Below are 53,296 nucleotides of genomic sequence, written 5' to 3'. Positions count from 1 at the left end.
TCTGCGGCACCCAGCGCGGCGACACGAAGGCGCCGGCTTCGATATGCCGCAGGCCGGTGCCAGCCAGCTCGCCGATCAAGCCCACACGGGCGGCCACCGACAGCGGCTGGCGTTCGTTCTGCAGGCCGTCACGGGGGCCGACTTCAAAGACCTTTACCGCTTGCATCGGGACCATGCTCATTGGCCGCGCTTTTGTTTCAGCAGTGCTACGGCGCGGTCGGCGCGCACGTCGTGGTTTTCCACCAACTGCCGGGCAACCCAGTCCACCTCATCGCCTCGGGCGCCCGCCACCACGGCAATATTGCGCGCATGCAGGGCCATGTGGCCGCGCTGGATGCCTTCGGTGGCCAGGGCGCGCATGGCCCCGAGGTTTTGCGCCAGGCCTACGGCCACGGCAATCTCAGCGAGCGCCTGGGCTGTTTTCACGCCGAGGATGCGCAGCGACAGTTGCGCCAGCGGGTGGGTCTTGGTGGCACCGCCGACCAGGCCTACGGGCATCGGCATTTCCAGGGTGCCGACCAAATGGCCGTTGTTGTCCTTTTCCCAGGTGGTCAGCGAGCCGTAGTGACCACTGCGGCAGGCATACGCATGGGCGCCGGCTTCCACTGCACGCCAGTCGTTGCCAGTGGCGACGATCAGTGGGTCGATGCCATTCATGATGCCCTTGTTGTGGGTGGCCGCGCGGTAAGGGTCGACCGCAGCGAAGGCGTAGGCGTCGAGGATGCCTTCGATCACTGCCTCGCCACTGAATTCGGCCGTTTCCAGTTGCTGCGGAGTAATCCGCACCTGGGCCCTGGCCAGGCGCAGGTCGGCCAGGTTGGACAGAATGCGCAGGCGTACCTGGCCCCCGGTAATGGCTTCCATCAGCGGCGCAACGGCCTCGGCCATGGTATTGACGGTGTTGGCGCCCATGGCATCGCGTACATCGACGATCAGGTGCGCCACCAGCATCGGGCCACGCGGGGTATCGGCGAAGGTGTGCACTTCGATGTCGCGGCAGCCGCCGCCAAGGCTGTTGAGCAACTGGTCCTTGCGGTTGGCCAGTTCAATGATTTCGTCTTTGCGGCGCAGCAGGCTCAGGCGTGCATTGAGCGGGTCCTGTATGCCGACGATCTGTACCTGGGCACGCATCAGCGGGGCGCTGCTGGAGGTGGTGAAGCCGCCGTTGGCACGGGCCAGCTTGGCCATGTACGAAGCAGCGGCGACGATCGAGGGTTCTTCCACCACCAGCGGCACCAGCACATCACGGCCATTGATCTGGAAGTTGCTGGCCACGGCATAGGGCAGCTCGAAGGTGCCGATGACGTTTTCGATCATGCCGTTGGCGATGTCCATCGGCAGGGCACCGGCGTTGGCCAGCAGGCTGACATCGTCGTGGCTCAGGCCGAGCAGCTGGCCGATGTGGTCCAGGCGCGCGGCGGGGGACAGGTTACGGAAAGCGGGCAGGCGGGAATCGAGGCTCATGAGGGTACCGTTGGCGTCATTGTTGTTGGGCGGCGGCTTGAGCGCGTCGCCGGCGTGGTGCTAAATGTGCAGCCACTGTGCCCTTGATTGAAGGTACAGTTTTGCCCAACAGTACCCAGACTGTACCCATGACAGCACAGGAGCCAGCCGATGCCTCGTGTCACCCTTGCCCAGCAAGTCGCCGATGCGGTTGAGCAGCAGATCCGCACTGGAGTGCTGAAGGTTGGCGACCGCCTGCCGTCGTTACGCGAGTACATGCGCTTGCACGGGCACTCGAAAAATACGGTGATCACCGCGTACGAGATTCTCGCCTCTCAAGGGTTGGTGGAGGCGCGCCACGGACAGGGCTTTTTCGTCGGTGCGCAAGTGCAGGCCGCCGAGCTGGATGAAACACCACCGTACACCCGGGCCATGGACACCATCTGGATGATGCGGCAGCAGTTCGTTCGCGAACCCGGGCTGGCGCCGTTGGGTGAAGGGTTTGCGCCGGTGTCCTGGTTGCAGGACATGCGCCTCGACAAATTCACCCGGCAAGCGATGCGCAGTGGTGCAGGGAACCTGTTTCGCTATGGCAATCGCCTGGGCAACCCCGGCCTGCGCCAGAGCCTGGTGCGCAAGCTGGCCAGCTACGCCATCAGTGCCACGCCCCGGCAAATCGTGACCACCCACGGCGCCAACCATGCGCTGGACCTGATCATTCGCCGCTTCGTGGTACCGGGCGATGCGGTGCTGGTGGAAAACCCGGGCTACTACCCGCTGTTCGGCAAGCTGCAACTGCACGGCGCACGGCTGCTGAGCGTGCCGCGCCTGGCGGACGGCCCGGACATGGATGCGCTGGAAGCCATGCTGCGCGTCGAACGGCCCCGGCTGTTCTTCATCCAGTCGGTGTGCCACAACCCTACCGGCTCGGATATCTCCCCGGCCAAGGCCCATCGCGTGCTGCAACTGGCCGAGCGGCACGACTTGCTGCTGGTTGAAGACGATGCACTCGCTGACTTCAAGCCCAGCTCCGCGCTCAAGGTGGCGGCGCTCGACCAACTGAGGCGTTCGCTGTACATCGGCAGTTTCTCGAAATCAGTGTCGGCGGCCTTGCGGGTGGGTTACATCGCAGGGAGCAAGGAGGTCATCGACGAGTTGGCCGACCTGCAGATGATGTTGCACACCAGTTGTTCGGAACTGTGCGAACGCACGGCGGATGTGATCCTCAGCGAAGGGCATTTCCTGCGGCACCTGATGCGCCTGCAGGACCGGGTGCGGGAGGCTACCGCCGGCGGGCTGCGGGTGCTGGATGAACTAGGCGCCGAGGTGTTCTGTCGGCCGGAACAAAGCCTGTACCTGTGGGCGCGTTTTCCGGGTATCGAAGACACCGCGTTGCTGACCCGCGAAGTGCAGGGCAGGGGGGTAATGCTGGCGCCGGGGGCGATCTTCCAGACCAACCAGAAGGCCGTGACGCCCTGGACCCGGTTGAATGTGGCCTATTTGCAGGAACCGGTGTTTGCGCAGTGCATCCGTGGTTGAGCAAGTTAATGACTTGAGTCGGGCGCTTGGGCGCTTTCCACAAGCCAGTCGATCAACACCTGCAACCGTCTGGGCATCGGGTCATGAGGCGGGTAGACCAGGTAATAGCCATAGCTGGGGGTATCAACGAAACCACCCAACGGCAGGACCAGTTCACCGCGTGCAATGCGCTCTCTGACCAGTTGTTCCCGGCCGATGGCGATGCCGACATGGTTCAGCGCTGCGAGTGTGCAAAGGTCGGAGCGATCGAATGTTAGAAACCGGTGTGGAGGGGTGATACCGGCGCCTTTGGTGCTGGCCCAGAGCTGCCACTCTGCATCGAATGCAGCATTGTCCCAGGCTGCTACGTCATGCAAGGCGGTGCAGTGATCCAGCCGGTGCAGGTCACCAGTCAATGCATGGATTTCTGCGTAATGGGGGGAGCACACAGGGGCGATCCGCTCGTTCATCAAGTGAATGGTCTTGAGCCCGGGGTGATGGCCGTCCGAATAACAGAGGACCAGGTCGATCTTGCGTGTGCGGTAGTCGATGCTCTCATTACCCACCCTGATATCCAGCTGGATATCAGGGTAGCGGGAAGTGAACTGCGCGAGCCGCGGCACCAGCCAGCATTGTGCTACTGACGGGCGTACATACAACGTCAATTGGCCGGCTATCTCGGCGTGAGCGCGTTCCTGCACGGCCTCGCTTAACTCATCCATGGTCCGTTGCATGACCGAGAACATCCGCTCGCCGTCTTCGGTGAGGCTGACCTTGCGCGGCATGCGATGGAACAGCTTGAGCGCCAGTTCATCTTCGAGGCGATTGATGCGATGGCTTACCGCGCTGGCCGTCAGGCACAGCTCATCTGCGGCGCGCGAGAAGCTCAAGTGCCGTGCGGCCACCAGAAAAACATGCAGGCTGCCCAGGTGCGAGCCACTGAGTTTCACTGCGGCGGCGCCGCCGAGCTTTTTCATCGATCAATCCTTTCTGCGCAGTTCACTGATTGCGGTTAAACGTTTGCCTGCACGCTGCGCCCCTTGGCCAGATAGGCGTTGAACTCGTCCTCGGGCACCATGCTGCCACCCGTGCCCCAGACGAGGTGAGTGGCCTGCTGAAGTTGCGTTGGGGAAAAGCCCTGGCGCGCCAGGTACTCACCCGCTTGCAGTACCCGTAGCATACCGGGTACCCCGGCCAGGGCAGAGGGTTCCAGTTTGACCTTGTCCTGCTCATGGGCGATGACCATCAAACGGTACAGTTCTTCGTCGGTCACGGTGTAGTAACCATCAATCAGTCGCTGCATGGCTTTGCCGACAAACCCGGACGGGCGCCCGACCGCCAGGCCGTCGGCGGCGGTGATGTTGTCGATGCCGAAGTCCTGCACACTGGTTTCATCGTGCAAGCCGGTGTACACCCCCAGCAGCATGCACGGGGAATGGGTGGGTTCGGCAAAGATGCAATGCACCGCATCGCCGAACACCAGCTTCAGCCCGAATGCGACACCACCGGGGCCGCCCCCGACGCCGCACGGCAGGTACACGAACAATGGATGATCGGCGTTCACCTGGATGCCGGCCTCGTCGAACTGCCGTGCCAGCCGTTCGGCGGCAACGGCATAGCCGAGGAACAGCTGCGGGGAGTTTTCATCGTCGACAAAATAACAGCTGGGGTCTGACGCTGCCTGCTGGCGACCTTGCTCGACCGCCACGCTGTAATCGCAGGCGTGCTCTACCACCGTTACGCCGTTGGCGCGCAGCTTGTCCTTCTTCCATTGCCTGGCGTCGGACGACATGTGCACGCTCACCCGGAAGCCCAGCTTGGCGCTCATGATGCCAATCGACAGGCCCAGGTTGCCGGTCGAACCCACGGCTATCTTGTACTGGCTGAAGAATGAGCGGGCCTCATCGTTGGCCAGTCTGGTGTAGTCATCCGACGGCGTGATCAAACCGGCCGCCAAGGCCAGGTCTTCGGCGTGCTTGAGCACTTCATGAATGCCGCCCCGGGCCTTGATGGATCCGGAGATAGGCAAGTCACTGTCCGCCTTGAGCCACAGGCTGCCCACGTTTTGCAGTGAGCCTTCCTCGATAAGCCGTTGGCGAAGCTGCGGCAGCGGGGTGATGTGCGACTCGATCACCCCGCCGGCAGCTGCCGTTTCAGGGAACACAGTGGCCAGGTAGGGTGCGAAACGCTGCAATCGTGCGCTTGTCGCTTGCACGTCGTCCGCCGTCAGGCCTACGTCGTGCAGGGCTTCGGCAGCCTTGGCGATACCAGGGTTGAACCAGCTGGTTTCTTTCAGGGCAACCAGGTCGGCGATGATCGGGTGGCTTTGTTGCCAGGCTTCAAGGGTTTTTCCGTGAATCATGATTTCACCTGTTGCGCAGTATGTGCAGAGTAGATCAGACAATCTTCGAAAGGAGCAGGGTCAGGCACAAGGCAACTACCGAGGCCAGTACCGTAGCGGCCGTGAACTTCTTCAGTGCGTCGCTAAGGGAAAGGCCCAGGTATTCCTTCACCACCCAGAAAGCTGAGTCGGTGATGTGGGTCCAGCCGATGGCGCCGGCACCGATAGCGATCACCAGGATTTCCCGGTTGTATTCCGGGTGCTGGCCAAGCATCGGCATGACCATGCCGGCCGCGCTGATCATCGCGACGGTGGCCGAACCGACGGCAAAGTGCATGATCCCGGCGATCAACCAGGCGAGGATGATCGGGTTGAGTTGCGTCTGGTTGAGCACATCGGCCAGTGCCTTGCCGATACCGCTGCCCACGAGCATGTCATTGAAGGCGCCACCGGCGCCGATGATCAGCAGAATGCCGGCCAGGGGAGGGAAGCAGCGCTGGGTCAGGCTCAGCAAGTCAGACATGTCCAGGCCACGACGCATGCCCAGCGCCCAGTAGGCGAACACCACCGACAGCGTCAGGGCAATCAATGGGCTGCCGAAGAAAGCCACCCACTCGTATAGTGCAGATCCCTTTTCCAGGACAGTGACGGCCAGTGTTTTGCCGACCATCAACACAAGCGGCAGCAGTACGGTCGCGAGTGTGATGCCGAAGGCGGGCATTACCTGATCATCTGCTTGAGTGACCGTGCGTGCGGACAGGAAGGCCTGTTGGGATTCGCTGGCCTCACGTTTGCAAGTGAAGCGAACCCACACCGGCCCAGCGATGATGGCGGTTGGCAGGCCAACGATCAGGCCGTACAGGATGACAGTGCCGATATCCGCATTGAGCATGCCGGTAATGGCCGTGGCGGCCGGGTGCGGCGGGAGAATGCAGTGCACCACCATCAGCGAGGTGGCCAGCGGGACACCGAGGTACAGCATGCTGATGCGGGTTTGACGTGCGACCACGTAGATCAGCGGAATCAACAGGACGAAGCCAACCTCGAAGAACACCGGGATGCCGGCGATGAAGCCAACGAGCATCATTGCCCAGGAGGCATTGCGTTCACCCAGCGTGTTCAAAAGCGTGGTGGCGATGCGTTTGGCGCCTCCGGACTCTTCCAGCAATTTGCCGAGGATACTGCCCAGGCCGATGATACCGGCGAGAAAGCCCAGCGTGCCGCCCATGCCTTTCTCGAATGCGGCCACAATTGCCGTGGGCGCCATGCCGGTGCCGACACCTACCACCAGGCTTGCGGCCATCAACGCGAGAAAAGGGTGGACTTTGAATTTGCTGATCATGGCTACGATCAGGAGTATTGCGGTGCCCAGGACGAATAATGAGAACGTTGGAGTCATCGTGTAGTTATCTCTATCGCTGATCGCTTCCGTGCGAGCTTCTTGTTGGTTTGCACCCATTAGATTTCAGCGATTTGATCGACTCAAACGATGGCTCCTCACAGCATGGATGAATGCATGTCATGCATGCTGAGTACCCGGGAAATCAGATTTTGCCGCTTCCATGTAGTCCATTTCCCAAAGATACTCCCAGCGCCTGTTTTTCGTTGCGTCCGTGTTTTCAGCGCTCTAGTGTCGGTTTGTCGTTGCACACAACGACCGGCTTTGACAGGCCGCGACGATATACAGAGCATGACCGTTCATGGCGGTTGTGTATGGGGCACGTTCGCGTGCGCCGGTTTCTGTGTTCGCCGGTCTGTCAACCCATACACAGCTGCCACCTTTCCGTTTGACAGCGGGTTGGCGGTGGCCCTAGCGAGAACACAGTGCGATGTACACAGAAGAAAACAAATTCACCGTCGGCAAAACCACCTTCTACCAAGGTGAAAACCAGACCCACCCCCTGTTCCGCATCGAGGCCGGCATTCCTTGCCAGAGCGCCCGCGAGCAGGCTTCAGAGTTGATGGGCTACGCGCGGGACATGACCCTGGATGGCTTGATGGAAGACAAACCGCAGCTGATTTGGGCCTCGCATTACCTGTGTGCCTTGGCCAAGGCACTCATGGATGATGCCGAGCTGGGCATGATGAAGTGAGTCACCGGCTTCGTGCTGAGGCTCACTGATGTGTTGCCAGTGCCGGCCCCTTCGCGGGCTTGCCCGCGAAGAGGCCGGCACTGGCGCTAGAGGTTTTGAGTGGATGGCTCGATCAGCCATAAGGCGGCGCTGGCAGCTCCGCCAACAACCGCTTCAACCCATCGCTCCACTGCCTGCGAATCTGCTGGTAATACGCATCCTCACCGGTAATGCGTTTGCGTGTCGTGCATTCCAGGCTGCCTTCGCGGTACACCAGCAAGTCCAGCGGCATGCCCACCGACAGGTTGCTGCGGATGGTGGAATCGAACGAAATCAGACCGCAACGCAACGCTTCATCCAGTGGCGTCTGGTACTGCAGGTTTCGGTCAAGAATAGGCCGCCCGTACTTGCTTTCGCCCAGTTGCAGGAACGGGGTGTCTGGCGTGGCCTGGAAGAAATTGCCCTGCGCGTAGACGTTGTAGATGGCCATGGGTGCGCCGGCTATCTGGCCGCCGACAATGAATGAACTGCTCAGGTCGATGTCGCCCGTAAGTTTGCTGCGGTCACGGTTGACCACTTCGCGCAGGGTGTCGGCGACCAGCACCGTTGCATCGTAGAGCGTGGCAACGTTCAGCAGGTGAGGGCCGCTGCCCTGGCTGCGTTGCTGCAGCAGGTTCACCACCGACTGCGAGGTTGCCAGGTTGCCGGCGGTCTGCAGCACGATCAGCCGCTCGCCCGGCACGCTGAACACGAACAACTTGGCAAAGGTGGAGATCTGGTCGATGCCGGCGTTGGTGCGTGAATCGCTGATGAAGACAAGCCCGTCCTCAAGGTGCATGGCGACACAGTAAGTCATGCGGTTTCCCTGGTATTGGATATGGAGTGGTCTTGCCGCACCTGCGCGGCAAGACCGGCCTGCTGCAAACGCGTCACTGGCGGTGTACGTGAACGCTGGCCTGCATCGATTCGATACCGCCGCCGCGGCGCACGCCCCGGACCGGGCAGGCATCGAGGTAGTCCAGGCCAACCGCCAGCTTCAGGTGACGGTCTGGCCGCGTCAGGCGGTTGGTGATGTCGAAGCTGTACCAGGCGTCGTCGATCCAGGCTTCTGCCCAGGCGTGGCTGGCCAGGTGCTGCTCGTCCTCGGTGCACAGGTAGCCCGAAACGTAGCGTGCCGGCACCCCCAGGCTGCGGGCGCAGGCCAGGAAGGCGTGGGTGTGGTCCTGGCACACCCCGACGCCGCCGTTGAATGCTTCGATCGCGGTGGTACCTACCGAAGTGGCCCCCGGGCGGTAGGGCATGTGCTCAGCCAAGCCTTGCATCAGCCCCGTCAGTGCCGCCCGGTCTCGGTGCTCGCCACATTGTCGGGTGGCGAAGGCCTTGAGCGTGTCATCGGCCTGGGTCAGGCGGCTGACACGCAGGAATGGCAGGGGAGACTGGCTTTCGGCCTCCTGCTCGCAGTCCGGGTCGATCTCTACCTGCCCGCTTGCAGTCAGCGCCAGGTGGCCGTGGGGTTTGTCCAGGGTCAGCACATGCAGGATGTTGCCGTACGGGTCGATCTGGCTCTTGACCTTGCAGGGCAGGCCCAGTTGCCATTCATTGATGCGTTGGCGTGCGCTGCTGCGCGGCGTCAGGCGCAGGAACTGGATGCTGTTGCTGACGTCGCTGGCATAGCTGTAGGTGGTGTCGTGGCGAATGGACAGTTTCATACAACCTCCAGGTAGGAGTGATGGACCGCCTGGCCCAGTTGGTTGATGCGGCCGATAAAATCACTGAGCCAAGGGTGCAAGCCCGCTTCGAGGATTTCATCGATGGCGGTGTAGCGCAGGCGCGCGTTGAGTTCGGCAGCCATGCGCTGGGCGGCGCGCCCGCTACTGCCCGGCAGACCGGCCAGGATCAGGTCCAGTTCCTCGATGCAGGCATGCAGCGAGCGCGGTACGTCCACCCGCAACAACAGCAATTCGGACACTGGCCGGGCACTGGGGGCGGCGCGATAGATCTCGTTGAAGGCTTCATACGAGGTCAGCGCACGCAGCAAGGCGCTCCACTGGTAATAACCACGGGCGGAATCGTCGCTGACCTCTTCGGAGGTTTCGCCGAACATTTCATAGCGCGCATCGAGCAGGCGCAGGGTGTTGTCCGCGCGTTCCAGGAAAGTGCCCAGGCGGATGAAACTGTAGGCATCGTTGCGCATGATGGTGCCGGAGGTGGCGCCACGGAACAGGTGCGAGCGTTCCTTGACCCAGTCGCAGAACTGGCTGATGCCATAGCGGCCAAGGCCATTACTGGCGATATTGCGCATCTCGATCCAGGTGGCGTTGATGTTTTCCCACATGTCGGCGGTGATGCGGCCACGTACTGCATGGGCATTGGTGCGGGCGGCCTGCAGGCAGCAATAGATGCTGCTGGGGTTGGTCGCGTCGAGGGCGAAGAAGTGCAGCATGCGCTCGGTGTCGAGCTCGGTGTGCCGGCGGATGTAGTCGTCCAGCGTGCCGGATGCCAGCAGCGACATCGCCAGCTCGGCATGGCCATCGCTGCGCCCAGCCTGGGGCATCAACGACAGCGAATAGCTGACCTCAAGCATGCGCGCGAGGTTTTCTGCACGCTCCAGGTAGCGCGACATCCAGTACAGGTCGGAAGCGGTTCGCGAAAGCATGGTTCAGTCCTCCACCACCCAGGTGTCCTTGGTACCGCCGCCTTGCGACGAGTTGACCACCAGCGAGCCTTCCTTCAGCGCCACGCGGGTCAGGCCGCCGGGCACCAGGCGGGTTTCACTGCCCGAAAGCACGAACGGGCGCAGGTCGATGTGGCGTGGGGCGATGCCGCTGTCGACAAAGGTCGGGCAGGTGGACAGGCACAAGGTGGGTTGCGCGATATAGGCGTGCGGGCGGGCTTTGATGCGCGCGCGGAAGTCTTCGATCTGGGCACTGGTCGATGCCGGCCCAACCAGCATGCCGTAGCCGCCGGAGCCCTGGGTTTCCTTGACCACCAGTTCAGGCAGGTGGGCCAGGACGTGGGACAGGTCCGCAGGCTTGCGGCACTGCCAGGTGGGCACGTTGTTCAGGATCGGCTCTTCGCCCAGGTAGTAGCGGATCATGTCGTCGACATAGGGGTAGATCGATTTGTCGTCGGCCACGCCGGTGCCGACGGCGTTGGCCAGTACCACATTGCCGGCGCGGTACACCGAGATCAGCCCCGGCACGCCGAGCATCGAGTCCGGGTTGAACGACAGCGGGTCGAGGTAGTCGTCGTCCAGGCGGCGGTAGATCACATCAACCTGCTGCGGGCCGGCGGTGGTGCGCATGTAGACATGCTCGTCACGCACGAACAGGTCTGCGCCTTCGACCAGCTCGATGCCCATTTCCCGGGCCAGGAACGCATGTTCGAAATAGGCGCTGTTGAAGCGGCCGGGGGTGAGCAGCACGGCAGTGGGGTTGTCCAGCGGGCTGGCGCTCTTGAGCGTGTCCAGCAGCAGGTTGGGGTAGTGGTCGATGGGGGCGATACGCTGGGCGGCAAACAGCTCGGGGAACAGGCGCATCATCATTTTGCGGTCTTCGAGCATGTAGCTGACGCCGCTGGGGGTGCGCAGGTTGTCTTCCAGCACGAAGTAGCTGCCATCGCCGTCACGCACCAGGTCGACACCGGCGATGTGGGCATACAGCCCCCGGTGCAGGTCCAGGCCCTGCATGGCGATCTGGTAGCCCTCGTTGGCCAGCACCTGCTCGGGCGGGATGATACCGGCCTTGAGGATGCGCTGGTCGTGGTAGATGTCCTGCAGGAACAGGTTAAGCGCCTGCACACGCTGGATACAGCCGCGCTCGACCGTGCGCCATTCGCTGGCGCGGATGCTGCGCGGGATGATATCGAAGGGGATCAGGCGCTCAGTGTCCTCGCTGTCGCCGTACAAGGTGAAGGTGATGCCGGCACGGTGGAACAACAGGTCCGCCTCACGTCGGCGCTGCTCCAGCAGCTCCAGCGGGGTGTTCGCCAGCCAGCGAGCGAACTCCTGGTAATGCGGGCGGCAACTGCCGTTCGCTTCGTACATCTCATTGAAAAAAGCCCGGGACATACCCACTCCTTGCCACCGTTGCCGGCAGCTTCATTGCGGTTCATCTGCGTTTTTCAGGGTGCTGCCTTGCTGGGGTCGGTGGGTGCCGTGTCTCGCGTGAGCCTCGGTTGCGATTGGTTGCCTGTGCGGTGAGCACAACAAGCATTGCAATGAAGGTGCCGAAAACGCCGTGCAGCGGGGATGTTGAGGGGAAAGCGCTGCGAAACACGGGATTTGGGCGGGTAATCCGTGGCAGTACGGGCGGTGTTTGCTCTAGCTGCGAGTGAGCAACGCCGGGCCGACAGCCAGGCGCGCATCAAAAAAGGGCGCTTTGAAACCCGTTACCGATTTTGACCCGAATTGGGGCGTGGTCTGCTAAGGCCGCGCAGCTGTCAGAGCACGGGCCCTGACGCCACGCTGACACCCGCCAGCGTGGTGAAGGAGATGTCCTTGGCCGTGAGCAGAAAATCGCTCACGTATGGTACTTCCAGCATGTCACTGCGCAGTGCTGCGTAGAGCCTGGCCTGCAAGCCCTGTTCGCCAAGGCGCTTGGCGGTTACATAGCCACGCGAGCTGTACTCATGCACTGCCCAGTTGGGCAGGCAGCAGACACCGCGCCCGGACGCCACCAGCTGCATCATCATCACGGTCAGTTCCGAGGTGCGAACCTGTGCCGGCTCGACGTCGGCCGGGTCGAGAAAGCGGGTGAAAATATCCAGGCGAGTGCGTTCGATCGGGTAGGTGATCAGCGTCTGGTGGGCGATATCGGAAGGTTCCAGGTAAGGCTTGTCGCGCAGGGCGTGGTGGTTGTCGATAGCCAGCAGTGCCTCATAACCGAACAACGGCACGTAGGTGATGCCCGGCAGTGTTACCGGGTCGGAGGTGACTACCAGGTCCAGGTCGCCGCGCTCCAGGGCTGGCAGTGGTGCGAAGGAAAAACCGGAGGCGAGGTCCAGTTCCACCTCTGGCCAGGCGCTGCGAAACTCATCCACGGAAGGCATCAGCCACTGGTAGCAGCTGTGGCATTCGATGGCGATGTGCAGCCGCCCGGCCGAGCCCCCGGCCAGTTTGCCAAGGTCCCGTTCGGTACTGCGGATTTGCGGCAACACCTGGTCGGCCAACTGCAACAGTTTCAGCCCCGCACTGGTGAAGCGCACCGGCCTGGATTTGCGCACGAACAGCGGCATGCCGATCCGTTCTTCCATGTCGCGGAACTGGTGCGACAGGGCTGATTGGGTCAGGTGCAGGCGCTCGGCGGCCTCGTGCAGGCTGTCGGTTTCACGCAGCGCGTGGAGGGTTCGCAGGTGGCGTAAATCGATCATGGGTAAATTACGGATCAACTCGATGAACGTGGGTTCTCCTCGCTCTCAAGCAGCCCTGGCAATCCCTTTCAGTAGGTTTCCGTGGGTGGGGCAGAGGCTCAAGCCGCGTTGTGCGCGGCGATGTTGCGGTACTGCCCCTTGAAATACAGCAGTGGCTGCGTATCAGCCGCTGCCTGCAGGCTCAGTGCTTTAACTTCACCAATCACGATCAGGTGATCTCCGGCAGCGTGTTCGGCGTGAATTTCGCAATCGAGCCAGTGGAGGCTGCCAGCAATGATCGGGTTACCCAGCGGCGACGTCTGCCATTGCACGCCGTGCCACTTGTCGGTGCCGCGCTGCGCAAAGCGGTTGGAAATGCCGACCTGTTCACCTGACAGGATGTTGACCATGAAGCGGCCAGCCTGGCGAATCTTCGGGTAGCTGGCCGAACGGGACATCACGCTGAATGACACCAGCGCAGGGCTCATCGACACGCTGTAGAACGACTGGCACGTGAAGCCGACGGGCTCACCGTCAAGGTACGATGTAATCACCGTGATGCCGGATGCGAAGTGCCCAAGCGCCTGGCGAAAACTAGACGGCTCGATGGCCTTACCGGAAAGCAACATAGTAGGTCCTGTGGCTGCGTTTGCTTCAGCGTGCGTTGACGAGTTCCTGGCGGACGATTGCCGCGCCTGCACTCAACGCCTTGAGCTTGCCGCTGGCTACCTGACGAGGCAGGGGTGCCATACCGCAATTGGTGCACGGGTATAGTTTGTCGGCATCGACGAACTGCAGTGCCTTGCGCAGGGTGTCGGCAACCTGCTCGGGTGTTTCAATGGCATGGCTGGCCACATCAATGGCGCCGACCATGACTTTCTTGCCGCGAATCAGCTCGATCAGGTCCATTGGAACATGCGAGTTATGGCATTCCAGCGAGATGATATCGATGCTGGACTGTTGCAGTTTGGGGAAGGCTTGCTCATATTGCCGCCACTCCGAGCCCAGGGTCTTTTTCCAGTCAGTATTGGCTTTGATGCCATAGCCATAGCAGATATGGACGGCAGTTTCGCACTTGAGGCCTTCAATGGCCCTTTCCAGGGTGGCCACGCCCCAGTCATTCACTTCGTCGAAGAAGACATTGAATGCCGGTTCGTCGAACTGAATGATGTCAACACCGGCCGCTTCCAGTTCCCTGGCTTCCTGATTGAGAATCCTGGCGAATTCCCAGGCCAGTTTCTCGCGGCTTTTATAGTGGCTGTCGTACAAGGTATCGATCATGGTCATGGGGCCAGGCAGCGCCCACTTTATCGGCTGCGTGGTCTGTTGGCGCAAGAACTTGGCATCTTCGACAAATACGGGTTTCTGTCGGGCGACAGCACCCACCACGGTTGGCACGCTCGCGTCGTAACGATCGCGGATTCTAACGGTTTCCCGCTGCTCGAAATCAACACCACTCAGGTGCTCGATAAAGGTGGTGACGAAGTGCTGACGTGTTTGTTCGCCATCACTGACAATGTCGATACCGGCGTGTTGTTGTTCTTGCAAGGCCAGGCGCAGGGCATCCTGTTTGCCTTCGATAAGTTGCGCGTCTTGTAACTTCCACGGTGACCAGAGTGTTTCAGGTTGGGCAAGCCAGGACGGTTTAGGCAGGCTGCCGGCAGTGGACGTGGGGAGTAGCGTGTTCATGAGCGATGACCTTGTACTTTGAATGATTCAACGGGCGTATTGAGCGGACCATTGCTCAAGCGTGGCCTGGTAGGGTTTGACAAAGTTCGCCTCGGCAAATTTGCCCTGTTCGATCGCCAGCCGGCTGCGCTCATCCCGATCGTAGACAATGCGCGTGAGCGAGTAGTCCTGGTGCTTCAGGCTGGGCTGGTAGGCCTTGCCGGCTGCAGAGTTGGCATTGTAGATTTCGGGGCGGTAGATCTTCTGGAAGGTATCCATGGTGCTGATGGTGCTGATCAGCTCAAGGTTGGTGTAATCCGCCAGCAAGTCACCGGAAAAATAGAATGCTAGCGGGGCAACACTGTCCGGCGGCATGAAATAGCGAACCTTCAAGCCCATTTTCTTGAAGTATTCGTCCGTCAGCGAGTATTCATCCTGCTGGTATTCAGCGCCCAGTACAGGGTGCTGGTTTTCGGTGCGGTGGTAGGTTTTGCTGCTCGATACACTCAGGCAGATAACCGGCGGTTTGTTGAAGTGCTGCTGGTAGGTTTGCGAATTTACGAAGCACTTGAACAGGTTGCCGTGCAGCGCGCCAAAGTTCTCGGGCGTGCTGAAGGTTGTCCGATGCTTGTTGTGCTCCAGCAACAGTACACTGAAGTCGTAGTCGCGAACGTATGAGGAAAAGTTATTGCCTACCATGCCCTCGATGCGGGTATTGGTTGTGCGGTCGACAATATGGGTTTTCAGTATTTCTATCAACGGCAGGGTATTGCCGTGCTGTTCGGCTTCCAGGTTCATTTCCACCGAAATGATTTCCAGCTCGACGTGGTAGCGGTCATTGTCGGGGTTATCCCAATGCGCCAGCGCGTTGAAACGGTTGTCTATCATCGTCAAGGTGTTGCGCAGGTTTTCCTGGCGGTTCGCCCCCCGCGCCAAATTGGCGAAGTTGGTGGTGATGCGGGTGTTTTCGGCAGGGTGATAATGTTCGTCGAAGGCAATGCGTTTGAGGCTAAACGTAGGTGCTGTATTCATGGTGCGCGGTGTCCTGATGCTTGAGGTCGAGCCTTCCAGTGCTGTCCAGTTGCACCTTCCGGGGCCTTCGCTCAACAAACTTTATGCTGATGCATGATCAGGACGTAGTTTAAGCAGGGCGTCTACATGAAGGGTATTGAAGATAATTCACAGGTTTTTTAGTGTTGCTCATGATGTGTGCCATGGCCAGTACCAGGCGTGTGCCTGATGGACGCGCCGAGCGAGCCCTTGGATGACAGCCTGTACAGTTGATGAGCGCTCCTCGGGCCATGCCTGGTTCTCAAGCGCGCAGAAGGTATTTGGGGACTTGGCACGAAAATCTCATGTCAATCGAAAGCCATACTAATCTTTTGGCTTTGCAACCACCCTTCATGGAAGAAGAATAAAAGGGGGCTTACATGAGTTGTCTGATCTGCGCAGGGCAGGCTGAAACTGTCGAATGCGCCCACGGATGGGAAGCGCGGTGTTGTTCCCGATGTGGATGTTACCGAATGTCCCAAACGCTCATCCTGGCCATGATGGAGGAGGGGCAGATTTTCGATACTGCGCGAATGCGCGAATGGCTGACGGCCCGGCGCGTTCAGGACGCTGTGCCTTCGATCGACCATCATCAGGCGATACTGGCCCGCTGAACAGGCGATGCGCCACATTCTGGGTGATATCATAATAATATTATCCGGCATGCACAGGCAAAGTTGCATCAGAACATCGCCCGGTTTAAAGAGTTCCTTGCGACAGGGAATAATTCTGCCTGTGCCTGTCGGGCCAGAGAATCGATTGAACAAGGGTTCTTTACCATGGTTAAATCGCGCCAGCTCAAACGCCTGGCAGCGCCTGAGCTTCGTGAGATACATGGACGGCTCGCAGTGAATCGCTAGACAAGCCTCGTGTTATTTCAACAGCGCAAAGGTTGCTGTGGCGTAAATTCACACACTTACTAAAGGGAATTAGGCATACCATGCTGTTTTCGAACGAGCGGGAAATCATTGGCAGCTACAAGATGCTGCCGACCAAAGACGCGGACGCCATTTACTCGCAGAAAAGCATGCTCCTCAAGGCTGCCAAGTTCCTCAAACTGGTGGGCTGGTTTTGCATCATCCTCGGGTTGCCCATGCTGTTCATGCTTGTACCCGGCATCATCATGATTGGGCTCGGTGTTTTCTTGTTGGTACGTGCCAACAAGAATATCAAGGTGATCGAGCAGGCAACCGAAGCGTATTGCGCTGAAATCGGTGTGGCGCCGGTCTGACGAGGTTGGGCCGCTAGCGTCATCAACACCCAAGCCGTAGTCTCCTGTTCGCGCAAGAGGCTGCGGCTTTTGCATTTCAGCTGCCAGGGATATCAAACCCGCACGGCAACCACGGACATTTCGACCAGACTGCGGCATCATGGCTTGCTCAATCATCACCTGATGCAGGAGACAACGATGATCAAAACTGGCGATCAACTGCCCGACGTTACCCTTTACGAATACAACAACGACGCTGGCATCTGCGCGATCGGCCCGAATGCCTTTTCTGTTCACGACCGGTGCAAGCAGAAAAAAGTGGTTATTTTCGGCTTGCCTGGCGCGTTCACGCCCACGTGCTCCGAACGCCACGTTCCGGGTTACGTAGCGCAGGCACAAGCATTGTTTGCGGCTGGCGTTGACGAAATTTTCTGCGTTTCGGTAAACGATGCCTTTGTCATGAATGCCTGGGGCAACAGCCTCCAGGTGGGCGATGCCGTGAAGATGATCGGCGATGGCAATGGCGACTTCAGCGATGCGCTGGGCTTGATCCAGGACCTGTCGGCCCGCGGGCTGGGGCGCCGTTCGCTGCGTTATGCCATGGTGGTCGACGACCTGATCGTCCAGCACGTTGCGGTGGAAGCGCCTGGCAAGTTCGAGGTCAGTGACGCGGCGAGCGTGTTGGCTGCACTGCGTTCGGTATGATGAAAGTGGATATCCGTAACGAACGAGCCGAAGACATCGAGCAGATTGCCGCAGTGACCATCGCTGCGTTCGCTCAGGCAGAACACTCTAGCCATACCGAACAGTTCATTGTCGATGCATTACGCAAAGCCGGGCAATTAACGGTTTCGCTGGTGGCAGTGGACCAGGAGCGAGTCGTTGGACACGTTGCGATCTCTCCAGTCACCGTCTCTTCCGGTGCGGCGGGTTGGTATGGGCTTGGGCCCCTATCCGTGCTGCCGGACTGGCAAGGCCGGGGTATTGGCGCCTCTCTGATGAAGGCTGCTTTGAGCGAATTGCAAGATCAGGGTGCAGCGGGTTGTGTCGTGCTTGGCGATCCTGCTTACTACAGCCGTTTTGGCTTCAACGCTCACGCTGAGCTGGTGTTGCCTGGCGTGCCTCACGTGTATTTCCAGGCGCTGTCCTTTTGCGGTGACGTTCCTGCAGGGACTGTGGAATATCACGACGCGTTCAATGCCACGGCGTGAGCGGGTTTTGACATCGCTCATGAAGCATCCGATGATGCCCCTATGACGACTTGCAGCCGCGTGTACATGATGCGTCCCATGATGACCGCCTTGGGCGGGCCATAGGACGTTGCGCGCGTAAATCCTGACGTAACCCTAAGCCCCGCCACTAATGGTCGGGGCTTTTTCATGCTCCGGTCATGATCACCCATGACAAGGAGCGTGAGCATGTTACAGATCCGTCCAGCCAGGTACAGCGACGCCGAGGCTGCTTTCTCTATCAGGCTTCAGGCGATACGGCACCAGTGTATTACCGTCTACACGGCAGAACAGGTTCAGGCCTGGACGCAGGTGCCGCTGACGGAGCAGTACAGGCTCAGCGTAGAGCGGTGTTACCACATTGCAGGGTGGGACGATGCCCCTGTAGCCACAGGGTACATCGATTTCCAGTCCGGCGAGCTGGGGGCTCTGTTTGTACTGCCAGCGTTCATGGGGCAGGGAATTGGCAGGGCTATGGTCCAGTATCTGGAGCGTCTGGCGCTTGAGGCCGGGCTTTGCGAGATTCATCTGGACGCGACCCCCAATGCCACTTCGTTCTACCGTCGGTGTGGTTATCAGGGGGAGGCTGAAGGAATCTACACCTCGCCTTCAGGGCTTGAGCTGGCCTGCACACCCATGCACAAGCGATTGACTGGATGCGCATGAAGCAGTCGGGCAGCTCCATGCAAACCGCGCCCGCCAGCACACCTTGGCCTGCATCCGGGCTTACCAGGTTTGCACATGGGGCTCTGGCCCAGTCAGTGATGGAAACAGTGGCAGCACTTCTTCTGCCAGCTCCTGGATGATTTCCTGCGGCGGGCGCTGCGCCATTTGCATGCCCAGTGCCGCATGATTGACCCCGGCCTCGCGCCAGTCGTGCAGCAACTCGATCAAGCCGTTGCGGCCTGTGCGCAATACGTAGCCACCTTGTTGCGGCGTTCGCGGGAAGTTCGGGTCTTCATCAAGATCAATCCACTCATTGGTGACATGCGGACGAAAGCCACCCCCAGGAATGGCCGCTCGCCAAGCTCGGATCTTCTCGGCCAGGCGCTTGGGACCAAGGATGTTGTGGGTGGCCTCGGGGTAGGTAATCCAGCCGTCGGCCTGCTCGCCAAGCCACTGCAAGGATTGGCGTGACGAACCGGTCACCAGCAACGGGATCTGTCCGGTAACGGGGTTCGGCAGCAGTCGGGCCCTGTCGAGTTGCCCCAATGGCGAATGGATCGGCACCGCGTGGCCAGACAACAACTTGCGGAAGTAGTCCACGCTTTGCGCGAAGCGCTCGCCACGGTTCTCGTGGGGTAGGCCATAGGCTGGAAACTCTACGGGTCGGTCGCCCGAGGCAATACCCAGCACCAAGCGCCCACCGGACAGGCAGTCCAGGCTAGCCGCAGCTTTGGCCAGGTCGATGGGATGGCGCAGGGCAAAGATCGCGCTACCGGTTGCCAGGGCGATCTTGCGGGTATGGGCGGTCAGGTAGCCAAGGTAGGTGAAAGGATCGAATACCTGGCCGGCGTCGCCGAAAGCCGGGTCGTACAAGGGCACGTCACGTACCCACACGGCTGCAAAGCCCAGGCGGTCGATTTCGCTGACCAGTTGTGCCTGGCCGCGGAGCACTGCCATGTCACCGTCATAAAAACGAAGCGGCAGGAAGACGCCCAGTGTCAGTTGGCCCTGGGCGAACATGCGACGATAACCGGGATGCTGGGCGAAGGCATCGGCGCTGGCGCCTTTGCTGTTGATGAGGTTCATGGGCAATCCTTGGTCAGGGGTTCAGGGGCCAATGGCTGGCGCAGGGAGACGATCGCGGCAATGTGCAGCCAGGCGAAGCTGGCGAGTTCTGCGATGGTGATCTTGAAACTATTGGGGGAGCTGTCGGTATACAGTACGGGTGCAGGGTCCTGCATGGTATTCACCTTAATAAAACTGATTCGAGGTAGCCTGACTTCACGCTATGCTAGGCATTAAGAAGCGGGCTTACTAACGATCCTTTCATTCTCTAACATCAGTTTTTCTAAGGTTGGAATTCTATGGGTGCGGTCTTGCCGTTGCTCGCGTTGCGTGCCTTCACTGAAACCACTCGGCTGGGCAGCCTGAAGGCAGCCGCCGAGCGCATGGGGGTGACCCCGGGGGCTATCAGCCAACAGATTCGTCTGCTGGAAGATCGTCTCGGCGTCATTCTGCTGACCCGAAGCCGTTATGGGGTGCAGCTCACCGAGGCTGGCGCGAGCCTTTATCCGGGGCTTTCACGCGGGTTTGGCCAGATCGAAAGCGCGCTGCTTGATCTTGAAGTTCTGACCCGCGCCAGAACCCTCACGATCAGCACCCAACCTTCATTCGCGTCCGACTGGCTTGTGCCACGGTTGGTGGATTTCAATGTGAAGCATCCAGAGATCGATGTGCGCGTGCAGTCCACGGCTGAGCTTGTCGACCTGCACCGTGATCCTGTCGATATCGCCCTGCGCCATGGCTTGGGCGATTACCCCGGGCTGGAATCCATACCGCTACTGGCGCCTGTGCTGCTACCGGTAGCCAGCCCAGGCCTGCTTGCCGGCGGGCCGGTACTGGAGGAGCCGCACGACTGCCTGCGTTACCCGCTCCTGCAGGATGCCGACCGTGCCGACTGGGCGCTGTGGCTGCAGGCGCATGGTGTCGAGGTCGATCACCGAAGCCGCCGTGGGCCAAGCTTTGATGAAGACCTGCTTTTGTTGCGCGCGGCAGCCAGTGGGCAGGGCATCGCACTCGTACAGGCGCAGCACGCGGAAGAATATCTGCGCAGTGGCCAACTGGTGGTAGCGGTGGACCGGGCCTGGCCTTCGCGCTTCGCCTACTATCTGGTTACCCGCAAAGAGAGCCTGAACAGGCCGCACGTTCGGGCATTCATCGACTGGATTCAAGCCCGGCTAAAATCCGAGTCGTCACCAGGCATGCAGGCCGCAGAGCCTGATTCAGGGGTTTTGAGTGCGGGCTTGATGTGAACAGGGAGTCTGAACGGCGGGGATGCAGCCTGAGCAGTTGACTCTCCCGTTAGGGGCAGACTTTACCCTGCACGCTTCATGTTCAGGATGAAGTGATGATGAGCAAACGAGTACTCGTGGTGCTGGGGCACCCGTCAGGCGAGAGTTTCTGCGCAGCGCTGACCGAGAGTTATGTCGAGGCGGCCAGAAGTGCCGGCCATGATGTAAGGGTGTTACGGCTTGATGCCTTGAGCTTCGACCCGGTGCTGCGCAGCGGTTACCGGCAAGCGCAGCCACTGGAACCCGACCTGCTCAGGGCCCAGGCCGATATCACTTGGGCCGAGCACTTAGCCTTCATCTACCCCATTTGGTGGGGGGGTATCCCTGCATTGATGAAAGGCTTTTTCGACCGCGTGTTCTTGCCCGGCTTCGCGTTCCGGTATAGGGCAGGCAAGGCTTTCCCCGATCAACTGCTCAAGGGGCGCACGGCGCATCTGCTGGTGACGATGGATACACCGCCTTGGTACTACCGCTGGGTGTATCGCATGCCTGGCCTTCACCAAGTGCGCAAGACCACGTTACAGTTTTGCGGTATCAGACCGCTGCGTACCCTGATGTTCGGGCCGCTGCTCGGCTCCAGCGCGCGGCGGCGCGGAGCCTGGCTCCAACAGGCACGAAAGCTCGCCGGCTGACCTGCGCCAATGAGGTTCCCGAACCGCTGGCGTCATGCAATGATGCGCCGCACCCTTATGAAAAGGACGTTCATGTACATCGGCAAAGCAGCCCAACTGTCGGGCACCACGGTCAAGACCATCCGCCACTATGAAGCGATTGGCTTGCTGCCGCCGCCCGAACGCCAGGGGCAGTACCGCGTTTACAACCAGCAGAGTGTCGAACTGCTGGCGTTCATCAAATGCGCGCAGCAGTTGGGTTTCAAACTTAAGGAACTGCAGGCGATTCTGCCGAGGCATCAGGGTGCTGATTTGCCGTGGGAGTTGGCGGGCAAGGCCATTGCCGACAAGAAACGCGAAGTGCTGGGGCAAATCACTGGGCTCCAACAGATATACGCAGGGCTCCAGGCGTTTGAAGCACGCCTTGAAGATGCCAAGTATCAGTGCGGGCTTGACCCACGAGTACGGGCGTAGCCCGTGCCAGGCAACTCTATTTCCTGGACTGGCGTCATCAGCGTGAAAGGTGCGGCTCGCAAGTGACCGCTCTCAACCCAAGCAAACACTGAGAGGGAGAGGGCTGTTGTGGCCTGCCGAAATACATTCGAGCGCCGCCAGCAGGCAAGCATGCAAACTGTCCTTATGCTGCGCTCGATGAAACGCGACCCCGTGCCTAGTTCGCGGGCAAGAGGATCACGAAGTTCTTTTTCATGTCTTCCAGCACGGTCCATTTGCCCTTGGCGCCCGGTTCGATAATGAACGTGTCGCCAGCGGCCAGTGTGACGGGGGCGCAACCCTCGAGTTCGATGACGCAGCGTCCACTCAGCACATGGCAGAACTCCCAAACCTTGTAGTCGATGCGCCACGCTCCGGTGCTGGCTTCCCATTCTCCGGAAATGCGACCTTGCTGTTCATCGTGATAGTACTTGGACGTCAGCGTATGAGGGGTGCCTTCCACGACCTCTTCAAAAAAAGGAAGGTCGCGCACCGGTTGAATGTCCAGTTCGCGGAACACGGTCAGTTTCTTGTTCATGGTTTTTTCTCGAGCACGTTGTGGTTAGGGCGATACATCAAATAGGCTTCACCGGTTACGCCCAGCATCGGGTGCGGAACGATCTGGCAGGTTTTAACAATTTGAAAACCGTGACGTTCATAGAAGCGGCGTGCACCGTGGTTTTCTGCATAATCGATCAGGCATAGCCCATCCAGGCCAGCGTCCTCCGCACGCTGCTGGGCGTGGCGAAGAAACTGGACGCCCAGCCCCTGGCTGCGCCAGGCCTCATCCAGGGCCAGGCTGGATATGTACAAGGTGTCGGGTATTTCCATGTCGGAATACGGCGCGAGGACCGGGTCTGTCTCGACCGGCCTGTCAGGGGTCTCGCGCAAGGCATAGCTGTGCATCATGCCGATGACGCGCCCTTCGTAAGTGGCCATCAGGCAGTTCTTGTACGAAAAGTCGCCCTGTTCCCTGGCATAGCGAGACGCACCGACACTCAGCAACGCTTCGCCAGGTGCGGCAAGCTTGCTCCATATGTAATCGGCCATGCCCTCCGATGTCAGTTGAAAGAAGCGCGCAATATCGTGCGCGTCCGAGGCTTGAGCGGGTCTGAAGTCGATAGGCACGTACGGTGCTCCCATGGGATCGGGTAGTTAGCTTTCAAGGATTACGCCTTAGACAGGGAAGCAGGGTAGGCGGATTGAAAGGTTCCCATCATGCTCGGGGCGAACAGCGTCAGCACCGCGTGCGACGCTATGGCGCGTGTGCACGTCAGAAGTTGTATTAGCTGCTGGTCACGGCTGACCGCTTTCGACCCATAGCTGCCTCTCGCGAAGGGCAGCAATCGGCCAAAAGCGGCCAATGGTAATGGACAGTTAAAAGGCCATTGGAGCAGGCAAAGCTTACCCATCGCTTACTAGTAACTCTAGGATGTTCGTTCAATCCAACAGGGCCGCTGCTCTATCGACAAGAGACGCCATCACACTCGGCTTTTCACTTATTTTGCAAGGAGCTAAGTCTTTTCAACGACCATCGTCTGACGCCTTCAGAAAATGTAGGACGAGGAGGCCAGACAGTGATTCTTTCGAAATCTATTTCTAAAGCGTCGCCGACAAAGCGCCCTCTAAAGGTGCGGACATCAGTGTAGACCGTATCACCCGTTCTACTTAGGAACGGGGTTCGCGAAACCGCGTTTATGTCGTTGTCAGTTCGTGTGTATGGCACCGGGCTGCCAACATCGAGACCGGCGCCTTTCATGTAGGAGTCAATTTTTTTGAGCACATCATCCGGTTTTTCTACGGTGCGCCAATAGATGAAATGGCCGTCGTCAGTAAATACCAAATAGACGTGCCAAGGGGCGGTGGCTGGTCTCTCTCCTTCGGAATACCACACTTGCTCGCGCACATCAGAACTGACGCGTGTTGTGCAACCAGAGAGGAGCATTAGGCAAAACGTAGAAATCAATAAGCGAATCATATTTCCTTCCTTGAGTTAACTATCCAGCTCGAAGCGTCGCACGCAGGCTGGCTCTAAGAATTTTTAACTACTTCCGCCTTGCCGATCCGTAAAAGTGAGTTGCTCCTGGTTTCGTAAACGCCCGACGGCCGCTTCCGACCCATTGCAGTCGTTCAGACCAAGCAGTGCATGCCACGGCCTACGCGGCTCACTGATCGGCCAAGCATAAATACTGATGCAACTGCTCTCCAAGAACCTCGAACGCCTGAGCGATCCTATTAATTTTGCGCAGGTCATTGTGCATTGCGATCCACACCTCTATCTCAAAGCCAAAATCCTGTGGTAGCACATGTACCAGGCCGTGCGATTTTGCGATTTGCGCCGGGCAAAGTCCGAAGCCTAAGCCCGCTTTCAGAGCGGCCAACTGAGCAAGGTGATGATCAGAGGCAATAGCGAAGTGCTGATCGGCATCGCACAGACCTGCGTCGACATACCGACGCAAATCCGCTGAGCGCCTGTCCGGCCCGATCAGCGGCCCCTGGCGCAACGACAGCAGGGAGGCTGGATTACCGTAGCGCTCCAAGCACCCGGCACTGGCATGGATGCCAATCCGCAAACTGCCGACACGCCGCACCGTGATATCCGCTTCATTGGGCCGCATCAGCCGCACCGCAATATCCGATTGCAGCCTGGCGATGTCTTCAAGGGCATCGCTTATGCTCAACTCAAGTTTGAGTCCGACGTGCTCGTAATGGAAAGAGCGAAGCAGGCCGGGTAATACCTCGATGCCAAGCAACTCGCCACAGGTCAGCCGGACTGTACCGTGATCCATTGACGCTTCAGAGCTGGCCATGCGGTTGAAGGTTTGCGCGGCCAGATCCATGGCCTCCACATGTTCGATCAGGCGCTGTGCTCCGGCAGTAGGCGTCAGTCCTTGAGGTGTGCGGGTGAATAGACTCACACCAAGAGCGTGTTCAAGATGGTCGAGGCGTCGGCGCGCAGTGGCCTGGGCGATACCCAGCAACTTCGCCGCGCCGCTAAGGCTGCCAGAGCGCAACACGGCGAGAAATACACGTTGGCTTTCCCATTCAATACCGCTCATACATTCTTAGCCAACAGTTGCTCCTAATTTGATCTTCTGCCCGAGCCCGTGAAGAGCGATCATTCGCCCACATTTTTCCGGGCGTCATTGTAAGGAACCTACGCATGAGAATCACCGGTCAGTGCCGATGTGGGCATGTCACCCTTGAGATCGTGGCGCAGCAATTGCCGCCGCTGTATGCCTGCCACTGTTTGAACTGCCAGCGCTGGAGTGGCAGTGCGTTTGGTCTGCACATGCTGAGCACAGCGTCGGCTGTTGAGGTGTCTGGCGAAACGGCGACCTTTGAGCATGAACACCAAGGTCAAACGTCTACCCAATATGCCTGCGGTATTTGTCATACCCGGCTGTTCAACGAGACCACGGCAGCGCCCGGCATGCGAGTGGTAAGGGCCGGCATCCTGGAAGGCGCTGAGCGTTTCGAGCCAGTTGCGCATATCTGGACACGGCGCAAGCAGCCATGGCTGGTGCTGCCGGGGACTATCGCGCAATGGCAGGAGAGCCCGACGCCAGAAGCATTCGCCGCGGCAATAGGGTAAAAGAGCTTGCTCTTTCATGAAAGAGTTTGTGGTTTGCCGAACGGCAAATTATCAGGATTCACTACGTCCGCTACGGGTCGAAAGCAGACGGTCAACTGCAACAGTAACGGCCAGTCAGATCCTGAATCTCTCGCTGGCGCCCCCCCCAATGTGAGTGAGGAAACGGCTAAACTGGCCGCCAGCTTGATCTCATGGAAGATGAAATGGCATTCGAAGCACTGCCCGTGCTACTGGGCTATCTGTGGCGTATTTTTCCGATTATGGGGTTGTGTGCCGTCTGGCTACGCAGCACCCCACGCGCGCAGACCGGTATGCAATTACTCATCCTGATCTTCGCGTTCATCGGCATCCGCGACATGATGACCCCCTGTGGATTGTGGCACCTTGGCGGGGAGCCGCCGCTACGGTTTCACAGGAATCACTGGGTATTAGCCTTGCTTGGCCTAGGTTCAATAGTCCTGATTGCCATGCTCGCGCAATTTCTGCCCAGGTGCTGGCGGCTGGTGGTTGGATTCAAGGGCAACTGTACGACGGGGCTGGCCATAGGCATAACCGCAGGCTGTATCATCGGTTTGCCAATAAGATTCTATCTGGAGCTAGAGCTGGCTCCTTTTCTGTGGCTATTTTGTTTTGCCCTTTTTGCCTTCGCTGGCAATGCGCTGGAAGAGGTGCTTTTTCGCGGTATGCTGCAAAGTCAGTTAGAACGCCACACCACCGCTCAACGAGCGGCACTGTGCAGTGCTTGCGCCTTTTGCGCGTGTCACAGCTATCTTGCGTTCGTGCTGACCGATCACGGGTGGCCGATAGTCCTGTTCACAATGGTCGAGGGTTTAATATGCTCCCAGGTCAGGTTGAAGTTCGGTACCTGGCCGGCGACTGCAACCCATGGCACTGCGATTTTGATGATTGGTGCGCCTTTGGCCTGAGCGCCCAATGACCCTCGGCTATGGGTCGGTTAGCGCCTCTGGATTGGGCTGACCATCCTTCTCCTCCCTCACATGGAGGACAAGCCATGAACGCCATTATGACCAGCAGCCATCAGCCTTGGAACAAAGGAAAACTGGTCGGGCAGAAAGCTCCGCTCCGCCTGAAAGATATCTGGGCCATTCGGGTAAGGCTCCAAATCGCGGAGGAAACTCGTGATTTAGCCCTTTTCGATCTGGCCATCGACAGCAAGCTACGGGCCTGCGATCTGACCAAGCTTCGCATACGCGACGTTGCTCATGGTGAGCACGTGTCATCGCGAGCGATAGTGATGCAGCAGAAAACCCAGCGGCCCGTGCAGTTTGAAATTACAGAACAAACGCGGCTGGTCCTACAGACCTGAATGGGTTTGATGACCTAACGGCTTACGCAAGGCTCGAACCTTGTTCATTCGCAGGTCGGACGCCTTCATGTGCATTGGTCTTGGTGAACGCAGGCAGTTGCGAAGCACTCAGGTCGGGCGCTGTGCAATGCATCCCCACCCGTCGTAATCAAGATCGAACAGGCGTGCCAGGCACGCCATGTAACCCGACAGGCACAGAATCACCTCTTGTGTGATCTGGCTGTGGATTGTCACCAATATTCTATGTTGCTCTTCAGATACGGTCTCAAGCTTGGCAGTGCCAAACCTGAAGTCGTTGATGAACCCTACCGCAGCCTCGCCCTGGTGCAACGCCTTCGCATAGAAAACGAAATCGACGTCCCGCTGCGTATTGAAATTGTCGCCTTGGGCATCAAGGCTGATGAGCACATCGATATCGGTTGGTACCTGGTTCATCAAATCTTCGAGAATGGCCAATGTCGTTCCTTTGATCAGGGGCGGTGGAGCCGGCGAGCAGGTTTTTTACGCCTGCTCAAAGCGTGCCGATGCGATCCAGCGCGTGCTGGAGTTGTTCACGGTCGAGGTTGTCGAAAGGCAGTGCGAAGAAGGCTTCGCAGCGTGACGCGATGTGCGCCAAAGTGGCTTGGAACGCCGCGTCTACCGCCGCTTCGTCACCCCGCACCTCGGACGGGTCTGCAAGCCCCCAATGCGCCTTCAGCGCGGGGCCGAAATATATCGGGCAGGCTTCGCCGGCAGCGTTGTCGCAGACGGTGATGACGATGTCCGGCGGGTTGCCTTCAAAGGCGTCGTTGCCCTTGCTGCTCAGGCCCTCGGTCGAAATACCGGCTTGCTGCAACGTGCTCAGGCTGCGGGGCAGTACCTGCCCCCTGGGAAAGCTGCCGGAACTGACGGCCTCGAAGCCAGCCGGTGCCAGATGGTTGAACAGTGCTTCGGAAAGAATGCTGCGGCAACTGTTGGCCGTGCACATGAACAGGACTCGCATGGAGGGCTCCTCCGCCTTGCGGCGGGCATCAGAGGCTCAGGCGCAACGCCAGGGCCGAAAGGGTGATCAGCAACACCGGCAGCGTCAGCAGGATGCCCACCTTGAAGTAGTAACCCCAGGTGATGCGCATGCCTTTGCGCGCCAGCACATGCAGCCACAGCAGTGTGGCGAGGCTGCCAATCGGTGTGATTTTCGGGCCCAGGTCGCAGCCGATGACGTTGGCGTAGATCATCGCCTCGCGCACCAGGCCCTCCGCGCCGCTGGCCTGGATCGACAAGGCACCGATCAGCACGCTGGGCATGTTGTTCATCACCGAAGACAGCAGCGCAGAAATCAAGCCGGTGCCGATGGCGGCGCTCCACAGCCCTTGCTCGGCAAGCCGGTCGAGCAGGTGGGTGAGCATGTCTGTCAGCCCGGCGTTTTTCAGGCCGTACACCACCAGGTACATACCGAGAGAAAAGATCACCACTTGCCACGGTGCTTCGCGCAGCACGCGGCGGGTTGAAATGCGGTGACCGCGGGCGGCGACGGCGAACAGGATTACTGCACAGACGGCGGCCACCGCACTGACCGGGATACCCAGTGGTTCCAGGGCGAACAGGCCTGCCAGCAACACCAGCAGCACCCACCCCCCCACTTTGAAGGTGGCGTGGTCGTGAATCGCCTCGCTCGGTTCCTTCAAGGCTTCAAGCGCGTACTGCCTTGGGATATCACGACGGAAAAACAGGAACAGCACCAACAGGGTTGCCGCCACGCTGGCGAGATTCACCGGCACCATCACCGAAGCGTACTCGGCAAAGCCCAGCTTGAAGTAGTCGGCCGAGACGATGTTGACCAGGTTGGAGACCACCAGTGGCAGGCTTGCCGTGTCGGCGATGAAGCCGGCGGCCATGACGAAGGCCAGCGTCGCTGCGGGTGAGAAGCGCAGCGCAAGCAGCATCGACATGACAATGGGGGTAAGGATGAGCGCTGCACCATCGTTGGCGAACAGCGCCGAGACCGCGGCGCCGAGCAGCACGCAGAAGGCGAACAGGCGGTAGCCGCTGCCGTTTGCCCACCGTGCGACATGCAGCGCTGCCCATTCGAAGAAACCGGCTTCGTCCAGCAACAGGCTGATGATAATGACGGCGATGAAGGTGGCGGTGGCGTTCCAGACAATGGCCCACACGGTCGGAATGTCGTGCAGGGAAACGGCTCCAACCGCCAAGGCGATGAGCGCACCCAGCGCGGCACTCCAGCCGACGCCAAGCCCTTTGGGCTGCCAGATGACCAGGGTAAGGGTGAAAACAAAGACGGAAATGGCGACCAGCATGGTTCTCTCGCTTGGTGATGATCAGCAGCAGGCGGCATCACGAACGGGGCGGCCGTCCATGTTCTTCAGCCGAAGAGAATTGTCGGCCAGCCACTGCGAATTGGCCTGCAAGGTGACCTGCAACATCTGGTGAACCCAGGCGGGTAGCTCCGGATTAAGGCGGTAATACACCCACTGGCCCTGGCGGCGATCCAGCAGCATGCCATTGCTGCGCAGTTGCGCCAGATGGCGACTGATTTTTGGCTGGCTGTCGCCCAACGCACACATCAGTTCGCAGACGCAGAGCTCGCCCAGGCTGGCAATGAGCAAGACTGCACGAGCGCGGGTTTCGTCAGACAGGCTCTTGAAAATGTCGGGTGGAGTGTTCATGGGCACACCAAAACATATGGAATAACGAATATACGGATATTCGTATATGTATTTCAAGCGCGCTGTGGATGAGTGTGCAATTCGGGCGCGACACAGCCGAATGCCGGTCGGAGTGGATCCCGGCGCTGCCCTGCGAAGCCTGTGCTATCACTACAGGACTACTGGCCAGGGAGTGCGCAATGAACCGTCTTCTGACCGTGCTGTTGGCGCTGTGCGCTTTGCTGCCGCTGGCCGGGCAGGGCAAGGACTTGGCAGGCAGCGCTACTGATGGTGTGCCGGGTGAACCCGCAGAGTTGCGTATCGCCAACCGCAGCATTTTCACCTTTCACGCCACGCTGCTGGGCGAAACCCCCGCTGCACGCGCGCAGCGGGCCTCATCGGTTATCGACGAGGCCTTGCGTGGTACCGACGAACTGAAGGTCAGTGTCGACCCGATCGCCAACAGCCACCTGGTGCTGCTGGGCGGGCGCAGGGCGTTCATTGTCGCGCCCCAGGACCTGGGCGTAGAGGGCGGCGATACCCGTGAAGCGGTCGAGCAGGCAGCCGCTACGTTGCGCCAGGTAGTGGATGAGACCGGCGAAGCACGCAGCCTGCGCTTCCTGCTCAAGGCGCTGGGGTTTTCTGCCGTCGCCACATTGGTGTTCGTGGTGCTGATCAAGGGTGCCAACCTGGGCCGGCGCAAACTGCGCGGGCGCCTGCCGCAATTGATGCGTGAACGTGCCCGGCAGATCAAGGTGGGCCAGCTGCCGCTGTTCGACATGCAGTACGTGTACTTTCTGATCGACCGCTTGCTGCGCCTGATGTACTGGGCAATCGTGCTGCTGCTCAGCTACCAGTGGCTGAGCTTCGTGCTATCGCAGTTTCCTTACACCCGGCCGTGGGGCGAAAGCCTCAACGTGCACCTGCTCGACCTGCTGCGTTATCTGCTCGATGGCATTCTGCACGCCATCCCTGGCATCGCCGTGGCCGTCATGATTTTCTTCATCGCCCGGGGCATCAGTGGCTTCAGCCGGCGCATGCTGGAGCGCATGGCCCGCCCCGGTACGCTGAAATGGCTGACCGAGGAAACCCTGCAGCCCACCACGCGGCTGACGTCACTGGCGATCTGGCTGTTTGCCCTGGTGATGGCCTACCCGTATCTGCCAGGCTCTGGCACCGATGCCTTCAAGGGCCTGTCGGTACTGCTCGGTTTGATGATTTCGCTGGGGGCTTCCAGCGTGGTCGGGCAGGCAGCGGCGGGGCTGATCCTGACGTATTCACGCACACTGAAGGCGGGTGAGTACGTGCGCGTGGGCGACAACGAAGGCACGGTGACCGAGGTCGGCATGTTCAACACCACCATCCGCACCGGCCTGGGCGAGGTGCTGACGTTGCCCAACTCGATGATTACCGGTTCGGTGACGCGCAACTATTCGCGGGTGGTGCAGGGGCCGGGTTACATCGTCGACACGGTTGTCACCATCGGCTACGACACGCCGTGGCGCCAGGTGGAAGCCATGCTGGTAGAGGCCGCCCACCGCACCGATGGCATACTGGAAAACCCCACGCCGCAGGTATTCCAGACCGGCCTTTCAGACTTCTACCCCGAGTACCGCCTGGTGGCCCAGGCAGTTCCCAGCGCGCCAAGGCCGCGTGCGGAGTTGCTGAGCCTGTTGCACGCCAACATCCAGGATGTGTTCAACGAGTATGGGGTGCAGATCATGTCGCCGCATTATCTGGGTGATCCGGCGCAGGACAAATGGGTACCGCGCGAGAAATGGTTCGCGGCGCCTGCACGAGACCCATCGGCAAAGCCTGACCGGCAGTAGCGTTACAGCAGGGTGGGTGTGGGGCACCGGTGACCGTTATCGGGCAAGCGCCAGGTGCGCGCCAAGCCCGATCAGCGCCGCCCCCATCGCCGCATCAATCGGCCGCCGCATGCCCGCGTACAGCAGGCGAACCCGTTGAGTCGAGAACATCAGGGCCAGCGTTGAAAACCACAGGAACGAAACCAGCGTCACCACCACGACGGCGCTGCCAAGTACCCAGACGGGGGCATGCTGAGGCAGCACGGTAATGAAAAAGCTGCCGAAGAACACAGCGGCCTTGGGGTTAGTCATCGACACCAGAAAGCCGACCCGAGGCGCTGGGGTAGTGGTATTACTGGAGGTGGCGATCGCCAGCTCCTGATAGGGGCGGCGGGCACCGATCAGCATCCTGGCGCCAAGGTAGAGCAGGTAGCACACCCCGACCACGCGGATGGTGTCGTACAGCCAGGCCAGTTTGGTGAGCAGCACGCCCAGGCCAATGACCGCCATCACGGCCCAGACGCAGATGCCCAGGGCGGTGCCCAGGGCAACCCCCAGGCCGCGCTTGCGGCTGATCAGCGCGTTGGAGGTGACGGCGATGAAGTCCGGCCCCGGGCTTATGCAGCCCAGCAGCATGACCGCAGCAATGGTCAAGAGTTGAGGTATGTAGTCCACGCGGTGGCCTCCTGTAAAGTCGATTGCATGTACACGGCTTGCGGCCTGGTAACCGGGCAGTGCGGCCGATCAGTTGCCTATGTCGTAATGGACAGACAGCTGGCCCTTCTTTTCTTTGAACTTGAGCACTTTGACCAGACCGATCTCGCCAGCGGATACAACATGCGTACCTCCGCAACCGTGCATGGGCAGCGTACCGAAACACACCGTTCTCAGGCCGTTCTGGTCAAGCAGGTGGCGAGGTACGTCATCGTTGATCAGTTGATTGACGGCGTGCTCCAGCTGCTCGGCCGTCAGCGCCTCGGAGTGCGGCTGGCGCTCGAACACCACCCGGCACTCACCCGGCCAGTGGTGCCCCTTGACCGGCTGCCAGCCCAAGAGCTGACCTACTCCAGAGATCAGGTGGCCTGCGGAGTGCAGGCGGGCGTGCAAGCTGCGAGCGTCAGGTGAGACAGCGATTTCGGCAGGGCCAAGTGGAACCGGCTGCTCAAGGACATGGATGACCTGGTTTTCATTCTGGCTTACGCCCTTGACCGGTATGCCAGCGATGACACCCTGATCGGCCAGTTGCCCACCGCCTTGCGGATGGAACAGCGTTTCTGCCAGTACAACCTGGAACTTGCCATCATCCGTTGGCGTGCAGCTCAGCACGTCTGTGCGCAGGGTGAGTTCATCGCTTGTGTAATACGCGCGCAGTGTCATCAATGGCTCCTTGACCGTTTCTATCAGTACGGGGCGGGGACAATGCGGTGTCCGGCCCGGTGCCCAAGGTTAAGAAGCCTGTGCGAGGCGCGCTTGTATAAAATTGAGTGATCAGGAAGGGGGCGTGCGTCAGTACAGCGAGGGCGCCACGCCAAACGCCTGCTTGAAGGCCCGGTTGAAATGGCTTTGATCGTAGAAGCCGACTTCCTGAGCAACCTTGGTCAGCTCCCACTGTGTGTGGCTGAGCAGTTCGCAGGCGCGCTCCAGGCGCAGGCGAACCAGCCACGCATGGGGCGTCATGCCCACGGTCTGCTTGAACATTTTCAGGAACTGGAAGCGCTCAAGGCCACACAACGCAGCCAGTTCCAGCAAGGTGATCTTGTCTGCCAGGTGGGCGTTGCAGTGCTCTGTCACCCTGCGCCATTGCAGCGGTGAGAGGGTGCCTTTGACGAACTGCTGCTTGACCATGCGGGTTTCGCTGAACAAGCGGCCGAGCAATGTCAGCCATTGCGACTCGACGAACAAGGGCGACGCGGGTATGCCCTGTGCCAGCGTGCTGTGCAAGTGTGCCAGTTCCATGGACAGCCCAGGGTCTTGCAACAGCGCGCCGCCAAGCGCAGAAAACCGGTCGTGCCCGGTCAGCTCCTCGGTGACATCCTTGAGCAGGGCGGCCGAAACGCGAAAGGTCTTGAGGGTGTAGGACGCGGTATCGGCACTGACACCGTCATGGATTTCGCACGGCGGCATCAATTGAATGGTGCCGGGGGTAAGCAGCACGGATTCGCCGTTCAGCCCTTGGCGCTGCACACCCTCGGTAATCAGGCCTACGTGGTAGTCGAGGTGATAATGGCGATCAAAGCGAAAACTGGAAAACCGCCCCTCGCTCAGCACCAGGCCGGGGATTTCGCTATTGCGCTTGTAGTCAACATGGTCTGCCACCAGCCCCTCCCGAACTGCCTTTGTCTGCCAAGCCATCGCAAAACCGAGGCGCGAGCCTGATTTTACAACGGCGGGTCATCTCACGCCCAGCAGCCGATCAAGCGACAACGCACCGGCTCCCCGCCCGATCAACAACAGCAGCAAGCCGGCCCAGGACAAGTGCGTTGGCCAGGCATCGGGGTAGACAAACACTTCGATCACTGTGGTCATGCCCAGCAAGGCGAGGGCCGAAAGGCGGGTGCACAGGCCCAGTACCAGCAACAGCGGGAACAGGTGCTCTGCATAGGCGGCCAGGTGGGCTGCCAGCCAGGGGGACACCAGCGGCAGTGCGTATTCGCTCTGGAACAGGTCATAGGTGCTGGGCGTGATGGTCAGCAGGCCTTCGACCTTGGTACGGCCGGACAGAAAGAAGATCGAGGCAATGGCAAGGCGTGCCACCAGGCATAACAGTGTGTCGCTCAGCAGCAGGTGCAGCCGTTCGGCGAGGTGGTTCCAGCGTTGGCGCAGGCCGTGGCCAGTGCGCGAGGTGTGGGTGATGTCCATGGTGGCTCCTCAAGCGAAGGAAAGTGGACGAAACACCTGGGCGGCCAGCAGTCGGCCGAGCAGGGCGGCGAAGTCCAGGTCGGGCTGAGCCTGCTGCGCAACCTGTGAGGCCCGCTCCAGCGTCAGGCCTTGGGCGCAGGCATCGAGAAACGCACAGCCCCCCATTTCCAGCGCTTGTTGTGCGACACCTTCGTCAGTGCCGCTCAACAAAGCGCCTTCTGCGCGCCAGGGCTGGTCTTGCGGCCAGGCCAGGCCTTCACGGCTGTGGCGCCACAGGCTGAACACCGGAGTTTGCGCGAACCAGTACCAGCGCACGCTGCTGCGCGGGGCCAGGTAACTGCACGCCAGGTCCGTGGCGGTCATGCCGGCAAGGTCGGCCAGGTCAAGGCAGGGCTCGCGAAGGGCACTGAAGGCTTCGCACCAGGCGAAATCCAGGCGTGCCACATCGGCCAGGTACGGCAAGCCGTGATGGGCTTGCTGTTGTTCGAGAAATTCGGCAAACGTCGCACCGTAGCGGATCAGCCGCGGGTCGTCGGGGGGCGTGCATTGTGCATAGGCTGCGGCAGCGTCCTGCATCCAGGCCGGGCCGACCAGTGCCTCGACGGCGGGGAAGTTGGCGCGAAGGGCGTCAACACAACCTGCCAGCACGGTGTTGCGATACACCGCAAACGCTGGTTGGCCAGTCAGTGCGGCCAATTGTGGGGCAGAGCGGTGATACAGCGCCTCGACAAAGGCGGTTTGAAACTGGCCAAGGGAAAGGTTCATGGTCGTGCTCCTGCCTGATCGAGCAGTGCCTGGGCGGTATTGCGTTCGGCTAGCAGTTCCGTGAAGGCGGGCACGTTGCCGTCACGCTCGATCAAGGTCGGGCGCGGGCCGATGCGTGCGATCACTTGCTGGTACAAGGCCCAGACCGGTGCGGCGATGGCCGCGTCATGGGAGTCGATCAGTAGCGTGCCCTGGGCGTCCTGGCTGTGGCCGGCCAAGTGTATTTCGCGGATTGCCCCTGCCGGGAACCGCTCAAGGTATCCGGCGGCGTCGAAGCCGAGGTTTTGGGCACTCACGTACACGTTGTTGACATCCAGCAACAAGCCGCAGTCGGTCCTGCGCACCAGTTCATGCAGAAATTCGGTTTCATCCCAGTCGTGGCCATCCAGCTCCAGATAATGGCTGGGGTTTTCCAGCGATAGGCTGCGCCCCAGCGCGTCCTGGGTACGCAGGATGTTGTCGCTGATACGGGCAAGGGCCTCGTTGCTGCGGGGGAAGGGCAGCAGGTCAGGGTGATACTGCCCGCCCCAGGTCGACCAGGCCAGGTGCTCCGACACCAAGGCCGGCTGCACCAGATCGACCAGCGCCCGCAGGCGACGCAGGTGCTGCGCATCGGGTACGGCATCGGCTGCCAGTGACAGCGCGACGCCGTGCAGTGACAGTGGATGGCGTTCGCCAATGCGCTGCAACCCGTCCAGCCGTGGGCCGCCGACCATGTAGTTTTCCGGGTGCACTTCAAACCACAGCCCGTTGGCCTGGCAAGCCCAGGCTTCGGCAAAGTGCTCGGCCTTGAGCCCCAGGCCGGCGCCCATGCAGGTGATCCCGTTCATGATCGGCGGCCTCCGCTCACGACTTGACCGGAGACAGCGAGCCCATGCCATTGGGCGTCTTGATGGAGGTGCAGGTGCCAGCGGGTACGTTCTTCCAGTGCATGCCGTCGTAGTCCTTTTTCGCGCTGCCGGCGCAACTGGTGCCGGCGCCGGCCTTGCAGTCGTTCTTGCCGGCCATGGCAACGCCGTAGCATTTTTCCATGGCGGCGCCGGTTGCGTTGTTGGTCGCGTCGGCGGCCAGGGCGGCACCGGCCAGTGAGGCGAGTGCGAGGGCGGCGGTGGTGAGGGCGAGGGTTTTCATGATGCGTCTCCGGGAAGTGGGGCCGTGGCGATGTACCGGCGGCTCATGAACTAGTTCGCGGCTTTGGCGGATCGGGTTACAGGCACTGGAAAAAAATTCCCGGCGTCGTAGCCGTCGCCTAACGTATGAAGGCAACAACCCTAGGTAAAAAACTCCACGGTGGATGTAACCCGGGCGGCCAATGCTACGAACTACTTCTCAGCAGGCACTCATCGCACGCGAAGCCCGGTTGCAGGCGTTACTGCTGCAAGGGTTGGCGGGCGATGCCGTGGCGTACAGGGCCTTTCTGGCGGCGCTGGCGGTGCATGTGCGTGGTTTTTTACTAAGGCGCCTGGCGCAGCGCCCCGGCGAAGTGGAAGACCTGCTACAGGACGTGTTGCTGGCGGTGCACAACGCCCGCCACACCTACCAGGCCCAGCAACCGCTGACCGCCTGGGTGCAGGCCATTGCCCGCTACAAGCTGGCGGATCACTATCGCAGTTATGCCCGCCACGATGCGCTGCACGACGGGCTGGAGGATGACAGCGACCTGTTTGCCGCCGGTGTGGAAGAGGCGGCCCAGGCCACGCGGGATCTGGGCAAGCTGTTGGCACAGTTGCCGCCACGCCAGCGCCTGCCCATCGTTCACGTCAAGCTGGAGGGGTTGTCGGTGGAGGAGACTGCACGCGTGACCGGGCTTTCTGCCTCGGCAGTCAAGGTTGGCATCCACCGGGGCTTGAAGGCATTGGCCAAGTTGATAGGAGGCAAGGGCGACGATGAAGACCGATGAACTGATTGCCCTGTTGGCCGCTGGGGAAGGGCCGGTGGACCGCCATGTGCTGGCGCGGCGTCTGGGTATGGCGTTGCTGGGCGGTATGCTGGGCGCGGTATTGCTGACCGTGACCCTGTTCGGTGTCCGTAACGATCTGGCGCTGGTTGCGTCCACACCGTTGTTCTGGGCCAAGCTGGCCTTGCCCGGCAGTTTGGCAATACTGTCACTGTGGCTGACCCAGCGGTTGGCCAGGCCGGGTGTGCAAGGCGGTGCGTGCTGGGCGTTGTTGGGGTTGCCGTTGCTGCTGGTCTGGCTGGGCGCGGCCGTCAGCCTGTCTGGCGCTCCGCTGGAAGTCCGCGCCGAGCTGATCCTGGGCCGCACCTGGCGCACCTGCCCGTTGAACATCACCTTGCTCTCTGTGCCTGCCTTTATCGCGGTGTTCGTTGCCTTGCGCGGCCTGGCACCAACCCGCCTGCGCCAGGCCGGCGCGGCGGGGGGCTTGCTCGCTGGTGCCACGGCGACGTTGGCCTACTGCCTGCATTGCCCTGAAATGGGCGTGCCGTTCTGGGGGGTATGGTATGTGCTGGGGATGCTGGTACCGACCGTGCTGGGTGCGGTATTGGGGCCACGATTGCTGCGTTGGTGATTGTTGGTTTTCACCCGGAACGCTGCGCGTGGACGGGGTTAAAGGTACGTGGACAAATCCTGTAGAGTGCGGCTTGAGCTGCAATCGGTGCGGCGCTGTGAGCGAAGCAGACAACAACAAATGGAAAGGTGCGTTATGAGTGGTGCTCTGATTGATGCAAGCCAGGCGACGTTGCTGGTTGTCGATGTACAGGAAAAGCTGATAGGCGCCATGCATGAAGCCGAGCGCCTCACCGCACGGGTCGAGTGGCTGGTGGCTGCCTGCGCGCGGCTGGCCTTGCCTGTGGTGTTTTCCGAGCAGTACCCCAAAGGCCTCGGCCCGACCCTGGCACGGCTCAAGGAAGCCTGCGCCACGGCGCCAGTGGTGGAGAAGCTGCATTTTTCTTGCGTACCCGCCGAATGCCTGCCGCAGGCGATGATGCAGCGGGGGCAGGTCGTTCTCTGTGGCATCGAATGCCATGTGTGCGTGCTGCAGACCGCACTCGACCTGCTGGCCAGCGGCAAGCAGGTGTTCGTGGTCGCCGACGCCACGTCGAGCCGCACAGCGGAAAACCACCTCGCGGCGCTCCAGCGCATGGCGGCGGCTGGCGTACAGGTCGTCACCCGCGAAATGGTCGTGTTCGAACTACTGCGCAGTGCAAGCCACGAACAGTTCCGTGAAATCAGCAAAGCCTTTCTCGCGGGCGAGCAGCCTTAGCGGTTGACGTTTTTCTGCAGGTGAGCCGGGTAGCGGTCGCCAACAATCTGGATGTGCTCCAGCGCGGTCGCAATGGCGGCCAGGTCGGCGTTGCTCCGGCTTCAGACATGCCGAAATGCAGCAGTACTCAAGCGAGAGCGTTGCTGACCTGCGCGTCGGCCCTTCGCGGGCGCTCCGGCAGCACGGCGGCTTGCAGCTGTTGCCCCGCAGGATGGTCGAACGACAAACCGCCATCCACCACGCGGTCCTCGACGATGCGCCCGGCATCAAGCACTACAACCCGCTGGCAGAAGTAACGCACCAGGCTGAGGTCATGGGTGATCAGCAGGAAGGCAGTACCCTGTTCCCGACGCAGGGTGTCGAGCCGTTGCAGCAGCTGCAGCTGCAGTACCCGGTCCAGGTTGGATAGCGCTTCATCGAGCACCACCAGTTTGGGCGAGATGGCCAGCGCCCGGGCGATATTGGCCCGCTGTAACTGGCCACCGCTAAGCTGCTGCGGCAGGCGTTCGGCATGCTCGGCGCGCAGGCCCATTTGCGCCAGCAATTCAACTACCCGCGTGTGACGGGCGGTCTCGTTCAGATCGCTCAAGTGACGCAACGGCTCGGCAATGCTCCAGCCGATGCTGCGTTGCGGGTTGAACGCGCCAGGCGCGTCCTGGAACACCAGTTGCACACTGCGTTGGAAGACGCGCGCCTGTTCGCCACGCAACTGGCTGACCGCTTGCCCGGCGAAGGTTACCTGGCCTTGGTTGGGTGTTTCCAGTCCGAGCAGCAGGCGGGCGAGGGTGCTTTTGCCGCTGCCGCTGCTACCCAGCAAGCCAATGGACTCGCCGGGTTGAAGCTGAAGGTCGATGCCGTCGAGGACCTGTAGCCAGCTGCGTTTGTGCAACAGCCCGCCAGTACGGTAGCGGTGGCTCAATTGGTGGACGTGCAGCAGGCTCATGGCTGGCTCCCGCAGAGGATTCGGTGGGCTTCAAGCAGGGTGCGGGCGGTGTGGCTGGCCGGGTTGGCGAACAGTGCATGCGCGGTCTGGCGCTCGACGATGCGGCCAGCCTCCATCACCGCCACCTGATCGGCGCAGCGCGCCACCACGCCCATGTCATGGGTCACCAACAACACACCGAGGCCATGCAACTCTACCAACTCCATCAGCAGGTCGAGAAAACGCGCCTGGCTTACGGCGTCGAGGTCGCTGGTGGGCTCGTCGGCCAGCAGGAACGGGGTTTCGGCCATCAGCGCCAAGGCAATCATCATGCGCTGCAGCATGCCACCGCTGAGCTGGAAGGCGAACGATTGCAGTATGCGGGTGTGGTCTGTCAGACCCACGGCTGCCAGGCAGTGGGCCATGCGTTCATGAGCGGCGGCGCCGCTAGTGCCACGCTGGCGAAGGGTTTCCAGCCCGTGGCTGGCCATGTTACGTACCGGGTTGAAGGCACTGCGCGGGTTTTGTAGCACCAGGCTGGCCAAGCGGCCGCGTACCTCGACGGCGCTCAGCGGTTGGCCGTCGAGCAGCAACTGACCCTGTGTACGCACAAGGCCCGCAGGCAAAAGGTCGAGCATGCCCAGGCAGCTCAGGGACTTGCCCGAACCACTGCTGCCGACCAGGACGCAGACTTCACCGCGCTTCAATTGCAGATCGACGCCCTGCACCAGTGCGCCGGCATTGGCCTCAATGCGCAGGTTACGGACCTCCAGGGTGGAAGCGGTCATCTAGTGGTGCTCCTGGGTCGGGTCGAGGCGGTCGCGCAGTGCATCGCCCAGCAGGTTGAAGGCCATCACCGAGAAGAAGATCATCAACCCCGGCAACAGCAGCAACTGCGGGTGCGTCCAGATGAACTCTTTGGCGTCGTTGATCATCACGCCCCATTCGGCAGTCGGCGGCGTTACGCCCAGGCCAAGGAAGGAAAGGCCAGAGACGTGCAGCATCATGTGGCCAATGTCCATGGTTGCCAGCACCAGCAGGGGGCCGGCGATGTTCGGCAGCACGTGCTGGCGCAGGCGCGTCCAGCGCGAGGCGCCCGCCAGGCGTGCGGCCAGCAGGTATTCGCGCCCACGCTGGGCGATGACCATGCCGCGCACCATGCGTGCGTACCAGGCCCAGTGGGACAGGGCGATGGCGACGATCACGTTGGTCAGGCCGGTGCCCAGCAGAGCGACGAAGAAGAAGGCCAGCACCAGGGTCGGGAAGGTCATGAACATGTCGCACAGGCGCATCAGCAGCAGGTCGGTGCGCCCGCCGACAAAGCCGGCGATGCCGCCTATGGCCAACCCCAAGGCCAGCACCAGTGCCAGGGTCAGCATGACGCTACCCAGCGATAGGCGGGTACCGACGATCAGGCGCGATAGCAGGTCGCGGCCGAGGTGATCGGTGCCCAGCCAATGGCTGGCGTCTGGCGGCAGCAGGCGCTGGCCGAGGTCGACCAGGTCGGGGTCGTGCGGGGCCAGCCACTGGCCGAACAAGGCCAGCACAACCAGCAGGCCGACCAATACCAGACCCAGGAGCAGACCCCTCTGGCCAGCCACTGTTGGCCGGCGAATTGCCGAAAGAACGGTCATGCGCGTGCACCCTCCAGCCGGCTGCGCGGGTCAAGCCACGCGTAGCACACGTCCACCACCAGGTTGCAGACCATCAGCAGGCCAGTCAGCAGCAGGGTGAAGCACTGCATCACCGGGAAATCGCGGTTGAGCACCGCCGACACGGCAAAGCGGCCTACCCCGGGCCAGGCAAAGATGGTTTCGATCACCAGGGCGCCACCAATCAGTTCGCCGATGTGCATGCCGGTAGCCGTGACGAATGGCAGCCAGGCGTTGCGCAGCACATGGTCACGCCACACGTTGCGCTCGGGCAGGCCACGGGCGCGCGCATAGGTGACATGGCGTTGGCCACTGGCCTCCAGCAGGCTGGCGCGCAGCAGGCGGGCATTGATCGACATCGACATCAAGGCAATCGCCAGCACCGGCATCACCAGGTGCCCGGCGGTACCTCGGCCCAGCGGCGGCAGCCAGCCTAGCCACAGCGAGAACAGCGCGATCAGCAGGAAGGCCAGCCAGAAGTTGGGCATCGACACGCCCAGAAAGGTCACCGCCCGCACCGCGTGGTCGGGCCAGCATCCTTGCCAACGCGCCGCCATGAGCCCCAGCGGGATCGACAGCAACAGCGTGCAGGCCAGAGCCAGTCCGCCCAGTTGCAGAGTGGCGGGCAGGTAGTACAGCAAGTCGTCCAGCACCGGGCGGCCGGTCAGGTAGGAAATGCCGAAATCCAGGTGCAGGGCCTTCCACAGCCAGGTCAGGTACTGCGCGTACAAGGGCTGGTCCAGGCCAAGGGCATGGCGCACTTCGGCAATGGCTGCATCGGTGGGTGGGATATGCGACAGGCGCAGGTAATCCAGCGCCGGGTCGGTGCTGCCCAGGTGCAGCAGCACGAACACCAGCAGCGACACGCCGAACATCACCGGCACCAGCAGCACCAGGCGCATGAGGATATAGCGCAGCATGTCAGCGCTCCTGCTTTGGTGTCATGGCTTCGAACGGCACATCGAACAGGGTGCTGCCGAACTGCACGTGGCCCACCGAATCACGGTGCACGCTGATGGCCGTGAGGTACGAGATTGGCAGGTAGACCGCCTGGTCGTGCAGGGTGCCGAGGATGAAGCGGTACTGCCCGGCGCGCTGCTGTTCATCCGTGCTGGCCAGCACCTGACCGATGCGCTGGTCGAGCTCGTCCTTGATCGGCAGGCCGCGTTGGGCCATGTAGTCGGCGTGGCCGGCGTAGCGCATGGAGCTGACAAACGAATGCGGGTCGTAGGGCGCACCCCAGGTGTCGGCGAAGATCATGCCGAAGTCGCCATCGCGCTGGCGGCGTACCAGCGCGCCTTCTTCAACGGCGCGCAGGTCGATGTGGATGCCGACCTTGGCCAGCTCGCCTTGCAGCACTTCGGCCAGGCTTTTTTGCAGGGCGCTGGTGCCAAGGAACACCAGTTCGATGGCTAGCGGCTCGCCGCCTTTGCTGCGCACCTTGGCGCCTGAGGCCAGTACCCAACCGGCCGAATCCAGTTCGCGGGCGGCCTGGGCGGGGTCATAGGCATAGGGTTTCAGGCCCAGGTCAGCGTAGGGCATGTTGGGGGCGAACAGGGTGTCGGCGCGAGGTTCAAGCCCGTAGAGGATCTTGTCGATGATCGCCTGCTTGTCGACGGCCTGGTTGATGGCGCGGCGTACTGCAAGGTCGCGGGTGGCGCCACGGCCGGTGTTCATGGCCAGGGTGCGGGTGGCCAGTGGCGCTGACAGCGCGGTGGCGAAGCCCTGGTCGCGCAGGCGCACGAAGGTGCCGGCGGTGATCTCGCCCGCAGCGCCCTGGATCAGCTCCAGCTCACCGGCCTGCAGGGCCAGGGCACGGCTGTTGGGGTCGGGAATCACCTTCACCATGACTTCGCCGTAAGCCGGTTTCGGCCCCCAGTACAGTGGGTTACGCACGAAACGGTCGAACTCGCCCAGGCGTGACTCGGCGCGCATCCACGGGCCAGTGCCCACGGGTTGGCCAGGTGTGCTGCCGGGCGCGCCGAAGCGCAGAGGGCGTACCTGGGCCAGTTCCATCAGCGTGGGGTAGTAGGGGTGCTTGAGCACCAGGCGCAGGGTGAGCGGGGCAGGGGCTTCGACATGGTCGAGGGTGCTGACCAGTTCCATCCAGCGGTGGCGTTGGCTGTTGGCCAGGACCGCATCGAGGTTCGCCTTGGCTGCAGCAGCATCGAAGGGGGTGCCATCGCTGAAGCGTACCCCGTCGCGCAAGGTGAACGTGTAGGTCTTGCCATCGTCGGACACTTGCCAGGCCGTGGCCAGCCAGGGCTCGACAGTGCCGGCATGGGTGTAGCGCACCAGTGGCTCGTAGACCATGGCCTGGGCGTACATCTGGTTGGGCGAATAGCCACGTGGGTCGAGGGGGCCGGCATTGACCGGCCAGGAATACACCAGCGTGGGGGCCTGCTGCGTTGTGCTGTCGGCCAGGGCGCTAAGGCTTACAGCGAGGATGAGGGCCCCCAGGAGGGCGGGCGTTCGTTTACCAGGCGGCTGCTTCACTGCGTACCCTTACTTTTATGGAGGCGGTAGGCTAAAGAAGGGGCGTGGTAGTGTCTATCTAGGATCACTTTGCTGGACGTTACAAAATGCAACGGATCACCTGCATGCTTTAGTTACAGCGTGACAGGATGAGCAGCCAGGTCGGCATTGCCGTCGTACTGCTTGCTCCCTCTGCACTGGCTCTAGCGGGGTTGGTTGTGTAGATGGGGTGGAAGTTAGCACCGTGGCTGGTTGTCGTTGGCTGCGGTGCTGTGGGCGGGCTACTAGGTGCCGCTGTGTGATTTGACTTACCACATGTTGGTTCCACCTCCGCAATGGCGGTGGCTTCAGTATGCCGAAAAAGCATGCTGATCAAATAACTTCAGTATTAGACGGCATGGTCGCCCGCTCTTACTCTTTTTCCAGCCCTGAACAACAACAGCACAGGGCTGCGCCACCCCATTCACGTTTCGCTCTGCCACAACAATAATTATCAGGCACCGACCCATGCTCAACAAACAGGCTAACGCTCGCTGGCTTGCCGGCACCCTTGCGACTTTTGTTTGCTTATCGCCTTTGACCAGCAAAGCCCAGTCGGGCTTCGTCGAAGACAGTTCGCTGACGCTGAACCTGCGTCACTGGTATTCCCATGAGGTTGGCCACAAGGCCACCTACTTTGCCGCCCCCACCGATCAGGGCATCCGGCCGGTCCGCGACCGTACCGCCTGGGTGCAGGGCGCCAAGCTGGACTTTGTTTCCGGCTTCACCCAGGGCCCGATTGGCCTGGGCCTGGACCTTTCGCTTTACGGGGCTGTGGCGCTGGAGCGCAGCACGCTGGCTGCGGCCGGTGGCAGCAGCCGCCTGCTGGTACAGAAGGACGGCGATGTGGTGGACGACTGGGGCAAGGTCGGCATCGCCGCCGCCAAGTTCAAGGCCGGCGAGACCGTGGTCAAAGTGGGGCGCCAGCAGGTGCGTACGCCGGTGATGGATTACGCCGACACGCGTACCTTGCCTGCGTCGTTCGAAGGTGTATCGCTGGAAAGCCACGATATCGATGCACTCACACTGAAGGCTGGCTACTTCGACCGCGCCACACCACGCACCGGCGCCGGCAGCGAGGACCTGACCCTGACCATGACCGCGCGCCGGGTCGAAGGGGACTGGGTTGCTTATGCCGGCGGTGATTACGCGTTCGGCAAGGCAGCCAAGGCCAGCCTCTATCTGAACCGCTACAACGACATTTGGGACCGCGCGTACCTGGGTTTCAACGCCAGCCACCGCTGGAGCCCGGCGTGGAACAGCGAATTCCAGGCTGACTTTTATGATACCCAATCCACCGGGCGCGAACTGGCCGGCAACATCGACCAGCAGGTGTATGGCCTGAGCCTGACCCAAAGCTACCTGAACCATTCGCTGAAGCTGGGCCTGCAACAGGTGGTCGGCGACGAGTACTTCGACTATGTCGGCGAGTCCAATGCCATCTCGCTGCCCAACACCATGCTCTCGTACTACAACGGGCCTAACGAACGCTCGTTCCAGGTCAAGTACACCACGGACTTCAGCGCCTACGGCGTGCCGGGCCTGAAGACCATCCTCTGGTACATCAAGGGCTGGAACATCGACGGCACCGACTATGACGGCGGACGCAACGCGGCCTACAGCTGGGCGTCCAGCCAGGATGGCGAAAGCCACTACGAAGTCGGCGCGTTCCTCAACTATGTGGTGCAGTCAGGTCGCCTGAAAAACCTCAGCATCCTCACCGGCAACGCCTGGCACCGGGCCAGCCGCAACCAGATCGAGGGCAACCTCGAAGAATTCCGCCTGATCGTCAACCTGCCGGTGAAGCTCTTCTGAGCCGCCGCGCACTTGCCAAGGAGAACCCTCATGAAACCACTGTATGCCACCGTCATGGGCGCATTGCTGGGCGCTGCCAGCCTGCAGGCCAGTGCCACGAAGCCGGATGACGCCTGGGTCAAGGATGCTGCGTTGAAGGTGCAGGATGAAGTCGTGCGCATTCGCCGGCAGATCCACCAGCACCCGGAACTGGGCAACCAGGAATTCGAAACCGCAAAGCGGGTGGCGTCGCAATTGCGCCAGTACGGCATCGAAGTGCGTACCGGTATTGCCCGTACAGGTGTGGTTGGTGTGCTCAAGGGCGGCAAGCCAGGGCCGGTGATGGGCCTGCGCGCCGATATGGATGCGTTGCCGATGCCGGAGCAGACCGGACTGCCGTTCGCCAGCAAGGCGGTGGCCCTGTACCAGGGTAAAGAGTCCCCGGTGATGCACGCCTGTGGCCACGATACCCACACCGCCATGTTGTTGGGTGCAGCGCGGCTGCTGGCCGAGCACCGTGAGCAGGTGGCCGGTACCGTGGTGTTCGTGTTCCAGCCGGCCGAGGAGGGCGGGGCGGATATCGACAACTTCACCCAGGGCGCAGAAATTGGCGCGCGCAAGATGATCGCCGAGGGTGTGCTGAATGACCCGAAAATCGAAGTGATGTTCGGCCTGCACGTAGTGGCAGGTATCCCGGCGGGTGAACTGCGTTACCGCCCCGGTGCGACCATGAACAGCGCCGATGGCTTGCGCATCACCCTTCACGGCACCCAGGCCCATGGTTCCATGCCGTGGAAGAGTAACGACCCCATTGTCGCCAGTGCCCAGGTCATCAACGGCATGCAAACCCTCGTCAGCCGCCGCGCAGACCTTACCCAGGGTATGGCTGCAGTTTCGGTCGGCAGCATCCACGCCGGCACTGCGCCCAACATCATCCCCCAGGATCTGGAAATGCTGGGCACCATTCGCACCAGCAATAACGACATCCGCAAGACCGTGCTGGGCGACCTGCCAGGGTTGGTCGAGCACATTGCCCAGGCCAACGGCGTGAAGCCCAAGGTCGAAATGTCGGAATACGCCCCGGTGCTGATGAACGACCCGGCGCTCACCCAGGGCATGGCCCCCGCACTGCAACGGGCTGCCGATGGCAAGGCTTCGCTGCTCGACTTCACCTACTCGGCCAGCGAGGACTTCGCCCACTACGCCAGCCGTGTACCCAGCCTGTTCGTACTGCTGGGCGCCACCCCTCCTGGCCAGGACATGGCCAAGGCGCCGGTCAACCACAGCCCGTTCTTCACCGTCGACGAAAGCACGTTCAGCACTGGCGTGCGCGCCCATGTGGAGTTCGTGCTCGGTTACCCGGCGTTGGCCCAGGCCCGCTGATGGCTTCAACCCCACAGGCTGCGTGCTGCGCAGCCTCTTTGTAGAGACAGGAATATGGAAATCTGGAAATGGAGTGCAACCCAAACCCGTGAGCGGATCGCGGCGGGCGAGGTCAGTTGCACCGAGGTCATCACCCAGCACATCGCGCGCTGCGAGGCGATCAACCCGGCGATCAATGCGGTGGTGACCCGCAATTATGAACAGAGCCTGGAGCAGGCTAGGCAGATGGACCAGCAGCGGCGCACTGGCGAAACGCTGCCAGCGCTGTTTGGTGTGCCTGTAACGGTGAAAATCAATGTCGACCAGGTCGGCTTCGCCAACTCTGACGGGGTGCCGGCCCAGGCCGAGCACCTCTGCGAACAGGACGCCCCGGTGGTCGCCAACCTGCGCAAGGACGGTGCGATCATCATCGGCCAGACCAACACGCCGGAGTTCAGCACTCGCTGGTTCACTGGCAACCCGTTGCACGGCGCCACCTTCAACCCGTGGGACGCCACGCTGACTCCGGGCGGCTCGTCCGGTGGCGCTGCCGCCGCGGTGGCGTCGGGTATCGGCTGCATCGCGCACGGCAACGACATGGGCGGCTCGCTGCGTTACCCCGCGCACTGCTGCGGCGTGGCGACTTTGCGCCCGTCCATGGGGCGCATCGCCAACGGCTCGCCCGCTTGCGATCAGGGCCGCCCGCCGATCTCCCAGCTGTTCTCGGTACAAGGGCCGATTGCCCGTACCGTGCAAGACGTGCAACTGGCCTTCGCCTCGATGAGCCAGCCAGTCGCCCTTGACCCCGACTGGCGCGCCGGGCGTACCCGGGGCAAGGCCGATGGCCCGCTGCGTGTCGTGTTCTGCATCGACCCGTTCGACAGCGGCGTCAGCCCAACCGTGGAGCGCGCCGTGGCCACCGCCTGCCAGGCCTTGGTTGAAGCCGGGCATCGGGTAGAGCAGGTACGCCCGCCGATGGCCCTGGAGGCAGCGATGTTGTGGGGGCGCCTGGTGGCGGCCGAGTCCACGGCGTTGTTCGTCGAAGGCGTGCAGCGTCACGGTTCGGCGCAGATCAACGAGGTCGTCAACGGTATGAACGCCTATTTCGGCGGCTCGGATGCCGAGCAGCTGTTGCGCGACCTGCGCCTACGCAACCTGATCCGTCGTCAGTGGAGCCTGTGGCTGCAGGAATATGACGCCCTGCTGATGCCGGTTTCTTCCCGTGAGGCCTTCCCCGACAACTATGACCTTGGTTCGCCCGCACAACTGGGCGAACTGCTCGATGCCCAGCGCTTCCTGTACCTGGTGAACCTGCTGGGCTTCCCGGCGGTAGCCGTGCCCACGGGCCTTGAGGCGGGCGTGCCGCAAGGGGTGCAGTTGCTTGGCGCACCGCTGGACGACGAGCGCTGCCTGCACCTGGCCGCCGACATCGAACGCCAGTGCGGGGTCCTCACGCCCCAGCTCTGGAGCCAACAGCAATCCTTTGCAAGCAAGAGCCTTTGACACCATGACCCGATTCATCAGCGTTTCCGACCTCAGCAACCACCTGGCCGAAGAGGGCGTCGAGCCCCTGCTGCGGCGCCTGACCGACTACATCGAAGCGGATTTCCGTCGCTGGCCCGAATTCGACAAGTCGGCGCGGCTGGCCAGCCACAGTGACGTCGGGGTGATCGAGTTGATGCCGGTCTCCGATGCTGGCCGCTACGCGTTCAAGTACGTCAATGGCCACCCCGACAACATCGCGCACAACCTGTCGACCGTAATGGCCTTCGGCGTACTGGCGGACGTGGCAACGGGCTATCCGCTGTTGCTTTCCGAGCTGACGCTGACCACTGCCATTCGTACCGCGGCCACTTCGGCCTTGGCGGCCAGGTACCTGGCACGTGACGACGCCAAGGTCATGGCGCTGATCGGCAACGGCTGCCAGAGCGAGTTCCAGGCCATCGCTTTCCACACCTTGCTGGGTATCGAGCGCATCCAGTGTTTTGACGTCGACCCCTTGGCAACGCAGAAGCTGCTGCGCAACCTGAAGGACTTCCCGGGCCTTGAAGTGGTTGCCTGCAGCTCGGCCCGCGAGGCTGCGCAGGGCGTCGATGTCATCACCACAGTGACCGCCGACAAATGCCTGGCGACCATTCTTACCGCCGACATGCTGGCGCCTGGCGTGCACGTCAATGCCGTGGGTGGTGACTGCCCGGGCAAGACCGAGCTCGACAAAGAGGTGCTTCTGCAGGCTTCGGTGTTCGTCGAGTACGAACCGCAAACCCGCATCGAAGGCGACATTCAGCAGTTGCCGGCCGACTTCCCGGTGACCGAACTGTGGACCCTGATTGCCGAAGGCCGACATGGCCGCACCTGCAAGGACGAGATCACCGTGTTCGATTCGGTTGGCTTTGCCCTGGAGGACTACTCGGCCCTGCGCTTGCTGCACGAGCTGGCAGTGCAGGATGGCCTGGGCGGCCGCATCGAGCTGGTACCGCAACTGGCCGACCCGAAAGACCTGTACGCCTTGACCAAGGACGGCCGGTCCACGCGCAGCCTGCGCAAGGTTGCCTGACCCCTGAAGCGTTCGGTACCCGGCGGCAGGGTTGTTGCCGGGCACTGACGATTGCCTCTTTGCATGCGCCTTGCACCAGCACAACATAATCAAAACAGTGGGTGAACCATGAGCAACACGGCTACCTTCAAGCGCAATCTGGGCCTGCTTGACCTGACCTTGATCGGTGTCGGGTCAATGATCGGCTCCAGCTGGTTGTTCTCCTCTTTGCTGGCGGTGAAGATCGCCGGCCCTGCAGCCTGGATTTCCTGGCTGATCGCGGCTTTTGCCAGCTTCTTCATCGCCATGACCCTGGCCGAACTGGGCAGCGCGCTGCCCAAGACCGGGGGGCTGATCCGCTACCCGGCCATGACCCACGGCCCGCTGATCGGCTTTGTCGTCAGTTTTGCCGCTTTCATCATGTATTCCTGCGTGGCCGGCCTGGAGGCGGTGGCGGTACGTACCTATGCCAGCGCCTGGTTGCCCGCGCTGGGTGGTGCCGAGCCAACCCTGCTCGGCTGGCTGTTCCAGGCCGCGCTGATCGTGGTGTTCTTCGTGATCAACTACTTCGGCGTCAAGTCGTTCGGCAAAGCCAACACATGGGTGACCGCCATCAAGTTGGGCGTGCCGGCGGTGGTCATCATCACCTTGGCGTTGCACTTTCAGCCCGCCAATTTTACCGCTCACGCCTTTGCGCCGAACGGCGTCAGCGGCATCACAGCGGCCGTTTCCACAGCTGGGCTGATCTTTGCCTTCGGCGGTTTTCAGAACATCGTGATGTTCAGTGCCGAGGTGAAGAACCCGTCGCGCACCATTACCTTGGCGATCTTCTTCTCGTTGCTGATCACTACCCTGTTCTACGTGCTGCTGCAGGTGACTTTCATCGGTGCGATCCCTGCCGAGCAACTGGCGCAAGGCTGGAGCGGCCTGCAGATGAACACGCCATTTGCCGATCTGGCCGGCATGCTGGGGCTGGCCTGGCTGGTAAAGGTGGTGATGGCGGATGCGCTGATTTCCCCGGCCGGCACCGGTAACGTGTACCTGGCGGCCACTGCACGGCAGATTTACGCCTGGGCGCGTAATGGTACCTTCTTCAAGCGATTCACCGTGCTCGATCCGCACACCGGTGTGCCACGGCTGGCTTTGTGCCTGTCGTTGTTCATGGCGCTGTTCTGGACCTTGCCATTCCCTTCGTGGGAAGCGCTGGTGCAGGTGAACTCGGCCGCTGGCGTCATGCTCTTCACCTTGCTGCCGATCTCCGTCATGGCCTTGCGCCTGAATGCGCCCGAGTTGCCACGGCCTTACCGCATCCGTGGCATTGGCCTGGTGGCGCCTATTGCCTTCGTGTGTGCCACGTTCATTTTCTACTGGGTCGGCTGGAAGACCTTGTCATGGATGCTGGGTGCATTCCTGCTGCTGATGCTGGCGTATTGCGTGGCGGTGCGTGGCAGGCTGGTGGCCGGGGTGACGCTTGCCCAACAGCTGCGTGCCAGTGCCTGGATCGTGGTGTATTTCCTGGGCCTGATGGTGGTCAGCTACGCCGGTAACTTTGGCGGCGTGGGGGTGATTCCGGCACCCTGGGACCAGGCACTGATCCTGCTACTGGCGCTGTTTTGCTTCTATTGGGGCGTCGTGTCGGGCCTGGCCCATGAACAACGGCAGGTCGTGCCCGTAACCGCAGCCTAGTGGATATTGCGCAGGAAACCGGAAAGCCTCACCGCAATGGCTTCCAGCGCCTGCGGGCAATAGTGATCGGCACTCCAGGCCGCGTGCAGGTCAATGCCCAGGTAAGGCTGATCGGCACTGGGTGAGGGGTCGATGATCCGCAGGCTGTGTGCGCCGAAGCGTGGCAAGTCGGTGACCACGCCGATGCCACGGCCGCTGGCGCACAAGGCTTGCAACGTGGTGGCATGGCCGCACTCGGTGATGCCACGGTAGGTCAGCCCGTTGCGGGCAACCGCCAGGTCCAGCTGCATGCGGCTGATGTTCTGGCTACTCAACAGCAGCAATGGGTGTTCCAGCAATTGCGCCAGCTCAACTTCATCACGGCCCTCCAGGGCCCAGGGGTGTTGCGGGCTGACGTAGGCCCGCAGCGGTGCGCGCCCCAGGTACAGGCTGCACAGGGCACTGTCCACCGCGCTGGGCGTGACCAGCATGTCCATGCCTTGATGGAAGCGCTCCAGCAGTTCGGCGTGTGGAGCGTCCACGGTCAGAATCATCGGGTCGTGCTGACCCAGCGTGGTGATGAACGGTGCGATGAGTTCGCTGATGCTGGCCAGCGTGGCCGCGATGCGCAACTGGCGGATCTGGCCACTGGCCAGGCTCTGCGCAGCCACGCTGATGCTGCGGGCCTTGTCCAGCAGTTGGCGTGCCAGTGGCACCAAGGCGTGGCCGGCAGCGGTCAGGGCCAGGCGGTTGCGGTTGTGTTCGAACAGTTGCAGGTCCAGTTCCTGTTCCAGTGTCTGGATCTGCCGGCTTAAAGCCGGCTGCGCCAAGTGCAGCTTCTGTGAAGCGGCGGTGACGGTGCCTTGGTCTACTACTGCCAGAAAGCATTCGATGCGACGGATGTTCACGGTTGTCCTTCGGTGCGGCTCAACGGGCCGCAGAGGTGGCACGGGCGGTTCATGGGCACAGCGTCCGCCATGATAACGGTGTGTGCTTGAAGTGCCATAGGCGTTCATCCTGCGTTTTGCACCTGACAGTCAGCTCTGGTCCGCAGGGCTTGTGATCGGTTGCGGTAATGCCAATCTAACGGCATCATTTGCTAATAGTTCCCATTAGCAAGTTAGCCATGCCTTACGCGCCTCTCGATAATCAGCCCCTCGCGCTACGCAACCGCATCCTGCAGCAGATGTTCGGCGACCACCATGACTGGCTGCTGCAGCGCCTGCGCGCACGCCTGGGCTGCCGCCATGACGCAGCCGACATGGCGTCGGAGACGTTTGCACAGGTGGTGAAAATGCCAGACCCGCAGGGCATCCACGAACCGCGTGCCTTGCTCACCACGATTGCCAAGCGACTGGTGTTCGCCAGTTGGCGGCGGCGCGACCTGGAGCGTGCCTACCTTGAAGCGCTCAGCCAGCAGGCGCCGGGTTATGAGCCCTCAGCCGAAGAGCAGGTACAGGCACTGGAAACCCTGAGCGCCCTCGACAGCATGCTCGCGGGCCTGTCACCGTTAGGGCGCAGTGCGTTTCTGTACAGCCAGCTGGAGAGCCTCACCTACGCCGAAATCGGTGCGCGGCTGGGTATCTCGGCGCCTCGCGTGCATCAGTACGTGGCCAAGGGCTTGGCCTTGTGCTACCTGGCCTTGGAATAAACATGCCCAAGACTCGACTGCCACCGGCGGTGGCCGAGGCCATCGACTGGCTGGCGCTCCACCGTTCAGGGGCCATGAGCGCTGCAGATCGCCAGCGCTTCCAGCAATGGCTAAGCCTTGACCCGGACCATGCAGTGGCCTGGCAACGCCTTGAACAGCGCCTGGGCATGGCGTTCGCCGATATGCCGCCACTGGCTCGTCAGGTGCTCAGCACCGAGTCCGCCAGCCGGCGCCGGCTATTGCGTGGTGCCTTGGCGGTCGCCGGGGTGGGGGCTGGTGGCTGGTGGTTGCAGCGTCTTGGCTTGTTGCCCGTTGCGGGGAGTGACTTGCAGACCGGCCTGGCCGAGCGCAGGCCGTTCACCCTGGAGGACGGCAGCCTTGTGGTGCTTAATGCCCAGAGCCGTGCGGACGTCGCCTTCACCGCCCGCTCGCGCACGCTGTTCCTGCGTGAGGGGGCGTTGAGCATTCAGGTTGCCGCCGACCCGCAGCGGCCGCTGATCGTTGTCACCGCCTTTGGCGAGGTGCGCGCCTTGGGCACACGCTTTACCGTCAACCTGCGCGACCAGGCTGCCGACGTCTGGGTGCAGGAGTCGCGGGTGCAACTGTTGGCGCCGAACGGTGCCCGTCTGGAGCTGGGCAGCGGTCAGGGCGCTGTGTTGTCCAGTGCGGGGATTCGTGCGCTGGATCCTGCCCGTGCTGGCGAGGGGACTTGGGAAGACGGCTACCTGGAAGTTCACGACCAGCCGCTGAGCGCCGTTATCGATGCCCTGCGTCCGTATCACCGTGGCCTGTTGCGTATCAGCCCTGACGCTGCGGCATTGCGGGTATCGGGGGTGTTCCCGCTGGATGAAAGCGGGCAGGTCTTGCGCACACTGCAAGAAACCTTGCCTGTGCGCGTCGAGCGACGCTTCGGTTGGTGGACCGAGGTGACCCTTCACTGATTTTTTTCATCACCCCCTTAATAACAGAGCCACTCGCGT

General features: G+C 61.4%; 59 protein-coding genes and 1 pseudogene (1 of these 60 running past the window's edge). 24 read left to right on the top strand and 36 right to left on the bottom strand.

Annotated elements, in window-relative coordinates; genetic code table 11:
* Window positions 1-181 carry the 5' end (the start) of a hydroxymethylglutaryl-CoA lyase gene (locus A0O30_RS20995; RefSeq protein ID WP_105947855.1) on the bottom strand. 740 nt of this gene lie to the left of the window's left edge, so 181 of the gene's 921 nt are visible here — the first part of the coding sequence; it begins with the start codon at window positions 179-181; the stop codon falls past the left edge of the window.
* Window positions 178-1,464, bottom strand: a complete 1,287-nt coding sequence (locus A0O30_RS20990; protein WP_105947854.1) for a hydroxymethylglutaryl-CoA reductase, degradative — start codon at window positions 1,462-1,464, stop codon at window positions 178-180. Before A0O30_RS20990 ends, A0O30_RS20995 begins: the two co-directional genes overlap by 4 nt.
* A 150-nt stretch (window positions 1,465-1,614) precedes the next feature.
* On the opposite strand from A0O30_RS20990, the gene A0O30_RS20985 reads away from it, so the two are divergent.
* Entirely contained in the window at window positions 1,615-2,982 is a 1,368-nt protein-coding gene (locus A0O30_RS20985; protein ID WP_105947853.1) for a PLP-dependent aminotransferase family protein, read from the top strand.
* Between the two features lie 5 nt (window positions 2,983-2,987).
* Here the strand turns inward: A0O30_RS20985 and dsdC are convergent, their stop codons facing one another.
* The 3 genes from dsdC to A0O30_RS20970 are packed head-to-tail and all read right to left on the bottom strand — an operon-like array spanning window position 2,988 to window position 6,701.
* A complete protein-coding gene (gene dsdC, locus A0O30_RS20980; protein ID WP_105947852.1) occupies window positions 2,988-3,938 on the bottom strand; it encodes a DNA-binding transcriptional regulator DsdC in 951 nt (316 codons plus the stop codon).
* A 35-nt stretch (window positions 3,939-3,973) separates the two neighbouring features.
* The gene (locus tag A0O30_RS20975; protein WP_105947851.1) at window positions 3,974-5,323 is read right to left on the bottom strand and encodes a D-serine ammonia-lyase; all 1,350 of its coding nucleotides are present in this window, start codon (window positions 5,321-5,323) and stop codon (window positions 3,974-3,976) included.
* A 34-nt stretch (window positions 5,324-5,357) separates the two neighbouring features.
* Window positions 5,358-6,701 carry a gluconate:H+ symporter gene (locus tag A0O30_RS20970; RefSeq protein WP_105947850.1) on the bottom strand — a complete coding sequence of 448 codons (1,344 nt, stop codon included), beginning with the start codon at window positions 6,699-6,701 and terminating at the stop codon, window positions 5,358-5,360.
* A gap of 430 nt (window positions 6,702-7,131) precedes the next feature.
* On the opposite strand from A0O30_RS20970, the gene A0O30_RS20965 reads away from it, so the two are divergent.
* Window positions 7,132-7,395: a DUF3077 domain-containing protein gene (locus A0O30_RS20965; protein ID WP_105947849.1), complete on the top strand. Its 264-nt coding sequence runs from the start codon at window positions 7,132-7,134 to the stop codon at window positions 7,393-7,395.
* 112 nt (window positions 7,396-7,507) lie between these two features.
* Here A0O30_RS20965 and A0O30_RS20960 read toward each other — a convergent pair whose 3' ends face one another.
* The 8 genes from A0O30_RS20960 to A0O30_RS20925 form a co-directional block, all read right to left on the bottom strand.
* Window positions 7,508-8,230 carry a proteasome-type protease gene (locus A0O30_RS20960; protein WP_105947848.1) on the bottom strand — a complete coding sequence of 241 codons (723 nt, stop codon included), beginning with the start codon at window positions 8,228-8,230 and terminating at the stop codon, window positions 7,508-7,510.
* A 73-nt stretch (window positions 8,231-8,303) separates the two neighbouring features.
* A complete protein-coding gene (locus A0O30_RS20955) occupies window positions 8,304-9,083 on the bottom strand; it encodes a transglutaminase family protein (protein ID WP_105947847.1) in 780 nt (259 codons plus the stop codon).
* Window positions 9,080-10,030 carry an alpha-E domain-containing protein gene (locus tag A0O30_RS20950; RefSeq protein WP_105947846.1) on the bottom strand — a complete coding sequence of 317 codons (951 nt, stop codon included), beginning with the start codon at window positions 10,028-10,030 and terminating at the stop codon, window positions 9,080-9,082. The genes A0O30_RS20955 and A0O30_RS20950 overlap by 4 nt, the downstream gene beginning before the upstream one ends.
* A 3-nt stretch (window positions 10,031-10,033) precedes the next feature.
* Entirely contained in the window at window positions 10,034-11,443 is a 1,410-nt protein-coding gene (locus A0O30_RS20945) for a circularly permuted type 2 ATP-grasp protein (protein ID WP_105947845.1), read from the bottom strand.
* A 371-nt stretch (window positions 11,444-11,814) separates the two neighbouring features.
* Window positions 11,815-12,744, bottom strand: coding sequence for a LysR family transcriptional regulator (locus A0O30_RS20940; RefSeq protein WP_105947844.1), 930 nt, complete (start codon window positions 12,742-12,744; stop codon window positions 11,815-11,817).
* Between the two features lie 98 nt (window positions 12,745-12,842).
* Window positions 12,843-13,352: a flavin reductase family protein gene (locus tag A0O30_RS20935; protein WP_105947843.1), complete on the bottom strand. Its 510-nt coding sequence runs from the start codon at window positions 13,350-13,352 to the stop codon at window positions 12,843-12,845.
* A 25-nt stretch (window positions 13,353-13,377) separates the two neighbouring features.
* A complete protein-coding gene (locus A0O30_RS20930; RefSeq protein WP_105947842.1) occupies window positions 13,378-14,412 on the bottom strand; it encodes a methionine synthase in 1,035 nt (344 codons plus the stop codon).
* Between the two features lie 27 nt (window positions 14,413-14,439).
* The gene (locus tag A0O30_RS20925; RefSeq protein WP_105947841.1) at window positions 14,440-15,423 is read right to left on the bottom strand and encodes a DUF1852 domain-containing protein; all 984 of its coding nucleotides are present in this window, start codon (window positions 15,421-15,423) and stop codon (window positions 14,440-14,442) included.
* 491 nt (window positions 15,424-15,914) lie between these two features.
* Between A0O30_RS20925 and A0O30_RS27890 the strand changes: the two genes are divergently transcribed.
* From A0O30_RS27890 to A0O30_RS20905, 5 genes are all read left to right on the top strand, one after another.
* Window positions 15,915-16,055, top strand: a complete 141-nt coding sequence (locus tag A0O30_RS27890) for a hypothetical protein (RefSeq protein WP_164524465.1) — start codon at window positions 15,915-15,917, stop codon at window positions 16,053-16,055.
* A gap of 326 nt (window positions 16,056-16,381) precedes the next feature.
* Window positions 16,382-16,672, top strand: a complete 291-nt coding sequence (locus tag A0O30_RS20920) for a hypothetical protein (protein ID WP_060501668.1) — start codon at window positions 16,382-16,384, stop codon at window positions 16,670-16,672.
* A 177-nt stretch (window positions 16,673-16,849) separates the two neighbouring features.
* Window positions 16,850-17,356 carry a peroxiredoxin gene (locus A0O30_RS20915; protein WP_105947840.1) on the top strand — a complete coding sequence of 169 codons (507 nt, stop codon included), beginning with the start codon at window positions 16,850-16,852 and terminating at the stop codon, window positions 17,354-17,356.
* On the top strand, window positions 17,356-17,862 hold the full coding sequence (locus A0O30_RS20910) for a GNAT family N-acetyltransferase (RefSeq protein ID WP_105947883.1): 507 nt from the start codon (window positions 17,356-17,358) through the stop codon (window positions 17,860-17,862). The genes A0O30_RS20915 and A0O30_RS20910 overlap by 1 nt, the downstream gene beginning before the upstream one ends.
* Window positions 17,863-18,069: 207 nt before the next feature.
* Window positions 18,070-18,546, top strand: a complete 477-nt coding sequence (locus tag A0O30_RS20905; protein ID WP_105947839.1) for a GNAT family N-acetyltransferase — start codon at window positions 18,070-18,072, stop codon at window positions 18,544-18,546.
* A gap of 60 nt (window positions 18,547-18,606) precedes the next feature.
* Here the strand turns inward: A0O30_RS20905 and A0O30_RS20900 are convergent, their stop codons facing one another.
* A complete protein-coding gene (locus A0O30_RS20900) occupies window positions 18,607-19,632 on the bottom strand; it encodes an LLM class oxidoreductase (RefSeq protein WP_105947838.1) in 1,026 nt (341 codons plus the stop codon).
* Window positions 19,629-19,787, bottom strand: a complete 159-nt coding sequence (locus tag A0O30_RS27785; RefSeq protein WP_158261461.1) for a hypothetical protein — start codon at window positions 19,785-19,787, stop codon at window positions 19,629-19,631. The genes A0O30_RS20900 and A0O30_RS27785 overlap by 4 nt, the downstream gene beginning before the upstream one ends.
* A gap of 123 nt (window positions 19,788-19,910) precedes the next feature.
* On the opposite strand from A0O30_RS27785, the gene A0O30_RS20895 reads away from it, so the two are divergent.
* The 3 genes from A0O30_RS20895 to A0O30_RS20885 all read left to right on the top strand — a co-directional run bounded on the left by A0O30_RS20895 (window position 19,911) and on the right by A0O30_RS20885 (window position 21,982).
* A complete protein-coding gene (locus A0O30_RS20895; RefSeq protein WP_105947837.1) occupies window positions 19,911-20,858 on the top strand; it encodes a LysR substrate-binding domain-containing protein in 948 nt (315 codons plus the stop codon).
* 95 nt (window positions 20,859-20,953) lie between these two features.
* Complete coding sequence (locus tag A0O30_RS20890; RefSeq protein WP_105947836.1) at window positions 20,954-21,529, top strand: NAD(P)H-dependent oxidoreductase; 576 nt, start codon at window positions 20,954-20,956, stop codon at window positions 21,527-21,529.
* Window positions 21,530-21,601: 72 nt separating this feature from the next.
* A complete protein-coding gene (locus tag A0O30_RS20885) occupies window positions 21,602-21,982 on the top strand; it encodes a MerR family transcriptional regulator (protein ID WP_105947835.1) in 381 nt (126 codons plus the stop codon).
* A 196-nt stretch (window positions 21,983-22,178) separates the two neighbouring features.
* Here the strand turns inward: A0O30_RS20885 and A0O30_RS20880 are convergent, their stop codons facing one another.
* The 4 genes from A0O30_RS20880 to A0O30_RS20870 form a co-directional block, all read right to left on the bottom strand.
* Window positions 22,179-22,538, bottom strand: a complete 360-nt coding sequence (locus tag A0O30_RS20880; RefSeq protein ID WP_060500021.1) for a cupin domain-containing protein — start codon at window positions 22,536-22,538, stop codon at window positions 22,179-22,181.
* Window positions 22,535-23,143 carry a GNAT family N-acetyltransferase gene (locus tag A0O30_RS20875; RefSeq protein WP_105947834.1) on the bottom strand — a complete coding sequence of 203 codons (609 nt, stop codon included), beginning with the start codon at window positions 23,141-23,143 and terminating at the stop codon, window positions 22,535-22,537. Before A0O30_RS20875 ends, A0O30_RS20880 begins: the two co-directional genes overlap by 4 nt.
* Before the next feature lie 352 nt (window positions 23,144-23,495).
* The gene (locus A0O30_RS27745) at window positions 23,496-23,978 is read right to left on the bottom strand and encodes a hypothetical protein (RefSeq protein ID WP_146256323.1); all 483 of its coding nucleotides are present in this window, start codon (window positions 23,976-23,978) and stop codon (window positions 23,496-23,498) included.
* A gap of 187 nt (window positions 23,979-24,165) precedes the next feature.
* Window positions 24,166-25,059 (bottom strand): LysR family transcriptional regulator, encoded by an 894-nt coding sequence (locus A0O30_RS20870; RefSeq protein ID WP_105947833.1) that lies wholly within the window; start codon window positions 25,057-25,059, stop codon window positions 24,166-24,168.
* Window positions 25,060-25,163: 104 nt separating this feature from the next.
* On the opposite strand from A0O30_RS20870, the gene A0O30_RS20865 reads away from it, so the two are divergent.
* From A0O30_RS20865 to A0O30_RS20855, 3 genes and pseudogenes are all read left to right on the top strand, one after another.
* On the top strand, window positions 25,164-25,595 hold the full coding sequence (locus A0O30_RS20865) for a GFA family protein (protein ID WP_105947832.1): 432 nt from the start codon (window positions 25,164-25,166) through the stop codon (window positions 25,593-25,595).
* A 203-nt stretch (window positions 25,596-25,798) separates the two neighbouring features.
* Window positions 25,799-26,521, top strand: a complete 723-nt coding sequence (locus A0O30_RS20860; protein WP_105947831.1) for a CPBP family intramembrane glutamic endopeptidase — start codon at window positions 25,799-25,801, stop codon at window positions 26,519-26,521.
* Window positions 26,522-26,607: 86 nt separating this feature from the next.
* Window positions 26,608-26,916, top strand: a pseudogene (locus tag A0O30_RS20855) (integrase); the annotation flags it as partial.
* A 114-nt stretch (window positions 26,917-27,030) separates the two neighbouring features.
* Here A0O30_RS20855 and A0O30_RS20845 read toward each other — a convergent pair.
* The 4 genes from A0O30_RS20845 to A0O30_RS20830 are packed head-to-tail and all read right to left on the bottom strand — an operon-like array spanning window position 27,031 to window position 29,585.
* Window positions 27,031-27,378: a ribonuclease E inhibitor RraB gene (locus A0O30_RS20845; RefSeq protein WP_105947829.1), complete on the bottom strand. Its 348-nt coding sequence runs from the start codon at window positions 27,376-27,378 to the stop codon at window positions 27,031-27,033.
* A gap of 55 nt (window positions 27,379-27,433) precedes the next feature.
* The gene (locus A0O30_RS20840; RefSeq protein WP_105947828.1) at window positions 27,434-27,904 is read right to left on the bottom strand and encodes an arsenate reductase ArsC; all 471 of its coding nucleotides are present in this window, start codon (window positions 27,902-27,904) and stop codon (window positions 27,434-27,436) included.
* 28 nt (window positions 27,905-27,932) lie between these two features.
* On the bottom strand, window positions 27,933-29,216 hold the full coding sequence (locus A0O30_RS20835; protein ID WP_105947827.1) for an arsenic transporter: 1,284 nt from the start codon (window positions 29,214-29,216) through the stop codon (window positions 27,933-27,935).
* 21 nt (window positions 29,217-29,237) lie between these two features.
* The gene (locus A0O30_RS20830; protein WP_105947826.1) at window positions 29,238-29,585 is read right to left on the bottom strand and encodes a metalloregulator ArsR/SmtB family transcription factor; all 348 of its coding nucleotides are present in this window, start codon (window positions 29,583-29,585) and stop codon (window positions 29,238-29,240) included.
* Between the two features lie 179 nt (window positions 29,586-29,764).
* Between A0O30_RS20830 and A0O30_RS20825 the strand changes: the two genes are divergently transcribed.
* A complete protein-coding gene (locus tag A0O30_RS20825) occupies window positions 29,765-31,393 on the top strand; it encodes a mechanosensitive ion channel family protein (protein ID WP_105947825.1) in 1,629 nt (542 codons plus the stop codon).
* Between the two features lie 36 nt (window positions 31,394-31,429).
* Here the strand turns inward: A0O30_RS20825 and A0O30_RS20820 are convergent, their stop codons facing one another.
* The 7 genes from A0O30_RS20820 to A0O30_RS20790 form a co-directional block, all read right to left on the bottom strand.
* The gene (locus A0O30_RS20820) at window positions 31,430-32,047 is read right to left on the bottom strand and encodes a LysE family translocator (protein WP_105947824.1); all 618 of its coding nucleotides are present in this window, start codon (window positions 32,045-32,047) and stop codon (window positions 31,430-31,432) included.
* A 69-nt stretch (window positions 32,048-32,116) separates the two neighbouring features.
* Window positions 32,117-32,749 (bottom strand): hypothetical protein, encoded by a 633-nt coding sequence (locus tag A0O30_RS20815; protein ID WP_105947823.1) that lies wholly within the window; start codon window positions 32,747-32,749, stop codon window positions 32,117-32,119.
* Window positions 32,750-32,878: 129 nt separating this feature from the next.
* On the bottom strand, window positions 32,879-33,688 hold the full coding sequence (locus A0O30_RS20810) for an AraC family transcriptional regulator (protein WP_105947822.1): 810 nt from the start codon (window positions 33,686-33,688) through the stop codon (window positions 32,879-32,881).
* A 75-nt stretch (window positions 33,689-33,763) separates the two neighbouring features.
* Window positions 33,764-34,231, bottom strand: coding sequence for a DoxX family protein (locus A0O30_RS20805; RefSeq protein ID WP_105947821.1), 468 nt, complete (start codon window positions 34,229-34,231; stop codon window positions 33,764-33,766).
* Between the two features lie 9 nt (window positions 34,232-34,240).
* The gene (locus A0O30_RS20800) at window positions 34,241-34,996 is read right to left on the bottom strand and encodes a DNA-binding domain-containing protein (RefSeq protein WP_105947820.1); all 756 of its coding nucleotides are present in this window, start codon (window positions 34,994-34,996) and stop codon (window positions 34,241-34,243) included.
* A complete protein-coding gene (locus tag A0O30_RS20795) occupies window positions 34,993-35,826 on the bottom strand; it encodes a DUF692 domain-containing protein (protein ID WP_371921633.1) in 834 nt (277 codons plus the stop codon). Before A0O30_RS20795 ends, A0O30_RS20800 begins: the two co-directional genes overlap by 4 nt.
* A gap of 16 nt (window positions 35,827-35,842) precedes the next feature.
* On the bottom strand, window positions 35,843-36,127 hold the full coding sequence (locus A0O30_RS20790; RefSeq protein WP_105947819.1) for a DUF2282 domain-containing protein: 285 nt from the start codon (window positions 36,125-36,127) through the stop codon (window positions 35,843-35,845).
* A gap of 181 nt (window positions 36,128-36,308) precedes the next feature.
* On the opposite strand from A0O30_RS20790, the gene A0O30_RS20785 reads away from it, so the two are divergent.
* From A0O30_RS20785 to A0O30_RS20775, 3 genes are all read left to right on the top strand, one after another.
* Window positions 36,309-36,896 carry a sigma-70 family RNA polymerase sigma factor gene (locus A0O30_RS20785; RefSeq protein WP_105947818.1) on the top strand — a complete coding sequence of 196 codons (588 nt, stop codon included), beginning with the start codon at window positions 36,309-36,311 and terminating at the stop codon, window positions 36,894-36,896.
* Window positions 36,883-37,524, top strand: a complete 642-nt coding sequence (locus A0O30_RS20780) for a DUF1109 domain-containing protein (protein ID WP_105947817.1) — start codon at window positions 36,883-36,885, stop codon at window positions 37,522-37,524. The genes A0O30_RS20785 and A0O30_RS20780 overlap by 14 nt, the downstream gene beginning before the upstream one ends.
* 135 nt (window positions 37,525-37,659) lie before the next feature.
* Window positions 37,660-38,220, top strand: a complete 561-nt coding sequence (locus A0O30_RS20775) for a hydrolase (RefSeq protein WP_105947816.1) — start codon at window positions 37,660-37,662, stop codon at window positions 38,218-38,220.
* 127 nt (window positions 38,221-38,347) lie between these two features.
* Here the strand turns inward: A0O30_RS20775 and nikE are convergent, their stop codons facing one another.
* The 5 genes from nikE to nikA are packed head-to-tail and all read right to left on the bottom strand — an operon-like array spanning window position 38,348 to window position 43,290.
* Window positions 38,348-39,163: a nickel import ATP-binding protein NikE gene (nikE, locus tag A0O30_RS20765; RefSeq protein WP_105947815.1), complete on the bottom strand. Its 816-nt coding sequence runs from the start codon at window positions 39,161-39,163 to the stop codon at window positions 38,348-38,350.
* Complete coding sequence (gene nikD, locus A0O30_RS20760) at window positions 39,160-39,930, bottom strand: nickel import ATP-binding protein NikD (protein WP_105947814.1); 771 nt, start codon at window positions 39,928-39,930, stop codon at window positions 39,160-39,162. Before nikD ends, nikE begins: the two co-directional genes overlap by 4 nt.
* Window positions 39,931-40,776, bottom strand: a complete 846-nt coding sequence (gene nikC, locus A0O30_RS20755) for a nickel ABC transporter permease subunit NikC (protein WP_105947813.1) — start codon at window positions 40,774-40,776, stop codon at window positions 39,931-39,933.
* Window positions 40,773-41,714: a nickel ABC transporter permease subunit NikB gene (nikB, locus tag A0O30_RS20750; protein WP_105947812.1), complete on the bottom strand. Its 942-nt coding sequence runs from the start codon at window positions 41,712-41,714 to the stop codon at window positions 40,773-40,775. Before nikB ends, nikC begins: the two co-directional genes overlap by 4 nt.
* Before the next feature lies 1 nt (window position 41,715).
* Window positions 41,716-43,290, bottom strand: coding sequence for a nickel ABC transporter substrate-binding protein (gene nikA / locus A0O30_RS20745; protein ID WP_105947811.1), 1,575 nt, complete (start codon window positions 43,288-43,290; stop codon window positions 41,716-41,718).
* 555 nt (window positions 43,291-43,845) lie between these two features.
* Between nikA and A0O30_RS20740 the strand changes: the two genes are divergently transcribed.
* The 5 genes from A0O30_RS20740 (at window position 43,846) to A0O30_RS20720 (ending at window position 50,686) form a co-directional block, all read left to right on the top strand.
* Window positions 43,846-45,123 carry an OprD family outer membrane porin gene (locus A0O30_RS20740; protein WP_256589739.1) on the top strand — a complete coding sequence of 426 codons (1,278 nt, stop codon included), beginning with the start codon at window positions 43,846-43,848 and terminating at the stop codon, window positions 45,121-45,123.
* Between the two features lie 30 nt (window positions 45,124-45,153).
* Window positions 45,154-46,485: an amidohydrolase gene (locus A0O30_RS20735; RefSeq protein WP_105947809.1), complete on the top strand. Its 1,332-nt coding sequence runs from the start codon at window positions 45,154-45,156 to the stop codon at window positions 46,483-46,485.
* A 54-nt stretch (window positions 46,486-46,539) separates the two neighbouring features.
* Window positions 46,540-47,967: an amidase gene (locus tag A0O30_RS20730; RefSeq protein WP_105947808.1), complete on the top strand. Its 1,428-nt coding sequence runs from the start codon at window positions 46,540-46,542 to the stop codon at window positions 47,965-47,967.
* 4 nt (window positions 47,968-47,971) lie between these two features.
* Window positions 47,972-49,021, top strand: coding sequence for an ornithine cyclodeaminase (locus tag A0O30_RS20725; protein ID WP_105947807.1), 1,050 nt, complete (start codon window positions 47,972-47,974; stop codon window positions 49,019-49,021).
* A gap of 108 nt (window positions 49,022-49,129) precedes the next feature.
* Window positions 49,130-50,686 carry an APC family permease gene (locus A0O30_RS20720; RefSeq protein ID WP_105947806.1) on the top strand — a complete coding sequence of 519 codons (1,557 nt, stop codon included), beginning with the start codon at window positions 49,130-49,132 and terminating at the stop codon, window positions 50,684-50,686.
* Here A0O30_RS20720 and A0O30_RS20715 read toward each other — a convergent pair.
* A complete protein-coding gene (locus A0O30_RS20715; RefSeq protein ID WP_158261460.1) occupies window positions 50,683-51,573 on the bottom strand; it encodes a LysR family transcriptional regulator in 891 nt (296 codons plus the stop codon). The two genes, A0O30_RS20720 and A0O30_RS20715, sit on opposite strands and share 4 nt — an antisense overlap.
* 218 nt (window positions 51,574-51,791) lie before the next feature.
* On the opposite strand from A0O30_RS20715, the gene A0O30_RS20710 reads away from it, so the two are divergent.
* Both A0O30_RS20710 and A0O30_RS20705 read left to right on the top strand, forming a co-directional pair.
* Window positions 51,792-52,316, top strand: coding sequence for a sigma-70 family RNA polymerase sigma factor (locus A0O30_RS20710; RefSeq protein WP_105947804.1), 525 nt, complete (start codon window positions 51,792-51,794; stop codon window positions 52,314-52,316).
* 2 nt (window positions 52,317-52,318) lie between these two features.
* Window positions 52,319-53,257 (top strand): FecR domain-containing protein, encoded by a 939-nt coding sequence (locus A0O30_RS20705; RefSeq protein ID WP_105947803.1) that lies wholly within the window; start codon window positions 52,319-52,321, stop codon window positions 53,255-53,257.
* Window positions 53,258-53,296 lie beyond the last annotated feature (39 nt).

It is taken from the genome of Pseudomonas sp. LLC-1, assembly GCF_002992185.1.
Taxonomy (GTDB): Bacteria; Pseudomonadota; Gammaproteobacteria; order Pseudomonadales; family Pseudomonadaceae; genus Aquipseudomonas; species Aquipseudomonas monteilii.
Note: the sequence above shows the minus strand (reverse complement) of the source record. Positions and strands in the feature narration are given on the sequence as shown.

What these genes read in the sequence shown, in the direction of transcription:
- nikC (WP_105947813.1), bottom strand. Translation starts at nt 40,776, where the DNA reads ATGACCGTTCTTTCGGCAATTCGCCGGCCAACAGTGGCTGGCCAGAGG.
- A0O30_RS20730 (WP_105947808.1), top strand. Translation starts at nt 46,540, where the DNA reads ATGGAAATCTGGAAATGGAGTGCAACCCAAACCCGTGAGCGGATCGCG.
- A0O30_RS20830 (WP_105947826.1), bottom strand. Translation starts at nt 29,585, where the DNA reads ATGAACACTCCACCCGACATTTTCAAGAGCCTGTCTGACGAAACCCGC.
- A0O30_RS20785 (WP_105947818.1), top strand. Translation starts at nt 36,309, where the DNA reads ATGCTACGAACTACTTCTCAGCAGGCACTCATCGCACGCGAAGCCCGG.
- A0O30_RS20790 (WP_105947819.1), bottom strand. Translation starts at nt 36,127, where the DNA reads ATGAAAACCCTCGCCCTCACCACCGCCGCCCTCGCACTCGCCTCACTG.
- A0O30_RS20775 (WP_105947816.1), top strand. Translation starts at nt 37,660, where the DNA reads ATGAGTGGTGCTCTGATTGATGCAAGCCAGGCGACGTTGCTGGTTGTC.
- A0O30_RS20735 (WP_105947809.1), top strand. Translation starts at nt 45,154, where the DNA reads ATGAAACCACTGTATGCCACCGTCATGGGCGCATTGCTGGGCGCTGCC.
- A0O30_RS20705 (WP_105947803.1), top strand. Translation starts at nt 52,319, where the DNA reads ATGCCCAAGACTCGACTGCCACCGGCGGTGGCCGAGGCCATCGACTGG.
- A0O30_RS20795 (WP_371921633.1), bottom strand. Translation starts at nt 35,826, where the DNA reads ATGAACGGGATCACCTGCATGGGCGCCGGCCTGGGGCTCAAGGCCGAG.
- A0O30_RS20780 (WP_105947817.1), top strand. Translation starts at nt 36,883, where the DNA reads ATGAAGACCGATGAACTGATTGCCCTGTTGGCCGCTGGGGAAGGGCCG.
- nikE (WP_105947815.1), bottom strand. Translation starts at nt 39,163, where the DNA reads ATGAGCCTGCTGCACGTCCACCAATTGAGCCACCGCTACCGTACTGGC.
- A0O30_RS20935 (WP_105947843.1), bottom strand. Translation starts at nt 13,352, where the DNA reads ATGTTGCTTTCCGGTAAGGCCATCGAGCCGTCTAGTTTTCGCCAGGCG.
- A0O30_RS20870 (WP_105947833.1), bottom strand. Translation starts at nt 25,059, where the DNA reads ATGAGCGGTATTGAATGGGAAAGCCAACGTGTATTTCTCGCCGTGTTG.
- A0O30_RS20960 (WP_105947848.1), bottom strand. Translation starts at nt 8,230, where the DNA reads ATGACTTACTGTGTCGCCATGCACCTTGAGGACGGGCTTGTCTTCATC.
- A0O30_RS20965 (WP_105947849.1), top strand. Translation starts at nt 7,132, where the DNA reads ATGTACACAGAAGAAAACAAATTCACCGTCGGCAAAACCACCTTCTAC.
- A0O30_RS20925 (WP_105947841.1), bottom strand. Translation starts at nt 15,423, where the DNA reads ATGAATACAGCACCTACGTTTAGCCTCAAACGCATTGCCTTCGACGAA.
- A0O30_RS20930 (WP_105947842.1), bottom strand. Translation starts at nt 14,412, where the DNA reads ATGAACACGCTACTCCCCACGTCCACTGCCGGCAGCCTGCCTAAACCG.
- A0O30_RS20825 (WP_105947825.1), top strand. Translation starts at nt 29,765, where the DNA reads ATGAACCGTCTTCTGACCGTGCTGTTGGCGCTGTGCGCTTTGCTGCCG.
- A0O30_RS20910 (WP_105947883.1), top strand. Translation starts at nt 17,356, where the DNA reads ATGAAAGTGGATATCCGTAACGAACGAGCCGAAGACATCGAGCAGATT.
- A0O30_RS20840 (WP_105947828.1), bottom strand. Translation starts at nt 27,904, where the DNA reads ATGCGAGTCCTGTTCATGTGCACGGCCAACAGTTGCCGCAGCATTCTT.
- A0O30_RS20940 (WP_105947844.1), bottom strand. Translation starts at nt 12,744, where the DNA reads ATGATCGATTTACGCCACCTGCGAACCCTCCACGCGCTGCGTGAAACC.
- nikD (WP_105947814.1), bottom strand. Translation starts at nt 39,930, where the DNA reads ATGACCGCTTCCACCCTGGAGGTCCGTAACCTGCGCATTGAGGCCAAT.
- A0O30_RS20955 (WP_105947847.1), bottom strand. Translation starts at nt 9,083, where the DNA reads ATGAAACTGTCCATTCGCCACGACACCACCTACAGCTATGCCAGCGAC.
- A0O30_RS20900 (WP_105947838.1), bottom strand. Translation starts at nt 19,632, where the DNA reads ATGAACCTCATCAACAGCAAAGGCGCCAGCGCCGATGCCTTCGCCCAG.
- A0O30_RS20725 (WP_105947807.1), top strand. Translation starts at nt 47,972, where the DNA reads ATGACCCGATTCATCAGCGTTTCCGACCTCAGCAACCACCTGGCCGAA.
- A0O30_RS20890 (WP_105947836.1), top strand. Translation starts at nt 20,954, where the DNA reads ATGATGAGCAAACGAGTACTCGTGGTGCTGGGGCACCCGTCAGGCGAG.
- A0O30_RS20990 (WP_105947854.1), bottom strand. Translation starts at nt 1,464, where the DNA reads ATGAGCCTCGATTCCCGCCTGCCCGCTTTCCGTAACCTGTCCCCCGCC.
- A0O30_RS20800 (WP_105947820.1), bottom strand. Translation starts at nt 34,996, where the DNA reads ATGAACCTTTCCCTTGGCCAGTTTCAAACCGCCTTTGTCGAGGCGCTG.
- A0O30_RS20880 (WP_060500021.1), bottom strand. Translation starts at nt 22,538, where the DNA reads ATGAACAAGAAACTGACCGTGTTCCGCGAACTGGACATTCAACCGGTG.
- A0O30_RS20975 (WP_105947851.1), bottom strand. Translation starts at nt 5,323, where the DNA reads ATGATTCACGGAAAAACCCTTGAAGCCTGGCAACAAAGCCACCCGATC.
- A0O30_RS20860 (WP_105947831.1), top strand. Translation starts at nt 25,799, where the DNA reads ATGGCATTCGAAGCACTGCCCGTGCTACTGGGCTATCTGTGGCGTATT.
- A0O30_RS27785 (WP_158261461.1), bottom strand. Translation starts at nt 19,787, where the DNA reads ATGCAGGACCCTGCACCCGTACTGTATACCGACAGCTCCCCCAATAGT.
- A0O30_RS20915 (WP_105947840.1), top strand. Translation starts at nt 16,850, where the DNA reads ATGATCAAAACTGGCGATCAACTGCCCGACGTTACCCTTTACGAATAC.
- A0O30_RS20815 (WP_105947823.1), bottom strand. Translation starts at nt 32,749, where the DNA reads ATGACACTGCGCGCGTATTACACAAGCGATGAACTCACCCTGCGCACA.
- A0O30_RS20835 (WP_105947827.1), bottom strand. Translation starts at nt 29,216, where the DNA reads ATGCTGGTCGCCATTTCCGTCTTTGTTTTCACCCTTACCCTGGTCATC.
- A0O30_RS27745 (WP_146256323.1), bottom strand. Translation starts at nt 23,978, where the DNA reads ATGATTCGCTTATTGATTTCTACGTTTTGCCTAATGCTCCTCTCTGGT.
- A0O30_RS20805 (WP_105947821.1), bottom strand. Translation starts at nt 34,231, where the DNA reads ATGGACATCACCCACACCTCGCGCACTGGCCACGGCCTGCGCCAACGC.
- dsdC (WP_105947852.1), bottom strand. Translation starts at nt 3,938, where the DNA reads ATGAAAAAGCTCGGCGGCGCCGCCGCAGTGAAACTCAGTGGCTCGCAC.
- A0O30_RS20710 (WP_105947804.1), top strand. Translation starts at nt 51,792, where the DNA reads ATGCCTTACGCGCCTCTCGATAATCAGCCCCTCGCGCTACGCAACCGC.
- A0O30_RS20895 (WP_105947837.1), top strand. Translation starts at nt 19,911, where the DNA reads ATGGGTGCGGTCTTGCCGTTGCTCGCGTTGCGTGCCTTCACTGAAACC.
- nikB (WP_105947812.1), bottom strand. Translation starts at nt 41,714, where the DNA reads ATGCTGCGCTATATCCTCATGCGCCTGGTGCTGCTGGTGCCGGTGATG.
- A0O30_RS27890 (WP_164524465.1), top strand. Translation starts at nt 15,915, where the DNA reads ATGTCCCAAACGCTCATCCTGGCCATGATGGAGGAGGGGCAGATTTTC.
- A0O30_RS20875 (WP_105947834.1), bottom strand. Translation starts at nt 23,143, where the DNA reads ATGGGAGCACCGTACGTGCCTATCGACTTCAGACCCGCTCAAGCCTCG.
- A0O30_RS20945 (WP_105947845.1), bottom strand. Translation starts at nt 11,443, where the DNA reads ATGTCCCGGGCTTTTTTCAATGAGATGTACGAAGCGAACGGCAGTTGC.
- A0O30_RS20865 (WP_105947832.1), top strand. Translation starts at nt 25,164, where the DNA reads ATGAGAATCACCGGTCAGTGCCGATGTGGGCATGTCACCCTTGAGATC.
- A0O30_RS20920 (WP_060501668.1), top strand. Translation starts at nt 16,382, where the DNA reads ATGCTGTTTTCGAACGAGCGGGAAATCATTGGCAGCTACAAGATGCTG.
- A0O30_RS20970 (WP_105947850.1), bottom strand. Translation starts at nt 6,701, where the DNA reads ATGACTCCAACGTTCTCATTATTCGTCCTGGGCACCGCAATACTCCTG.
- A0O30_RS20950 (WP_105947846.1), bottom strand. Translation starts at nt 10,030, where the DNA reads ATGCTTTCGCGAACCGCTTCCGACCTGTACTGGATGTCGCGCTACCTG.
- A0O30_RS20905 (WP_105947839.1), top strand. Translation starts at nt 18,070, where the DNA reads ATGTTACAGATCCGTCCAGCCAGGTACAGCGACGCCGAGGCTGCTTTC.
- A0O30_RS20720 (WP_105947806.1), top strand. Translation starts at nt 49,130, where the DNA reads ATGAGCAACACGGCTACCTTCAAGCGCAATCTGGGCCTGCTTGACCTG.
- A0O30_RS20885 (WP_105947835.1), top strand. Translation starts at nt 21,602, where the DNA reads ATGTACATCGGCAAAGCAGCCCAACTGTCGGGCACCACGGTCAAGACC.
- A0O30_RS20985 (WP_105947853.1), top strand. Translation starts at nt 1,615, where the DNA reads ATGCCTCGTGTCACCCTTGCCCAGCAAGTCGCCGATGCGGTTGAGCAG.